Source organism: Campylobacter sp. JH32 (assembly GCF_017846535.1).
Classification (GTDB): Bacteria; Campylobacterota; Campylobacteria; order Campylobacterales; family Campylobacteraceae; genus Campylobacter_D; species Campylobacter_D coli.
Genome location: NZ_JAEQBS010000006.1, coordinates 1 through 56,090 on the forward strand (window position 1 = coordinate 1; position 56,090 = coordinate 56,090).

At 31.8% G+C, this 56,090-nt stretch carries 65 protein-coding genes, 5 tRNA genes and 1 pseudogene (1 of these 71 running past the window's edge); 14 read left to right on the forward strand and 57 right to left on the reverse strand.

The genetic code is table 11. The features are described 5' to 3' along the window. A pseudogene (locus KAR67_RS05330) lies at window positions 1-1,197 on the reverse strand (cache domain-containing protein); the annotation flags it as partial. A gap of 206 nt (window positions 1,198-1,403) precedes the next feature. On the opposite strand from KAR67_RS05330, the gene KAR67_RS05335 reads away from it, so the two are divergent. From KAR67_RS05335 to KAR67_RS05345, 3 genes are read left to right on the forward strand one after another with little or no spacing between them, the layout of a single operon-like run. Next, window positions 1,404-2,258, forward strand: a complete 855-nt coding sequence (locus KAR67_RS05335; protein ID WP_002794381.1) for a zinc ABC transporter substrate-binding protein — start codon at window positions 1,404-1,406, stop codon at window positions 2,256-2,258. Between the two features lie 12 nt (window positions 2,259-2,270). Then, window positions 2,271-3,125 (forward strand): metal ABC transporter ATP-binding protein, encoded by an 855-nt coding sequence (locus KAR67_RS05340; RefSeq protein WP_002780105.1) that lies wholly within the window; start codon window positions 2,271-2,273, stop codon window positions 3,123-3,125. Continuing rightward, complete coding sequence (locus KAR67_RS05345) at window positions 3,118-3,924, forward strand: metal ABC transporter permease (RefSeq protein WP_002778637.1); 807 nt, start codon at window positions 3,118-3,120, stop codon at window positions 3,922-3,924. The genes KAR67_RS05340 and KAR67_RS05345 overlap by 8 nt, the downstream gene beginning before the upstream one ends. On the opposite strand, the gene KAR67_RS05350 is transcribed toward KAR67_RS05345, so the two are convergent. The 11 genes from KAR67_RS05350 to KAR67_RS05400 all read right to left on the reverse strand — a co-directional run bounded on the left by KAR67_RS05350 (window position 3,913) and on the right by KAR67_RS05400 (window position 15,909). Continuing rightward, window positions 3,913-5,286, reverse strand: coding sequence for a mcrBC 5-methylcytosine restriction system component (locus KAR67_RS05350; protein WP_002790472.1), 1,374 nt, complete (start codon window positions 5,284-5,286; stop codon window positions 3,913-3,915). The genes KAR67_RS05345 and KAR67_RS05350 overlap by 12 nt on opposite strands. Next, entirely contained in the window at window positions 5,249-7,729 is a 2,481-nt protein-coding gene (locus KAR67_RS05355) for an AAA family ATPase (protein WP_162284604.1), read from the reverse strand. The genes KAR67_RS05350 and KAR67_RS05355 overlap by 38 nt, the downstream gene beginning before the upstream one ends. A gap of 46 nt (window positions 7,730-7,775) precedes the next feature. After that, window positions 7,776-8,198, reverse strand: a complete 423-nt coding sequence (gene rimP / locus KAR67_RS05360; protein ID WP_002800873.1) for a ribosome maturation factor RimP — start codon at window positions 8,196-8,198, stop codon at window positions 7,776-7,778. Further along, entirely contained in the window at window positions 8,188-8,550 is a 363-nt protein-coding gene (rbfA, locus tag KAR67_RS05365) for a 30S ribosome-binding factor RbfA (RefSeq protein ID WP_002778650.1), read from the reverse strand. Before rbfA ends, rimP begins: the two co-directional genes overlap by 11 nt. Further along, entirely contained in the window at window positions 8,547-11,117 is a 2,571-nt protein-coding gene (infB, locus tag KAR67_RS05370; RefSeq protein ID WP_002783804.1) for a translation initiation factor IF-2, read from the reverse strand. Before infB ends, rbfA begins: the two co-directional genes overlap by 4 nt. Then, window positions 11,104-11,337, reverse strand: a complete 234-nt coding sequence (locus tag KAR67_RS05375; protein ID WP_025399319.1) for a DUF448 domain-containing protein — start codon at window positions 11,335-11,337, stop codon at window positions 11,104-11,106. Before KAR67_RS05375 ends, infB begins: the two co-directional genes overlap by 14 nt. Window positions 11,338-11,390: 53 nt before the next feature. Then, window positions 11,391-12,269 carry a homoserine kinase gene (thrB, locus tag KAR67_RS05380; RefSeq protein ID WP_002778656.1) on the reverse strand — a complete coding sequence of 293 codons (879 nt, stop codon included), beginning with the start codon at window positions 12,267-12,269 and terminating at the stop codon, window positions 11,391-11,393. Window positions 12,270-12,286: 17 nt separating this feature from the next. Beyond that, a complete protein-coding gene (locus tag KAR67_RS05385; RefSeq protein WP_002778658.1) occupies window positions 12,287-12,715 on the reverse strand; it encodes a hypothetical protein in 429 nt (142 codons plus the stop codon). Window positions 12,716-12,726: 11 nt separating this feature from the next. Then, the gene (gene lpxC / locus KAR67_RS05390; RefSeq protein WP_002778660.1) at window positions 12,727-13,611 is read right to left on the reverse strand and encodes a UDP-3-O-acyl-N-acetylglucosamine deacetylase; all 885 of its coding nucleotides are present in this window, start codon (window positions 13,609-13,611) and stop codon (window positions 12,727-12,729) included. Then, on the reverse strand, window positions 13,611-14,984 hold the full coding sequence (locus tag KAR67_RS05395) for a M23 family metallopeptidase (protein ID WP_002778663.1): 1,374 nt from the start codon (window positions 14,982-14,984) through the stop codon (window positions 13,611-13,613). Before KAR67_RS05395 ends, lpxC begins: the two co-directional genes overlap by 1 nt. 97 nt (window positions 14,985-15,081) lie before the next feature. Then, window positions 15,082-15,909, reverse strand: coding sequence for a prephenate dehydrogenase (locus KAR67_RS05400; protein WP_002778665.1), 828 nt, complete (start codon window positions 15,907-15,909; stop codon window positions 15,082-15,084). Window positions 15,910-15,984: 75 nt separating this feature from the next. Between KAR67_RS05400 and bamA the strand changes: the two genes are divergently transcribed. From bamA to KAR67_RS05435, 7 genes are read left to right on the forward strand one after another with little or no spacing between them, the layout of a single operon-like run. After that, window positions 15,985-18,201, forward strand: coding sequence for an outer membrane protein assembly factor BamA (gene bamA, locus KAR67_RS05405; RefSeq protein ID WP_002778667.1), 2,217 nt, complete (start codon window positions 15,985-15,987; stop codon window positions 18,199-18,201). Then, on the forward strand, window positions 18,201-18,917 hold the full coding sequence (locus KAR67_RS05410) for an inositol monophosphatase family protein (protein ID WP_002780122.1): 717 nt from the start codon (window positions 18,201-18,203) through the stop codon (window positions 18,915-18,917). The genes bamA and KAR67_RS05410 overlap by 1 nt, the downstream gene beginning before the upstream one ends. Before the next feature lie 14 nt (window positions 18,918-18,931). Next, a complete protein-coding gene (accD, locus tag KAR67_RS05415) occupies window positions 18,932-19,774 on the forward strand; it encodes an acetyl-CoA carboxylase, carboxyltransferase subunit beta (protein WP_002780124.1) in 843 nt (280 codons plus the stop codon). Between the two features lies 1 nt (window position 19,775). Beyond that, a complete protein-coding gene (locus KAR67_RS05420) occupies window positions 19,776-20,225 on the forward strand; it encodes a 23S rRNA (pseudouridine(1915)-N(3))-methyltransferase RlmH (RefSeq protein ID WP_002780129.1) in 450 nt (149 codons plus the stop codon). 11 nt (window positions 20,226-20,236) lie between these two features. Beyond that, window positions 20,237-20,590, forward strand: coding sequence for an RNA polymerase-binding protein DksA (dksA, locus tag KAR67_RS05425; RefSeq protein ID WP_002780131.1), 354 nt, complete (start codon window positions 20,237-20,239; stop codon window positions 20,588-20,590). Continuing rightward, window positions 20,587-21,573, forward strand: coding sequence for a hypothetical protein (locus tag KAR67_RS05430; protein WP_002794389.1), 987 nt, complete (start codon window positions 20,587-20,589; stop codon window positions 21,571-21,573). The genes dksA and KAR67_RS05430 overlap by 4 nt, the downstream gene beginning before the upstream one ends. After that, window positions 21,570-22,496 (forward strand): tRNA-dihydrouridine synthase, encoded by a 927-nt coding sequence (locus tag KAR67_RS05435; protein WP_002788913.1) that lies wholly within the window; start codon window positions 21,570-21,572, stop codon window positions 22,494-22,496. The genes KAR67_RS05430 and KAR67_RS05435 overlap by 4 nt, the downstream gene beginning before the upstream one ends. Window positions 22,497-22,516: 20 nt before the next feature. Here the strand turns inward: KAR67_RS05435 and KAR67_RS05440 are convergent, their stop codons facing one another. The 40 genes from KAR67_RS05440 to recA all read right to left on the reverse strand — a co-directional run bounded on the left by KAR67_RS05440 (window position 22,517) and on the right by recA (window position 49,417). Continuing rightward, a complete protein-coding gene (locus KAR67_RS05440; protein ID WP_162284603.1) occupies window positions 22,517-23,746 on the reverse strand; it encodes a hypothetical protein in 1,230 nt (409 codons plus the stop codon). 35 nt (window positions 23,747-23,781) lie between these two features. Continuing rightward, the gene (locus KAR67_RS05445) at window positions 23,782-24,474 is read right to left on the reverse strand and encodes a hypothetical protein (protein WP_038852288.1); all 693 of its coding nucleotides are present in this window, start codon (window positions 24,472-24,474) and stop codon (window positions 23,782-23,784) included. Window positions 24,475-24,596: 122 nt separating this feature from the next. After that, window positions 24,597-25,004 (reverse strand): rRNA maturation RNase YbeY, encoded by a 408-nt coding sequence (gene ybeY, locus KAR67_RS05450; protein WP_002785061.1) that lies wholly within the window; start codon window positions 25,002-25,004, stop codon window positions 24,597-24,599. Next, on the reverse strand, window positions 25,001-25,615 hold the full coding sequence (gene recO, locus KAR67_RS05455; protein WP_002782374.1) for a recombination protein RecO: 615 nt from the start codon (window positions 25,613-25,615) through the stop codon (window positions 25,001-25,003). Before recO ends, ybeY begins: the two co-directional genes overlap by 4 nt. Further along, on the reverse strand, window positions 25,615-26,136 hold the full coding sequence (locus tag KAR67_RS05460) for a cysteine hydrolase family protein (protein ID WP_002790500.1): 522 nt from the start codon (window positions 26,134-26,136) through the stop codon (window positions 25,615-25,617). The genes recO and KAR67_RS05460 overlap by 1 nt, the downstream gene beginning before the upstream one ends. After that, window positions 26,133-26,894, reverse strand: a complete 762-nt coding sequence (locus tag KAR67_RS05465) for a tRNA 2-thiocytidine biosynthesis TtcA family protein (RefSeq protein ID WP_002845329.1) — start codon at window positions 26,892-26,894, stop codon at window positions 26,133-26,135. The genes KAR67_RS05460 and KAR67_RS05465 overlap by 4 nt, the downstream gene beginning before the upstream one ends. Next, complete coding sequence (gene pfs, locus KAR67_RS05470) at window positions 26,891-27,577, reverse strand: aminodeoxyfutalosine nucleosidase (RefSeq protein ID WP_002778692.1); 687 nt, start codon at window positions 27,575-27,577, stop codon at window positions 26,891-26,893. Before pfs ends, KAR67_RS05465 begins: the two co-directional genes overlap by 4 nt. Further along, window positions 27,578-28,498, reverse strand: a complete 921-nt coding sequence (gene fabD / locus KAR67_RS05475; RefSeq protein ID WP_002786251.1) for an ACP S-malonyltransferase — start codon at window positions 28,496-28,498, stop codon at window positions 27,578-27,580. A 1-nt stretch (window position 28,499) separates the two neighbouring features. After that, entirely contained in the window at window positions 28,500-29,072 is a 573-nt protein-coding gene (locus KAR67_RS05480) for a peptidylprolyl isomerase (RefSeq protein WP_002785049.1), read from the reverse strand. 15 nt (window positions 29,073-29,087) lie between these two features. Continuing rightward, window positions 29,088-30,041, reverse strand: coding sequence for a tetratricopeptide repeat protein (locus tag KAR67_RS05485; RefSeq protein ID WP_002785046.1), 954 nt, complete (start codon window positions 30,039-30,041; stop codon window positions 29,088-29,090). A gap of 3 nt (window positions 30,042-30,044) precedes the next feature. Beyond that, complete coding sequence (pal, locus tag KAR67_RS05490) at window positions 30,045-30,542, reverse strand: peptidoglycan-associated lipoprotein Pal (RefSeq protein WP_002778702.1); 498 nt, start codon at window positions 30,540-30,542, stop codon at window positions 30,045-30,047. A 76-nt stretch (window positions 30,543-30,618) separates the two neighbouring features. Then, window positions 30,619-31,830, reverse strand: a complete 1,212-nt coding sequence (tolB, locus tag KAR67_RS05495) for a Tol-Pal system protein TolB (RefSeq protein ID WP_002782359.1) — start codon at window positions 31,828-31,830, stop codon at window positions 30,619-30,621. 13 nt (window positions 31,831-31,843) lie between these two features. Then, entirely contained in the window at window positions 31,844-32,620 is a 777-nt protein-coding gene (locus tag KAR67_RS05500) for a TonB C-terminal domain-containing protein (protein ID WP_002785045.1), read from the reverse strand. Between the two features lie 3 nt (window positions 32,621-32,623). Beyond that, on the reverse strand, window positions 32,624-33,013 hold the full coding sequence (locus KAR67_RS05505) for an ExbD/TolR family protein (RefSeq protein ID WP_002782354.1): 390 nt from the start codon (window positions 33,011-33,013) through the stop codon (window positions 32,624-32,626). A 10-nt stretch (window positions 33,014-33,023) separates the two neighbouring features. After that, the gene (locus tag KAR67_RS05510) at window positions 33,024-33,578 is read right to left on the reverse strand and encodes a MotA/TolQ/ExbB proton channel family protein (RefSeq protein WP_002785044.1); all 555 of its coding nucleotides are present in this window, start codon (window positions 33,576-33,578) and stop codon (window positions 33,024-33,026) included. Then, a complete protein-coding gene (gene atpC, locus KAR67_RS05515; RefSeq protein WP_002779395.1) occupies window positions 33,579-33,968 on the reverse strand; it encodes an ATP synthase F1 subunit epsilon in 390 nt (129 codons plus the stop codon). It lies immediately after the preceding gene. Window positions 33,969-33,971: 3 nt separating this feature from the next. After that, window positions 33,972-35,369, reverse strand: coding sequence for a F0F1 ATP synthase subunit beta (gene atpD / locus KAR67_RS05520; protein WP_002785043.1), 1,398 nt, complete (start codon window positions 35,367-35,369; stop codon window positions 33,972-33,974). A 26-nt stretch (window positions 35,370-35,395) separates the two neighbouring features. Then, entirely contained in the window at window positions 35,396-36,280 is an 885-nt protein-coding gene (gene atpG, locus KAR67_RS05525) for an ATP synthase F1 subunit gamma (protein WP_002779397.1), read from the reverse strand. A gap of 9 nt (window positions 36,281-36,289) precedes the next feature. Continuing rightward, the gene (atpA, locus tag KAR67_RS05530) at window positions 36,290-37,795 is read right to left on the reverse strand and encodes a F0F1 ATP synthase subunit alpha (RefSeq protein WP_002779398.1); all 1,506 of its coding nucleotides are present in this window, start codon (window positions 37,793-37,795) and stop codon (window positions 36,290-36,292) included. Window positions 37,796-37,807: 12 nt separating this feature from the next. Then, entirely contained in the window at window positions 37,808-38,329 is a 522-nt protein-coding gene (locus KAR67_RS05535; protein ID WP_002779399.1) for a F0F1 ATP synthase subunit delta, read from the reverse strand. After that, window positions 38,329-38,841 (reverse strand): F0F1 ATP synthase subunit B, encoded by a 513-nt coding sequence (locus tag KAR67_RS05540; protein ID WP_002779400.1) that lies wholly within the window; start codon window positions 38,839-38,841, stop codon window positions 38,329-38,331. The genes KAR67_RS05535 and KAR67_RS05540 overlap by 1 nt, the downstream gene beginning before the upstream one ends. A gap of 12 nt (window positions 38,842-38,853) precedes the next feature. Then, window positions 38,854-39,279, reverse strand: a complete 426-nt coding sequence (locus KAR67_RS05545) for a FoF1 ATP synthase subunit B' (protein ID WP_072225201.1) — start codon at window positions 39,277-39,279, stop codon at window positions 38,854-38,856. Between the two features lie 58 nt (window positions 39,280-39,337). Next, entirely contained in the window at window positions 39,338-40,174 is an 837-nt protein-coding gene (locus KAR67_RS05550; RefSeq protein ID WP_002785040.1) for a ParB/RepB/Spo0J family partition protein, read from the reverse strand. Window positions 40,175-40,178: 4 nt separating this feature from the next. Further along, complete coding sequence (locus tag KAR67_RS05555) at window positions 40,179-40,964, reverse strand: AAA family ATPase (RefSeq protein WP_002779403.1); 786 nt, start codon at window positions 40,962-40,964, stop codon at window positions 40,179-40,181. Beyond that, complete coding sequence (locus KAR67_RS05560; protein ID WP_162284602.1) at window positions 40,961-41,614, reverse strand: biotin--[acetyl-CoA-carboxylase] ligase; 654 nt, start codon at window positions 41,612-41,614, stop codon at window positions 40,961-40,963. Before KAR67_RS05560 ends, KAR67_RS05555 begins: the two co-directional genes overlap by 4 nt. Continuing rightward, window positions 41,577-42,494, reverse strand: coding sequence for a methionyl-tRNA formyltransferase (gene fmt, locus KAR67_RS05565; protein WP_002779405.1), 918 nt, complete (start codon window positions 42,492-42,494; stop codon window positions 41,577-41,579). Before fmt ends, KAR67_RS05560 begins: the two co-directional genes overlap by 38 nt. A 141-nt stretch (window positions 42,495-42,635) precedes the next feature. After that, on the reverse strand, window positions 42,636-43,028 hold the full coding sequence (locus KAR67_RS05570) for a hypothetical protein (protein WP_002779406.1): 393 nt from the start codon (window positions 43,026-43,028) through the stop codon (window positions 42,636-42,638). Continuing rightward, window positions 42,943-43,671 (reverse strand): hypothetical protein, encoded by a 729-nt coding sequence (locus tag KAR67_RS05575; protein ID WP_002779407.1) that lies wholly within the window; start codon window positions 43,669-43,671, stop codon window positions 42,943-42,945. The genes KAR67_RS05570 and KAR67_RS05575 overlap by 86 nt, the downstream gene beginning before the upstream one ends. A 53-nt stretch (window positions 43,672-43,724) precedes the next feature. Continuing rightward, entirely contained in the window at window positions 43,725-43,859 is a 135-nt protein-coding gene (locus KAR67_RS09830; protein ID WP_002779408.1) for a hypothetical protein, read from the reverse strand. A gap of 78 nt (window positions 43,860-43,937) precedes the next feature. Next, window positions 43,938-44,693, reverse strand: coding sequence for a glutamate 5-kinase (proB, locus tag KAR67_RS05580; RefSeq protein ID WP_002779409.1), 756 nt, complete (start codon window positions 44,691-44,693; stop codon window positions 43,938-43,940). A 201-nt stretch (window positions 44,694-44,894) separates the two neighbouring features. Further along, window positions 44,895-44,979 (reverse strand) — tRNA-Leu (locus tag KAR67_RS05585). Between the two features lie 5 nt (window positions 44,980-44,984). Next, window positions 44,985-45,061: transfer RNA gene (locus KAR67_RS05590), tRNA-Arg, on the reverse strand. 14 nt (window positions 45,062-45,075) lie between these two features. After that, window positions 45,076-45,152: transfer RNA gene (locus KAR67_RS05595), tRNA-Arg, on the reverse strand. Between the two features lie 4 nt (window positions 45,153-45,156). Continuing rightward, window positions 45,157-45,233, reverse strand: a tRNA-His gene (locus KAR67_RS05600). Window positions 45,234-45,257: 24 nt separating this feature from the next. Next, window positions 45,258-45,335 (reverse strand) — tRNA-Pro (locus KAR67_RS05605). Window positions 45,336-45,381: 46 nt separating this feature from the next. Next, the gene (locus tag KAR67_RS05610) at window positions 45,382-46,221 is read right to left on the reverse strand and encodes a DNA ligase (protein ID WP_052782762.1); all 840 of its coding nucleotides are present in this window, start codon (window positions 46,219-46,221) and stop codon (window positions 45,382-45,384) included. After that, window positions 46,221-46,883, reverse strand: coding sequence for an AMIN domain-containing protein (locus tag KAR67_RS05615; RefSeq protein WP_002780014.1), 663 nt, complete (start codon window positions 46,881-46,883; stop codon window positions 46,221-46,223). Before KAR67_RS05615 ends, KAR67_RS05610 begins: the two co-directional genes overlap by 1 nt. Then, complete coding sequence (locus KAR67_RS05620) at window positions 46,873-47,076, reverse strand: hypothetical protein (RefSeq protein ID WP_002779412.1); 204 nt, start codon at window positions 47,074-47,076, stop codon at window positions 46,873-46,875. Before KAR67_RS05620 ends, KAR67_RS05615 begins: the two co-directional genes overlap by 11 nt. A gap of 65 nt (window positions 47,077-47,141) precedes the next feature. Next, window positions 47,142-48,386 (reverse strand): phosphopyruvate hydratase, encoded by a 1,245-nt coding sequence (gene eno / locus KAR67_RS05625; RefSeq protein ID WP_052774238.1) that lies wholly within the window; start codon window positions 48,384-48,386, stop codon window positions 47,142-47,144. Then, entirely contained in the window at window positions 48,386-49,417 is a 1,032-nt protein-coding gene (gene recA, locus KAR67_RS05630) for a recombinase RecA (protein ID WP_002779414.1), read from the reverse strand. Before recA ends, eno begins: the two co-directional genes overlap by 1 nt. A 109-nt stretch (window positions 49,418-49,526) precedes the next feature. Here recA and KAR67_RS05635 point away from each other — a divergent pair, with 109 nt between their 5' ends. From KAR67_RS05635 to KAR67_RS05650, 4 genes are all read left to right on the forward strand, one after another. Beyond that, a complete protein-coding gene (locus KAR67_RS05635) occupies window positions 49,527-50,390 on the forward strand; it encodes a menaquinone biosynthesis family protein (protein ID WP_002783558.1) in 864 nt (287 codons plus the stop codon). Between the two features lie 11 nt (window positions 50,391-50,401). Next, entirely contained in the window at window positions 50,402-50,671 is a 270-nt protein-coding gene (gene fliQ, locus KAR67_RS05640; protein ID WP_002779416.1) for a flagellar biosynthesis protein FliQ, read from the forward strand. Continuing rightward, window positions 50,668-51,444: a UDP-N-acetylmuramate dehydrogenase gene (locus KAR67_RS05645; protein ID WP_002779417.1), complete on the forward strand. Its 777-nt coding sequence runs from the start codon at window positions 50,668-50,670 to the stop codon at window positions 51,442-51,444. The genes fliQ and KAR67_RS05645 overlap by 4 nt, the downstream gene beginning before the upstream one ends. Window positions 51,445-51,552: 108 nt before the next feature. After that, a complete protein-coding gene (locus tag KAR67_RS05650) occupies window positions 51,553-51,726 on the forward strand; it encodes a hypothetical protein (RefSeq protein ID WP_002779418.1) in 174 nt (57 codons plus the stop codon). 4 nt (window positions 51,727-51,730) lie between these two features. Here KAR67_RS05650 and KAR67_RS05655 read toward each other — a convergent pair whose 3' ends face one another. The 5 genes from KAR67_RS05655 to KAR67_RS05675 form a co-directional block, all read right to left on the reverse strand. Further along, on the reverse strand, window positions 51,731-52,492 hold the full coding sequence (locus KAR67_RS05655; RefSeq protein ID WP_002779419.1) for a hypothetical protein: 762 nt from the start codon (window positions 52,490-52,492) through the stop codon (window positions 51,731-51,733). Window positions 52,493-52,528: 36 nt separating this feature from the next. Beyond that, the gene (locus KAR67_RS05660) at window positions 52,529-53,293 is read right to left on the reverse strand and encodes an inositol monophosphatase family protein (RefSeq protein ID WP_002780009.1); all 765 of its coding nucleotides are present in this window, start codon (window positions 53,291-53,293) and stop codon (window positions 52,529-52,531) included. Between the two features lie 73 nt (window positions 53,294-53,366). Continuing rightward, window positions 53,367-54,635, reverse strand: coding sequence for a citrate synthase (locus KAR67_RS05665; protein WP_002842634.1), 1,269 nt, complete (start codon window positions 54,633-54,635; stop codon window positions 53,367-53,369). Window positions 54,636-54,764: 129 nt separating this feature from the next. Beyond that, on the reverse strand, window positions 54,765-55,940 hold the full coding sequence (locus KAR67_RS05670; RefSeq protein ID WP_002780007.1) for a cation:proton antiporter: 1,176 nt from the start codon (window positions 55,938-55,940) through the stop codon (window positions 54,765-54,767). Beyond that, a protein-coding gene (locus KAR67_RS05675) for a biotin synthase (protein ID WP_002780005.1) crosses the window boundary here: on the reverse strand, window positions 55,921-56,090 show its 3' end. 667 nt of this gene lie beyond the right edge of the window; 170 of the gene's 837 nt are visible here — the last part of the coding sequence; its start codon lies beyond the right edge, outside the window; the stop codon is at window positions 55,921-55,923. Before KAR67_RS05675 ends, KAR67_RS05670 begins: the two co-directional genes overlap by 20 nt.

The following is a 56,090-nucleotide window of genomic DNA, read 5'->3' on the forward strand; positions in this document are numbered from 1 at the left end:
GATTTCTAGGATTAGCTGTAATTCTTGCAGTAAGATTACCACTTTCTACTACTCCTACAGTTTCAACACTTTCTTTTACTGCTTTAGCATCTTGTTCTAAACCTTGTTTAGTAGCAAGGATGTTTTCGTTGATAGCTTTAGAGATTTGACCAAATTCATCATTGGTTTTTACATCAATAGTAGAAACATTTTTAGTTTTATGGTTGATAAAATCAAAGAATGAAGTTAAACCTGTTTGGATAGCTGCAAGTGGGGATAGATAGCGTGATACAATAAAATAAAGTAAAAGAACGCTAATAATACTTGTAATAATTACTATAGCAATTTGTATATAAGCAATTTTAAACACAGGCTCTTCTATATAATCAATAGGTTCTCCTACACAAGCTGTATATTCTCCTAACACCTTAGCACATACACCAAATCTTTGAGTTCCATCAAGTGGTCTTACATAACGGAAAGGCTCATAGTCTTTTTTATCTTTAGCGATATTCGCAACAGGGCTAACATCATAACCTGGTTTTAAAAGCTCTTTATCAGTAGAAACGAAAATTGAATTTTCGCTATCAAACACAAAAGTTCTTCCTGGTAAGTTTTCAAATTCTCTTTGCAGATCCTTTACCAAAATATCAATTGCTAAAACTCCGATAAATTTTCCTTCTTTATAAAGCGGTGTAGCATAAGTAAAACAAGGTAGGTTAGTAGTTAAATCAAGATAAGAAGGAGTTACATACAAGCCATTTGCTTTTACAGCTCCTTTAAAATAATCCCTTGTTCTAGCATCATAATTGTCTGCTTTACCATAAATTCCGAAATTTAAACCTTTTTCATCAGAATCAGGATCTGTAACAACAAGTTCACCATCAGGCTGAGCAATATAAACTGCTAAAAACCCTCCAGCATCTCTAAACACCTTTAAATCCTTACCTACATAACGCATTAAAGCTTCTTGATTGCTGATTTGTTCATAAGGAAGTTTTAAAATATTTTTAGCCAAGCTTTCAAGAGCTGCGGTATTTCTTGCTTTAAAAGCCTCCATAGAATTTTTAGCAGTTCTTACATAATTACTTTCAGACTTAACCACTTGATTAAAAACCTCATCCTTAACAAAGATAAATGTTATATCCCTAAAAAAATTAGACACACAATTGCTATCAAATTTGCAATAAGTGAGACTTTAATTTTGACACTTTTCACAGATTTTACACCTTTCTTTAAAAAATTTTAAAAGAGAATTTTTGATGTTGTAATTATAAATAAGCAAATTTAAACTTAAATTAAAAAATATACCCTATGAAACAATAATTTCATATAGATGTGCTATAAAAATTTAGAAATTCTAATTTATAAACTTAATATTGTTATAATTTTTTAAAATTTCATTCTCTTTAGGATATAAAATAATGAAAAAAATATTCCTTCTTTTTATATTTTTAGGACTTTTTAATTCCTTTCTTTGCGCTAAAACCTTACAACCAAGTGAAAATCTAAATTTACCTTTAATCAGCGTAAGCATAGCCCCACAAGCTTTTTTTGTTAAAAAAATAGCAGGTGATACTCTAAATATAAACATCTTATCCGCAAATACACACAAGCCAAAATCCAAATCAAACCCTATGAAAAAGCTTGAAAAAAGTGAGCTTTACTTTACCATAGGCTTAGAATTTGAAAAGAAATTAACAGATAAACTAGAACAAAAATTTCCAAAAGTTAAAATCATAGACATGCAAAAAGATACCCCTCTAGCTAAAACTAGTTCTAGCAACTCCAAAGAAATTTTAGATCCTTTTACTTGGCTTGATCCCATTTTAGTTCAAAACATAGCCTTAAATACCTATAATGCTCTAGTAGAAAAATACCCTCAAAACAAAAGCTTATACAAGCATAATTTAGATAAATTTTTAACAGAGTTAGATGTCTTAAATTTACAGATCTCTTCAAAATTACAAAAAGTAAAAAATAAAGAATTTATAACATATCATCCCGCTTGGTCATATTTTGCCAAGCGTTATGATCTTGTGCAAAATCATATAGAATTTTTAGGAAAAAAACTAAAAAGTAAAGATATAAAAAATTTGGGTGCGTTGATTAAAGAAAAAAATATTAAAGTTATTTTTGTACAGACTCGTTTTCCTGAAAAAACAGCAAAAACTTTAGAAAAAGAATACAATGTAAAAATTTACAAGATAGATTATTTATCTTATGATTGGGAAAATGAACTTTTAAAAACAGCAAATGCTTTTTATGAAAATTTATAGTTAGGTTTTTTAATGCTTTTTTTTGAAATATCAAATCTTAATTACGCTTACAATAACGAAACAATCTTAAAAAATATCAACTTAAGCTATGATAGTAAAGATTTTCTTTCTATCATCGGCCCTAATGGTGCGGGAAAATCTACGCTTGTAAAACTCATCCTAGGGCTTTTAAAGACTAAAAAAACTATCAGTTTTCATGGGATTAAAAAAAATGAAATCGGCTATGTCCCTCAACACACTCTAGCTAATCCTAACTTTTGCCCAAGGGTTATAGAAATCGTTTTAATGGGACTTGTCAATAAAAAAATTTTTGGTTTTTATAGTAAAAAAGATAAAAACAAAGCCTTAGAAGCTCTAGCAAGCGTGGGTATGCAGGATTTTTGGGATAGAAAAATCAATGAATTAAGCGGAGGTCAAAAGCAGCGCGTTTTTATCGCTAGAGCTTTAGTCGATGAATGTAAAATGCTGATCTTAGATGAGCCTACAGCAAGCGTTGATAGCAAATCTGCGATTCAAATTTTTGAACTTTTGAGCTCTTTGCATGAAAAGGGTATAGGAATTTTACTCATTTGCCACGATATCAATCTCGTGCTTGCTTATAGTGATAAAATCGCGTATTTAAACAAAGAACTCTTTTTGCATACCAATACCAAAGAAAAAGACAAAAGCGTATTTTTAAAACACCTTTATGAAAATCATTCGCATTTTTGCGATGTAGAAATGAGTTTAAATTCTTGCTTTTGCGATGAAGAAAATTGTGAGAAGAAAAAAATTTGTGAACAAGAATTTGCAAGAAGAAATTTAAAAAAATCAAATTTTAAAAAAGAAAATTTTTGTTTGAAATTTTCAAAGGAAAGCCATGTTTGAAATTTTAAATTTCACCTTTTTTCAAAATGCTTTATTGGCTGCGGTTTTAGTCAGCATTGCTTGTGGAGTCGTAGGTACGCTTGTGATGATAAATCGACTCTTTTCCATAGCAGGAGGCATCACGCATGGGGCTTTTGGGGGTATTGGTATAGCGTTTTATTTTTCTTTGCCTATATTGATCAGCACAGGTATTTTCACGCTCTTTTTAGCCTTTTTGGTAGCATTTTTATCGAAGCGTTATGAGCACAGAAGCGATAGCATAGTCGCTGTGATTTGGGCTTTTGGGATGGCTTTTGGGATCATACTTATAGATTTAAGTCCAGGTTATAGCACGGATTTGATGGCTTATCTTTTTGGAAATATTTTAGCAGTAGGAATGCAAGATCTATGGCTGATGGCGATAGTAGATGGGGTGGTGATTGTTTTAATGCTTTTATTTTATAGACAATTTGAAGCTTTAAGCTTTGATGTCGAATTTGCAAAAGTGCGAGGGATAAATACAAGCTTTTTTCATTATCTTTTAATCGCACTTATGGCATTTTGCATAGTGATTTCTATACGCCTTGTGGGGATTATTTTGATCATGGCTTTACTTAGCATACCTAGCTTTATAGCTGAAAATTTTACAAAAAAACTAGGTTTAATAATGATTTTAGCAAGTGTATTGAGTATGATTTTTTGCGTTTTAGGGCTTATAATAAGCTATTATTTTAATCTCTCAAGCGGTGCTTGTATCATAGCTGTAGCTTGCTTTGGCTTTTTGATACACTTGCTAGCAAAGTTTTTACTAAAAAGGTAAAGGTGCAAAAATCACTTGCACTTTTATATTTGTTTTCAAAGGGCTATTATCATTTAAAAATACCAAATGCTCATTTGCATTGAATTCTAATTCTTTTATTGTATTTTGCAAACTCATCGTTCTTTCACATAAAGGATAGATCAATTTAATATCATGAATTTTAAATTTACAAGCATAAGCAAACATTTGATACAAATCACTTTGCGCTATGCCATGCTTTTTATCTTCATTGCTATCTGGAATTTTCCACTTGGTATCTAAAATCGTTTCATTTTCTATATACAAATCAGGCTTTAACATAAAGCATTTTTCACCCTTTTTTGAGATCAGGTATTTTCCGCTGCTTTGAGTTTTGATATTTTGAGTCGGATTTGCTTTTTTTAGCATATGAGCTACATAATCTTCAAAAAGTTTTTCCATAGGAAAAAGCAAGGCAAAAGCTTCATTTTTGCCCTTATAAGGTGCAAAAGTTTGATTTTGCAAAAAGATCTTACACCAAGAAAGTAGATTTTCATAATAATCAAAATGTCTTGAAATTTTATAAGTGAAATCTTTTTCATAATTTGTAGAAAATCCCACCTCATCAAACATTTCCAAAGCTTTGATGATTTTAAATTTATGGTGAGTGGTTTTGGATTTTAAAAGATTGAGAGTGGATTTTATAAGGCGATTGGGCGCAATATCGAGCATAAATTCATCACTTTGAGTGAAAAATCTTTCTTTATGAACTAAATTTTGTTTTAAATGTTGGCTAAATTGCAATTTTCCTTTAAGAAAATTTCTATTTTCTTCAATGCTTATATAATCCTTTTTCAAACCCTTTTTATAAACCCCGTCCAATTCGTCCAAAAACATTGCGATAAATACCTCTAGCAAAGGCATTTTAGAAATTTGCAAAGATGAAATTTGGGATTTTTTAAAAGGAGAATTTTTTAAGGTTTTTAGCATATTGATTAAAAGGGTTTTGGGATTGAAAGCAAAATCCTCTCCATAAAAATTCTCACTGGTTTTAGCTTGACTTATTTGATTTAAAATATAATTTTTTAGTAGTTTTTCTTTCGAGATAGTAGATAATTTGCACTCTTTATCTTTATAACCGTCCAAATTTGTACATTTTGGTAAAATTTCTAAAACTCCACTTTTGGTTTGGATAATGCCTACATAATTTTTAGCTGTTAGGGTGTTTTTGTTTTTAAAGCCTAGAAAATTTTCATTATTTTTAGCAAAGTCTTCTAGCTCTTGATAGAATTTTTTAGCCTTTTCTTTGAAAATTCCTTGCAAATCTTCTTTAGAAAAAGCTTGGTGCTCGATGATGGAAAAGGTGTTATTGTTTATCATTTTTTGATTGATTTTCCCCATCATTATAAATAGCTTGATAAGTTTTTATATCGTTCCAAATTTTATTATCAAATGAAGCAATATTATAAATAATCTTCTCGCTATCTACATTGTCCAAATTTTTTATTTTTTGTAGATATTTATCATCTTTTTCACATTTTTCAATCATACCATTATCATTTAAAACTGCGCTAATTAAAGCATAGTCATTGTAAAAATACTCTTGCAAAAGCGGGATGATTTTATTTTGAAAAATACTTTTTAATTTTGAGATACTTAAAACATACCAATCTTCTTCATATTCATCTGGTTTACACCAATTATCTTTATTAAATTTAACAGCTTCACTCATAAAAAATGCGTGTCCTATGGTTTTTTCCCTATCCAATAAAAACTCAATTCTTTTATTTATACTTATTAAAATATTTTGAAGTATCTCTGCAAAACCTTCTGTTTTAGCATCATCTCCTAAATAATCTTCATCTTTATTTGGATTTTCTACATCTTTGCAAATAAAAACATTCTTAAGCAAATCAGGATCAGGCATCATCTCTACAAATTCAAATCTTCTTCTTAAAGCTGTATCAAGAGAAGTTATGCTTCTATCGGCTGTATTCATAGTGCCTATGATATAAACATTTTTAGGCACTCCAAATTTTTCACCGCTATAAGGCAAAGTCACTTTTAACTCTTCTTTTTCACCTATCCTTTTACTAGGTTCTATCAAGGTTATAAGCTCACCAAAAATCTTACTCACATTACCGCGATTAATCTCATCTATGATGATTATGTAAGATTTTAAAATTTCTTTTTTTATTTTAAATTTTTCATTTTGTATATTTTCAAATTCTTTTAATTTATTATAAAACATAAAATAGTAAATTGCATTACCATGATAATCACTTTGACTATCATATTTTGGTTTAATATCTTTAAAAGATAGAATTTTTTTATTTTTAAAATTTAGATAATCTCTTTTTATAATATCTATAGTTAAGCTTTGAGGACTTTTAATTGAACCACCCAATGAAAAAGAACGATATTCATCTTTAAAGTTTAAAAGAATTTTTTTAATACTAACTTTATTTTCTAAAGGAAATTCATTTCCTTTATTTAAAAAATCTTGATTAATATAATTAGCAAATTCAAAAATTAATTTATCTAAATCAATTTCATTTTCATTTTGCATTGATAAAATATAATTTTTCAAAGATTTATCACATAATTCTTTAAAAATTCCATCTTTTACATCATATTTTACTTCTTGAGAATTTTCATCATTGTCTATTATAGGCTTTATACCTTCTACAAATTCTTCATATCCATAGCTTTGATGAAAAGTGGTAAATACTATTTGTCCCTTTCTTACATACTCATCAAATTTTGCTTTTTTCTCATCTCTACTTTCTAAATTTTCACCTAAAATTTCTAAAGCTTTATCTATAGTATGATAAGTTTTTCCTGTCCCTGGAGGTCCATAAAGAATTTGATTTAATGGTATAATTTTCATATTTGATTCCTCAGATTGCACTCTTTCAGTTATAAAAATATCTTGTTCATAATAATCAATCAAAAAAGCTCTATAATAATTCAATGCACTAGAATACATATTGTGTCCATTGCTATTTTTTAACTTAAATTCTTCATTTTTATTTAATTTATTTATATTTTGATCAAAACTAAATAAATCACAACTATATAGATTTTCTTTTAAAAATTCTTTTGATATATTTTCTATAACTTGAATATATTTATTTATAGTATTTTTATCTAATTTCTTTTTATTTAAATATTCACTAAATAAATTTTTCATTTTATCTATATAATTTTGACTATCCATGCCATATTTATTCCATAAAGGAATAGCTATATTTTCTATCATTTTAACTAATGATAAATTTTTATTCTCTAATAATTTTTTATGTATTTGATATATTTTTAATTTTTCTTTAAATTCATTTAAAGATATTAAATCTAAAACATTTTTAGAAAAAATATTAACTATTTTTATATTCTTTACATCTTGATAATGAAAAGCTATTTTCCATTTAATTGCATCCCCAAAATCTATTTTTTCTATAGTTTTTAAATTATTATCTTGACTTGCTTGTATTATTTGTATGATTTTTTCTTTGATATTATTAAATGCTTCATTTTCATTATTGCCATATTTAGCAATCCAAGCATAATTTTGACTATATAATCTACCGCTAGAAGATTCTTTCCGACTTTCATCATTTCTTCTATATATACCAAATTTAAAAGCTGAGCCACCCCAAATACTTCCTAGATTATCCAATTTACTTTCTATCCAAAAAGTAAAATCATCTCTATTTGGATTATCTTTTTTAATGTTAGTATATTCTTCAAGAGTCATATTTTTAACTTTTTCTAAAGTCCATACTTCTTGAAAATTTAAAAAGCCATCAAGCATTTCTTGTAATTTTTTTTCATCTAAATTCCACATTACCAAATCCTTAAATTATGTTATTTTTAAATCATATTTAGATTTCTTACCACTCCACAAAGGTTCTAGCTTTTTTTATATCATTAAAATTTATAGTAGTTTTTTCTTTATTTTCTAAATTTTCTAAAGTGATATTTTCATCATCTACAGCAATGATTTTTGCTTCGAATTTTTCTTTTTCATTGGTTGTGATCTTCACAAGTTCACCTATACTTTTTGCAAAATGTTCTATCTTGCTAAGTTTTCTTTCAAGTCCTGGTGAAGATACTTCTAAAAAATACTCTCCATTTACAGGTGACTCTACATCAAAAATAGGCGATAAAATTTCACTAAGCCTTGCACAATCATCAAGATTTACCCCGCCTTCTTTTTGTACATAAATTCTATAAATTTTTCTGCCATTTTCACTTACTAGCTCATCATCATAAAAACTAAGTCCTGCTTCTTTGCAAAGGGCTTCAAGATTCATTTTTATCCTTTTTTATTTTTTCAAAAAGTGCATCCATATGGTTTTGATACTCAAGCCTATCATCAAATTTAAAATGAAAATTCGGACACCTATACCAGCCCTGCTCACTCATGCAGTAATTTTGCAAAGCTCTACTTGCCTTTTTTAAAGAAGATAAAATTTTTTCTTGCTCATGAACATTAAAAAACATCTTATCAAGATACACAAAAGCATCATATCTGCCTTTTTTACACTCTACATCCACTACACACAAATTTTTCAAATTTTCATCATCTAAATTTGCTAAAGCTTCAGGGATCAGCTCTTTTAAGATACTTTCAGTGCGTAGTTTTTTAATCTCACTTGGGTTCATAGACTTGCTTGTTCCTCTACTTCTTTATAGCTTTCTATATAATCACCCACTCTCATATCATCGCACCCTTCTATACCTACGCCACATTCATAGCCTTTTGCCACTTCTTTAGCATCATCTTTAAAGCGTTTAAGTGAGCTTACATTTCCCTCATAAACCACAACTCCATCACGGATAAGGCGAATTTTAGCCCCACGGTTAATCACCCCTTCGGTTACCATACAACCTGCAATTTGTCCGATTTTTGGCACATTGATCACTTGTCTAATCTCTGCTTGTCCTAATTGCTCTTCAGAAATAATCGGACTCATCATACCACCAAGCAAGGCTTTTACATCATCAAGTAGATTATAAATAACATTATAAGTTTTTATTTCCACGCCTTTATCTTTAGCACGCTCTTTGATCTCTCCGGTTGGGCGTATATTAAAGCCTAGTACGATGGAGTTTTCACTTGCACTTGCAAGCTCTATATCACTTTGCGTGATTCCTCCTACTCCACTATGAATGATATTCACTTTAATCTCATCATTTCTAAGCTTTTCTAAGCTTGCTTTTAAGGCTTCTAAAGATCCTTGTACATCAGCTTTTAAAATAACAGGCAAGGCTTTTAGATTACCTTCTTTGATCTTAGCTCCAAGCTCATCAATGCTAACTTTAGTGGATTTGCTAAGTTCTTTTTGGCGGTTGTATTCGTGGCGCTTGTTAGCATACTCTCTTGCTTCTTTATCACTCTTTACTGCGATTAAAATTTCACCCGCATCAGCCACTTCACTAAGCCCTACGATAACACCACATTCACCCGGTTTGATCTCTTTTAAAGCCTTGCCTTGATCATCGCTCATTGCGCGCACTTTTCCATAAGCTTCACCTGCAACGATAGTGCTTCCTACTTTAAGTGTTCCATTTTGTACGATGATAGTAGCTACCGCACCGCGTCCTTTTTGGATAGAACTCTCTATAACACTTGCTTTTGCAAAGCTTTTTGGATTGGCTTTAAGCTCTAAAATATCAGCTTGTAAAAGCACGATTTCAAGCAAATCTTCAATACCCATTCCCGTTTTAGCAGAAACTCCTACAAATTCATAAGATCCGCCCCATTCTACTGGCATGATTTCCATTTCGGCAAGTTGAGTTTTTACCATATCGGGATTTGCTGCTTCTTTATCCATTTTATTAATAGCAATAATAATAGGCACACCCGCTGCTTTAGCGTGATTGATCGCTTCTTTAGTTTGTGGTTTTACCCCATCATCTGCTGCTACAACGATGATTACAATATCAGTGATACTTGCACCCCTTGCACGCATAGCAGTAAAAGCTTCGTGACCTGGAGTATCTATAAAAGTGATTTTACGCCCATTTTTTTCCACCATATAAGCGCCCACATGTTGAGTGATCCCCCCTGCTTCACCACTAGCGACACGAGATTTTCTGATATAATCAAGCAAAGAAGTTTTACCATGATCAACATGCCCCATGATAGTAATCACCGGTGCTCTACTTACCAAATCTTTCTCATCAACTTCTTCTTCATAGTCTTTTACATAATCAAACTCATCTGCTTCGTTGATGATATTGATCTCTATACCAAATTCAGCAGCTAAAATTTCAATCGCATCTTCATCTAAAAAATCATTTTTAGTTGTCATCATACCCAGCATGAAAAGTTTTGAAATCACTTCACTCACGCTTTTGCCTATCTTATCTGCAAATTCATAAACACGAATTTCTTTTGAAATTTCTACGCTCGAAACCGCTTCATTTTCTTTTTTCTCAACTTTTTTAGGTGGTTTTTTACGACTTCTTCTTTGAATTCCACCCTCAAGCCCAAGATTTGCTGAATTTCCTACTGCTTGACGCAAAAAGTTAGGTGGTTTTTTCATAGTATTTTGTGGTTTTTCTTGTTCTTTTACACTAAAATCAGGTAAAACCACCACATCTTCATCTTCTAAAGAAATATCAGCAAAATCATGGCCTTCTAAAAAGTCCATTTTTTCAGCACTTTCTTTCTTAGTCGCTACAAAAGGCTTTTTCTCTTTTTTCTTTTTCTTTAAATTTTCATCCGCATTTGAAAACATGGTTTTTAAGCTAAGACGCTCTTCATTTGAAGGAGTGCTAGCCTTTGGCTCTTCTTTTTTCGCAGCTTCTTCTTCATCTTTTTTCTTTTTGACAATCACAAGCCCTCTTCTTTTAGCTAAAGTCGCACTCGCTAAACTCTCTTGAATGTTTTCTTTAGGCTCTTCAGGAGTTTTTGGCTCAGGCTTTACTTCTTCTACGACTTTAGCTGGAGCTTTTGTTTCTACTTCTTTAGGTGATTTTTCTTCTTTTTTTTCTTCTTTGGGTGCAGCTTTGGCTTTTTTTACAGGATCTTGTTTTAAATTTTTCTTGAAAGCCTCGGGTATAATTTTAGTTTGTATATACTCATAAATTCCTGCTGCAACTTCGGGTTCTACAGCATTAGATGCGGTTTTGATATTCAATCCCAATTCATTTGCTTTCTCGATAATTTCTTTGCTGTCATAGCCTAATTCTTTCGCAATTTCATGAATTCTAATTTTTGCCATTTAAAACTATCTCCTTTAAATTCTGCTGAGTGATTTTTGTATTTAGATTTTTGCAAGATTTAAAAAATGCTTTTTGCAAGACTTTGCCTTCACTCAAAATACAAGTCTCACACAAATAAACACTGCGTCCAAAAGCAAAGTCTTTATAAAGCTCACCTTGAAAATGTTTAAATCGATGCATATTTTTTTGTAAATATCGATTTTTACAGACTATACACATTCGAATGGGCTCATGTTTATCTTTTACAAAATTATATCTTTTTTTTTCTTCTTTTAGCAAATTTTAAAGCCTTTATTATCAAATTCTAAACAAAGAATTTTAAAATTTCTAAATTTTTGCTCCATTTTTTGAGCTAAATGCTTTGCATCATCCTTGTATGCTAAATTAAAAAAGCTTGAGCCTGAACCTGAAAGCGTACTCATTAAAGCCTTATTTTCAAGAGCAAATTTTTGCACCTCAAAAAGCTCGGGTAAATTTTGCATTCTACGCGTTTGGTGTAATAAATCTTTACTAGCAAGAGCGAGCAAATCATACTTTTTTTCTAAAAAACAAGCCGTAAGAAAAGAAGAATGACAAAGATTAAAAACACAATCTTTCAAACTTAAATTCGAAGGCAAGGCGTTGCGACTTTGTTCTGTACTCATCGCCACATTAGGTATAACCACAACAGCATTTAAATTTTCATCCAAATCTTTTTTTATACTGAAAACTTTTTCATTTTCTACCATGGATACTACAAAGCCCCCAAGTGCTGCAGGAGCTATATTGTCAGGATGATTCTCGTATTTTAACGCTTCATTTAAAATTTTCTCTTTTTCTGCTTTAAAACCTGCCATCTCATAAGCACTTGCAATAGCACCGATAATCACTGCTGAAGAGCTGCCAAGTCCGCGAGATAAAGGAATGGCATTATCAAAAATAAATCTAAAATGATCTTTTCTACCACTTAATCTTTGATAAATTTCATTAAAAATACTTACAAAAATATTATTTTTTTTAAGGCTTAAATTCTCGCTTCCTTCACCATTGACACTGATACTAAAAAAATTTGACTTCTCGATAATAGTATGATTAAAAAGTGTTAAACTCAATCCCAAACAATCAAACCCAGGGCCTAAATTTGCACTTGTAGCAGGTACTAAAATTTTCAATTTTTTTCCTAAATTCTTTAAATTGCAGATAAAAAGTAAAAAGGTAGATTATCATCTTTTTTATTAAGCTTGCTTAAATTTGGAGGTAAAAAAAACTCTCCAGCTGTATTTTCCTCCAAGATGATCTCATCTTCTTTTTTTACAAAACACATATTTTTATGAGCGGCAATGGGTTGATTGTTGTTAAGCTCAAAGGCACTGATAGCAAAAAGAGGGATATTTTTCACTATACTCAAAGTCCTAAGACTTACATAAGAAATTTTAATCCCCATATAAGAGCCTGGACCATTGGCATAAATTAATTCATCAAAGCTAAATTCTTTTAGCAAAATCTTTAAAATTTTGGGTACAAACTCGCTTGCCTTTTCTTCACTCTCTATGCTTTTTACAAGTTTATCATCTTGATAAATCCCAATCATCAAAGGCTTAGATAAGGCATTAAGCAATAATGAATTTTTTATGCAAAAACCTTTTCATAAGCTTTTTCATTTGCTTTTTCAAGGGTCACTATCTCATAAGCATCTTTATCTTTTAAAACTTCTTTAGTAAGTAAATGATTTAAATGATGGCTTCCAGCATATGAAATATAATCTCCAAAAACACGGTACCCAAGCAAAGTCAAATCTCCAATCGCGTCTAAAATTTTATGTCTTACAAATTCATCTTTAAAGCGCAAACCTTCAGGATTTAAAATACGATTTTCATCTACCACTATAGTATTTTCTAAACTTCCACCTAGTGCTAAATTCATATCTCTAAGGGCTTGAACATCTTTTAAAAAGCCAAAAGTCCTAGCTCTTGCTATATTTTCTATATAGTTTTTCTTACTGAATTCAAAATTATAGCTTTGTTCGCCTATAACAGCATTATCAAACTTGATAGTATAATTAATACGCGGTTCTTTAGTCGGAGTTAAACGCACATATTTATCACCGTCTCTTACCTCTATAGGCTTTTTAATCACCATAATTTTTTTAGGTGCATCAAGCTCTTTAACCCCTGCTTCATCAAGCATCATACAAAAGCTAATGCTTGATCCATCCATTACGGGTGCTTCATTAGCATTTAAAACGATGCGGACATTATCTATCCCATAAGCATTGATTGCACTCATTAAATGCTCTATAGTAGAAATAAATCCCCTTTCATCGCCCAAAACCGTTGCCATTTGAGTATTGATAACATTTTCAGGGCTTGCTTTATAAGTAGCATTTAAATCGCTTCTAAAAAAAACTATCCCACTATTTGCTTCTAAAGGCTCTAAAGTGATTTCTATAGGCTCACCTTTGTGAAGTCCTATACCTACGCCTTTGACAGTTTTTGCTAAAGTTAATTGTTTCATTAATTTTTTCCTAAAATTATTTTTTTACCTTCGTTTAAAACATTGTAAATATTATTTTCTATCCATTTTTTATCTTGCCATTGCTCAGGGCGTGTTTCAACACCTTGAACTAAAACACCAAAGTGCAAATGATCCCCCAAAGCCAATCCACTTACACCTGTTCTACCTATTACACTTTTTTTGCTTAAAATCTCATCAAGTTCAACACTTTTAGAAGAACAATGCCCATAAAGACTATAAACTCCAAAACCATGATAGACGATTAAATTAAGTCCATAAATTCCATTTTCTTCTGCAAATACGACTTTGCCTGAATTATTACTTATAATAGGAGCTTCTGCCACGCTTGCTAAATCTATACCCATATGATAAGAATCGCTTACAAATTGTCCATTGTAAGAATAATACCTATGATCAGCAAAATCTGCTACCTTCATACCATTTCGAAGTGGTAAAAATAAATCGATTTTAAAATCATCGATTTTACTTTCAGGCACTTCTGAAGTGATTTTATGTATCAAAATTTCATTATTGCCTCTTAAGGTTTCATTTACAAATTTAAATTTCTCAAAACGCGTAAAATTGTTATCCTTTGGCGCATATTCTTGTGCTAAATCTTCTATTTTGCCATCTAAAAATCTATCTGTAAGATTGATATTTGAAACGCGGTATTTGCGATTGACAAAATAATACCTTATGCGCTCTTTGGTTATATTTCCTGCCTTATCTGTAGCAATGATATAAGCACGAAATTCTTCATCTCTTGCATCCCAAGCTATAAGAGCTGCGTAATAGCCTTCTTTTAAATAAGGAGTAGCTTGAAAAATTTTTCCTGTATTTGTTTCGATATAAACCTTATCTAAATTTGCATCACTAGCTGAAAACACAACACTAGCAGCACCTCCTTGCTCAATCTGATAAGAATTGCTCAATACATTTACCTTTGGAGCACTATCATCAATCATGATAAGGACTTGTTTGCTCGCTTCATTGCCACCGAAAAAATTCCAAAAACTCTTATCTTTGGCTTTAATTTCCATGATAAAAGATTTTACTTTTTCTTTATAGGCAAGTTTTGGTAGAGCAACTTGTAAGGTAATATCATTTGAATTTTGAATTTTTTCATCCGCTATAGGCATACCTGTTTCATTGCCTTCTTTTTGCAAGAAAATCTGAACACTTTCAATAGAACCTTCATCATCTTTTACATGAACTGAAATAGGTTTTTTAAGATCACTATAAATGATATCTGGCATAAGGATTTTAGGAGGTGTTGTTTCAAAAGCATTCGTTTTTGAAATAAAAAACGCCAAAACACCGATTAAAACCAAAACTAACAAATATAAATAAATTTTTCCCTTTTTTCTCGCCATATTTTTTCCTAAATATATTTTTATTTTAACAAAATTTATTTTTTCTTAAAAAACTTAAAAAAATTTTATTATAATTTCAGTAAATATCCAGCAAATTTCACAAAATTTCTCTTAAAGTATTGGCTTTTTGCATCCAAGACTTTAATTCTTCATTTTTATCCTCTTCAATCATCTTTTTGCAAAATTCTAATTCTTTTTGAAAAAATTCAATAGAACTTAAAACATTATCTTTGTTTTGTTCAAAAATACTCCCCCACATAATAGGAGATGATTTAGCAATCCTACTCATACCCTTAAAAGAACCACCCGCTAAATGAACGATATTTCTTTTATCTTCTTCTTTCATCACAAAATTTGCTAAAGAAAAACTAATCACATGCGGCAAATGCGAAATAATAGCGGCATGATGATCATGAGCTGTGCTATCCATAAAAACAATCCTCATACCCAAATGCGAAAAAATTTCTACTGCTCTTTTTTGGTGCAAATCATCAGCCACTTCACTATCACACAACACACAAACAGCATCCTTATAAAGCTCTTTAAAAGCCGCTTTTGGGCCGCTGTTTTCAGTTCCTGCCATAGGATGGGCAAAAAGAGTTTGTTTGGTAAGCTTTGCAGGCAATTTTTCTATGATTTTTCTTTTTGTACTTCCAAGCTCTATAATGGTTGTATTTGAAGGCAAATTTACTAATTTTTGTAAAATCTCTATGATAGCATTTACAGGCGTTGCGATAAAAATCATATCGCACAAATGCAAATTTTCAAATTCTATAAGCTCATGAACAAGTCCTAAATTTAAAGCATCTTGCTCATTTTCCTTGCTTGAATCTAAACCATACACACAAGAAATTAATTTATTTTCCTTTAAACAAAGTCCTAAAGAACCCCCTATCAATCCAAGCCCTATAATTGCTACTTTCATAATATTATCTCAATCTCTTTGTTAAATTTTTTCTGCTATTATACAAATTTTTAATAAAGCTTTAGGTAAAAATAAATGAAAAAAATCATCAGCATTTGTGCCTTAGTTGCACTAAGCAATGCAGCAGTAATTAAAGAAATTAAATTTAACGGATTAAATCATCTTTCAAATGCAAGTGCTTTAAATCTTACAGGATTAAAAATCGGCGAAACAATAAATCTTGATAAAATCAATACCGCCATACTTAACCTTTATAAACAAAATTATTTCGAAAATATTGCCGTAGAGGAAAATAATGGTATTTTAAATATCATTGTCACAGAAAAACCAAGCATAGCCAAAATAAGCATTACAGGAATTGCATCTAATGATAGAAAACAAGTAGAGAGCATTTTGGGTATAAAAAGAGGAACTTTATTTGATGAAGCAAGCGCTAAAGAAGCAAGCGAACGCATCAAAGCTTATTATGAGGCTAAAAGCTATTTTGATACCATAGTAGAATACAGAAAAAAAACTCTAGAAAATACCGAAGGACTAGAGCTTGAATTTATAGTCAATCGCGGAGAAAATATCGTTATTAACAATGTTAATTTAAGTGGAGCAAAGGAATTTTCATATTCAGATATCGAGCCTAGTATAGTCAATAAAGAAAAAGAATTTATGGGCTGGATGTGGGGAAGAAATGATGGAAAGCTCAAAATTTTTGAATTAAGCAATGATAGCGCAAGAATCAGCGATGAGTACATGAAAAAAGGATATCTTGATGTACAAGTATCCTCGCCTTATCTTAAAACCTATACCGATACTTATCAGGCCAATCTGACTTATTTTATCAAAGAAGGCAAGCCTTATAAAATTGAGAGTATAAGTATAGAAAATCCTTTATTTAGCGAGGAAGAAAATATACAAAATGTAAAAAACCTACGCTCAACCCAAGGCAAACTTATCAATATAGAAGACATTCGCAAAGATGTAAAAACCATAGAAACACAAAGTGCTGATTTAGGCTATGCTTTTGCAGAGGTTTATCCTGATATTCAAAAAAATGATCAAACCCAAGAAGCTAGCGTTGTATTTAAGGTCATTCCTCACGATAAAGTCTATATAAGAAATGTTATCATTTCTGGAAATTCTCGCACGGTCGATAGAGTAGTACGTCGCGAACTTTATATCACTGAAGGAAATTTATACAATCGCACCGATTTAAGCGAATCTACAAATGCTTTAAGAAGAACTTCTTATTTTGATGATGTAGAAATTAAAGAAGAAAAAGTAGATGATACACATATAGATTTAATCGTCAATGTTAAAGAAGCTTCTACGGGTGCTATTTCAGGAGGCATTGGCTATGGTTCAAGCGATGGTTTGTTACTCAATGCTTCATTATCAGATACCAATATTTTTGGTTCAGGTATTAAAAGTTCTGTGAGTGTAGATAAAAGTGATGATACCCTATCAGGGAGAATCAGTCTTATAAATCCACGCATTCTTGATAGTCAATACAGCTTGGGCGGAACGCTTTATTCTAATGATTATGAATGGGATAATTACTCTGAAAAAAATTACGGTTTTGATATCACCCTAGGTCGTCAATTTGCAAGATATTATAATGTAAGTTTAACTTACAATCTTGAGCAAAGTGATATCTATCATCTAAGCCCAACACTTTTAAGAACAGGTTATGAGCTTGGCAAAACTATAAAAAGCTCTATCACTCCTGCTATTACTTTTAACAACACTGATGATTATTATCTCCCAAGAAAAGGTATTATCGCTTCAACAAGCTTAGAATATGCAGGACTTGGAGGAGATCAAGAATTCCTTTCATCGAGTTCAAAATTTAACTTTTATCAAGGTTTGCAAGATTATATAGGTTATGATCTTATTTATCGTTATAAAGCAAGTTTTTATAAAGTTTGGGATGAAGGCTATCTTCCAATCAATCAAAGAATCTATTTAGGTGGTATTCGCTCTCTTCGCGGTTTTGAAAGTAGAACTGTAAGCCCTAAAAATGAATGGGGAGATGAAGTGGGTGGAACTATAGCTTTTGCAAATTCTGTAGAGCTTAGCTTTCCTTTAATCGATAGAATTAAACTTCGCGGTAGTGTATTTTTTGATTATGGGATGATAGGAAATAAAAATCTTGATGAAATTCAAAGAATGAGTACAGGTTTAGGTATAGAATGGATCACTCCTATTGGGCCATTGCAACTTGTATTTGCTAAACCACTCAACGATAAAAAAGGTGATGATACCAATACTTTTGAATTTAACCTAGGAACACGCTTTTAATGAAACAATTTCTAGATGCTTGCCTAAAAGCAAATTTGCAAATTAGCGAGTATCTTAACAATATTTGCGAAAGCGATCTTAGCTTTTGTCCCGAACTTGGCTTTGATAATAATCAAAGCTATAAGCTTGATCTAAAATGTGAAAAAATCTTTATAGAGCACCTTTGCAACCTAGGTCAAATTTTTTCCGAAGAAAGTGGCTTGATCGGAGAAAATAGTCCTTATAAAATCATTCTTGATCCCTTAGATGGAAGTTCAAATTTTGTTTCTAAAATACCCTTTTATGGAACATCTGCAGCACTTTTTAAAGATGAAGAAGCTCAAAGTGCTTTTATTTGCAATCTAGCAAATCATGAAATTTTAATTTTTGATGATAATAAAAATTTAAAATCAAATCTTTTCAATCCTAACTATTCTCCTTTTTTGCCTAATCATTTTTCTCAAATTGGAATCGTAGAAAAAATAACGCTTTGCCCAAGTCTTATCAACCACCTTGCACAAAATAAGCTTAAATTTCGCTCTTTGGGCGCTACAGCTTTAAGCATTGCTTATGCTCCATATTTTAGCTTTGTTTTAGTTTTAGGAAAAACTCGAATCTTTGATACTGCAGGAGCTTTGATGTTGTGTAAAAATTTATATATAGAAAACAATGAAAATTTCCTTCTCATAAGTAAAGATAAGAAAATTTTTGATATAATCTTGGAATTTTTAAAATAATTAGGTGAATTATTATGAATTTTGCAGATATTTTTTCAAAAATCAGAAGACAACAACCCAGCACCAAAGAGGCTCCAAATCATTGGGTAAAATGCCAGAGTTGCCATGCTTTAATGTATTATAAAGAAATAGAATCTTGTTTTAATGTATGCCCTAAATGTTCTTATCATATGAGAATTTCTCCTATGGATAGGATAAAACTCCTAAGTGATGAAAATACCTTTGTTGAATATGATGCAAATTTAGAAGCCATAGATCCGCTCAAATTTGTTGACAGCAAGTCCTATAAAAAACGCTTGAGCGAAGGCGAAAGCAAAACCGGTAGAAAATCTGCGGTCATTAGTGGAGAATGCCTTATAGATGGCCTTAAAACTCAACTTGTGGTATTTGATTTTTCTTTCATGGGAGGATCTTTAGGCTCCGTAGAAGGCGAAAAAATCGTTAGAGCAATCCAAAGAGCCATCACAGATAAAACTCCTGTTGTTATTGTAAGTGCAAGCGGTGGAGCTAGAATGCAAGAAAGTACTTATTCTTTAATGCAAATGAGTAAAACAAGCGCTGCTTTAAAACTTTTAAGCAAAGAAAAACTCCCTTATATCAGTGTATTAACCGATCCTACTATGGGTGGCGTGAGCGCTTCTTTCGCTTGGCTTGGAGATTTAATCATCGCTGAACCAGGCGCTTTGGTGGGTTTTGCAGGAGCAAGAGTAATTAAACAAACCATAGGTGCAGATTTACCCGAAGGCTTCCAAAAAGCTGAATTTCTACTCGAACATGGACTCATAGATGCGATAGTAGAGCGTTCAGATATGAAAAAATACCTTAGCGATACTCTTAAATTCTTTTGTGGAAAATAACTTGCAAGTTAATATTTTTCACATACAAAAAAACGATGAATTTAAAATTTGGGGTGAGAAGTACGCAAAACTTATCTCCAAATTTGCAGATCTTAAAGAACACAATCTCTTTAATAAAAAAATAGCTGCGGCGCAGAATTTAAATGCACAAGCTGCTAAATTAAGCTATGAAGAGGCATTTGCTCCTTATACAAAAGGCTTTTGCATAGTTCTTGATGAAAGAGGCAAGGAGCTTACAAGCGTAGAATTTGCAAAACTCATAGCAGATAAAAATAATTTAAATTTTTTTATAGGTGGTGCTTACGGCTTAAGGGATGAATTCAGCCAGAGTTTAGATTTTAGACTTTCTTTAAGCAAACTCACCTTAGCACATCAATTTGTAAAAATTTTACTTTTAGAACAAATTTATCGTGCTTTTTGTATCAACTCAAATCATCCTTATCACAAATAAAAGGTTAAACAATGAAAAAGAATGAAATACAAGTTTTTAAAACTATCTTAGAAAATAGAAAAAAAACTATATTGGAAAATTTGCAAAGCAATTCTAAAGAAATTGAAGCCTTACATAATAGCGTCCCAAGTGATAGTGTGGATTTTTCTGTTATTGAAACAGGATCGCAAATTGATTTTGCTATCAGTGCTAATTTAAAACAAGAATTAGAAGAAATAGAAGATTCTTTAGAAAAAATCAAAGATGGCACTTATGGAATATGCGAATCTTGCGATGAAGAAATCGCCATAGAAAGACTTAAAATCAAACCTCATGCAAAATACTGCATCGTATGCCGCGAAAATTTAGAAAAAGGAGAGTTATGAAAATTAGATTATTTTTTATAGCAAGCTTTATTTATATAGCTCTTATATTTGCTCTTGCTTGGTATTTAGAATTAGGAAATTATACTTTAAATTTCAATACATATAGCTTCGAGCTACCTATAATGATATGGCTTATTTTACCTTTGATACCTTTAGTGTTTTTTGCCATCATTCATATGGGTTTTTATTATTTTTTACTCACTTTAAAATTTAAGCATTTTTTCAAAGATTCTACCAAATTTGAAAATTTTACCCGCGACCTTCTTTTGGAAAAAGAATCAAATATCAGCTTTCAAACAAAGGAATTTAGACAAGTAGCACAGCTAGCTAAAACCCTAAAAACACATGAAAAAATCCCTAATGCAAACAAAATCAATGAAATTTTAGATCTTATAGACGGCATTAAAAAAGAAGAATACTTCAATCTTAACAAATTTAAACTCGAAAATAATAATATCTTATTTCTAGAAAATGAAAAAAATCATATCAAAAATGATATAAATTATGCTTATTCCAAAATCAAAAACCTTAGTCAAACTCAAGACGAATTCCAAGATCTGGCTTTTGAAAGTTTGATAAAAAAAGGAACTTATGAGCAAATTAAAAATATCAAAATCACAAAAAAACCTTGTCATATCCTTACACTCATCAAGCGTTTTAAAGAAGGAAATTTAGAGCTTAATGCTGCTGAATATGAAGTTTTACTTTCTCACAATATCCTTAGTGAAAAAGACTATCTTGATATAGCAAAACTAAGCATCAAGCTTTTAAATCCTGACGCAGTTATAGGAATTTTTAACAAAATCAAAAATGAAAAAAGTGAAGCTTTAAGAGCGTATTTATATCTTTTAGCTGAATTTGGACTTTTAGATGAACTCAGAGAACAAATTCATAATGATGACAAAAAATTCAATGATTTTAAAGCCTTTTTAGCCTTGCGTGAAAAAAATATCAAAATCGATTTAAATCAGCTTATACAATGATAGATTTTAGCAAAAAGCCTTTATTTTTAGCTCCTATGGCGGGTTTTTCAGACCTGCCTTTTCGCAATGTGGTAAAAAAATTTGGTGCAGATATCACAATAAGTGAAATGATAAGTTCCAATGCTTTAGTTTATGAAAGCTCTAAAACCTTACATATGCTAGAAAGAGCTGAACTTGAAAACCCTTATATAGTCCAAATTGCAGGGGGTGATAAAGAAGTGCTTAAAAAAGCAGTTCAAATGCTTAATGAAATGGATTTTGTAGATGGCATTGACTTTAATTGTGGTTGTCCTGTAAATAAAGTCGTCAAACAATGTGCAGGAAGTGCTCTGCTAGAAAATTTAGAGCTTTTTAAAAGCCTTGTGGGAGTGATTAAAGAAAACAATAAAAAAAGCCTTACAAGTGTTAAATTTCGCTTAGGCTTTAATGAAAAATATCCCGAAAAAATGGCTAAAATTTGCGAAAGCTTGGGGGTGGATTTTGTAAGTATTCATGGACGCACAAGAAAACAGCTTTATAGTGGAAAAGCGGATTATGAATCCATTGCCAATGCTAAAGCAAGCGTGAAAATTCCTGTGATCGCAAATGGTGATATCAATGCTCAAAATGCTAAAGAGGTTTATGAGATCACAAAATGTGATGGACTTATGATAGGGCGTGCAAGTGTGGGAAATCCTTGGATATTTTATGAAATCAAAAGTGGTAAAAATGTAGATGAAAAACTCAAAAAAGAAATCATACTCACTCATTTTGACGAAATGATAAAACACTATAAAGATCAAGGTGTGAGTATATTTCGTAAACATTTACACGAGTATTCCAAAGGCCATAAAGATGCTTCAGCCTTTAGAGATAGTGTTAATCGCATCGACAATGTCGAAGAAATGCGAAAAAAAATAGAAGAATTTTTTAGTTTAACTTGATTTTTATAATTTAAAAAATCTTAAGCCTTAATATCTATACTTTTTGGTGTAGAATTTAAAGAAAGAATTTTATTAAATTCCCCTGCATTATCATCACCAAATTTCATACCAAAAAGAATTTCTAGCTCATCACTTGTGCCAAATTTAGTTTCTAGTAACTTTTTTAAAAGCTCATTCATTTTATTATCATCTTTGTAGGTTTCGCTTTTACTTTCTGCTTGTATAGGTTCAAAGGGTTTATCTTTTTCTTTGTTTGAATTTTTTTGTGCTAGAGCAATTTCTCTATTTTGTTTTGCTATTTCAGCTTTATATATTTCCCCTATTTCATCACTTTTGGCTTTCATTTCTAGCCATTGTTTTTTAAATTCATCTATATCAGTTATTGTATTTCTAAGTTTGGTTATATATACACTATCTGCAAATACATCTCCTGTTATACTCCATTCGATAGGATTTTGATTTATAAATTCGTTTAAATCTTCCACTTGACTTTGGCTCATATTTTTATCATAGCCAAGAAGCTTTCCCTCTATAGTTCTTTCACCTTCTATAAGAGGATTTTGTCCTGACATACCTGCAAAGAATGCCATTAAAACACCACCTTTGCTTATAGTGCCATTATCATTTTTATAAAATGATGCTCCGATATTTATATGAGAGCTTGGATCAAATATATCGCTATTTTTTTTAATATAATCAGCAGGAGCTTTTTCTTTCCAGCTTGGGAAACTTAGGGTTAATTGCTTAGGATTTTGATAGATTTTTAAGTCATCTTCAAAACTTAAAGCACTCTCAAAATCTTTTTCGGAATAATAAATATTTGTTACTTGAAAACTTTTTTTATTATAAGAAAATCCCAAAGGGATTTTGCTTAAATCTTCAGTAGTAAAATTTCCACTCGGTTCATCAATAAGCTGTGAAAAAACCTTATAAGCATTACCTAAACTTTTGGCAATATCTATATTGGTAAAAGATTTAAAATTAAGGTTAGTGATATAATTAACAAAATTTTCAGCACCTTTAGCATAAATCTTATAATCTTTTGGAATTCCTGCTGCTTTATTAAATTCACTTGTAAAAAAGCCATCTTTATCTACTTCATAACCTAAGACTTTATTGCTTGTTTTAGTAGCGTCTTGGGTGTCTTGTAAATTTTTTACATTAGTATTTGAATTTAAGGAAGAGTTGTTATTGTTTTTAATATTAAGATTGACAAAGGAGTTATTGAAAGTTGAGTTGATACCTATCATTTTTAATCCTTTTTATAATTTAAATTTTTATATTTTTAAGCCTTAATATCTACGCTTTTTGGTGCAGAATTTAAAGAAAGAATTTTATTAAATTCCCCTGCATCATCATCGCTAAATTTCATACCAAAAAGAATTTCTAGCTCATCACTTGTGCCAAATTTAGTTTCTAGTAGTTTTCTTAAAAGCTCATTCATTTTATTATCATCTTTGTAGGTTTCGCTTTTACTTTCTGCTTGTATAGGCTTAAAAGGCTTTTCTTTGTCTTCTTCTGAAGTTTCTTGCAGTTTTTTCTGTGATGAATCAATATTGTTAAAATCAACAAAATATTTTTTTTGAAGCTTAAGATATTTTTCTTTAAATTCATCTATACTTTTGCTTGTGTGAAAAATTTTAACATAAGCTTCATCATAACTCACCCCATCAATATGCATCCAACGAGGGTGTTTGGAATTTTCATCCATCCATTTAAATAAACTTTTAACTTCTGATTCTGGTAATTCATTGTTTCTAAGTTTATCTTCTATTGAACCCTCGACTAATTCTATTTTATCGCTGAATTTTTTAGAAATCTTATACAAATCTATCAAATCATTACCTAATTCTTCTCTTTGTTTTTTTGCAAGCTCAGGATTTCCATTTTCAATACTTTCATCTCTTATTTTGGTAAGTGTTTGCAAAGGATTGTTTCCAAAATATCTATTAAAAGAGCTTAGAGGAAATACTATCATCTTTATCACCTTGGAATAGATTTTATTCTAAAGTAAATCGGCAAAAAATGATTTTTTTAATATTTTTACTCATATATTTAAAATATAAAGCGCAAGTCTTCTAGCCCTTGAAAAAATCTTACTTAATCTTCCAAAGTCCTTATAATCAAACTTTTGGGCAAATTAAAGTGTTCTATAAGTTCTTTTTCTTTTTCTCTCATTTCTCCATTATCTACCTCATGATCAAATCCAAGCAAATGAAGCATGGCATGGATAAAAAGCAAGCTTACTTCCTCTTCAAAACTATGTCCTAACTCTTTAGCCTTCTGCTTTGCCAAATCTATATTAATCACAACAGAACCCAAAGGCAAGCTCTCATCGATATTTTCAAGTGGAAAAGAAAGCACATCGGTGGTTTTATCTTGCTTTCTTTGCTCTAAGTTAATCTCTTGCATTTCCTTACTTTCTACAAAAACAAGTTCCACATCCTTAGAGCTTAAAAAACTTACTATAGGCTCTAAAAATTCGCATTTTTCATCACTTAATATCATAAACCCTCCTTGATCAATTGATACAAATTCCCTATTTCTTCATCACCAAAAATCGCACAATTTTTACTTTCATAAAAATTTTTTAATTTCTGCTTTTCAAATGCATAACCTAAAGCACAAGTGTGATGCGAAGGTAAAAAAGCACGAATTAAAGTGATGGGATTTTCTATGCTTTCATCACAAGCAAAACATCTAAATTCTTGATGGAGTCTTCCCTCAAATTCTAAAATCTTAAGATAAGCGTCCACAATCACGCGCTTGGGATTTTGCTTTTCAAAACGCTTTACACATTCATCTAAAAGCTCAAAATAAAAACTTTCAAGTACTTGAGCATCTTTTAAATGATGATACAGAAGACGGATAAATTCCTGCCAAATCAGCATTTTTTCACGATCCATAATCCATACAAAACCCAAATGCAAAACATCCTTAAGTCTTGGCAAAAAGCTAGGATTTTCATCTAAAGCAAAATCAATTTTATAACCATTTAAAATACTAGAATGTCTAAGCCCATAAAAACGATACGCCTTGATAAGCTCTTTAGGGCTTAAAATATAAACAATCAAATCCTCATCTTTTACTTTTTGCGTATGAAGTATAAAGCCTTGCATTAAAGTATTTCAATGCCATAAGCTCTAAGTAGATCAAAAGCGGATTTTTCTAAATTTTCATCAAAACTTGCACTTAAATTTTGATGGAGTATAAGTCTTGAATTTGGCTTCGCGCTAAAAGCTAAAATGATATTACAAAAGACGCAAATATGGGAAACAAGTCCTGCAAAATGGATTTCTTCGTATTCACTTTTTGCGATAAAATTTGCAAATTCTAAACTTCCAAAAGTATTTTTATGAAAAACCTTATGAGCTTTTTGCAAAAAGGGAGTAAAATCTTTAGGCATTTGCCAACCCGAGCTATCTTTTATACAATGTTCGATAGGCAAATTTAACCCTTCCTTGCTCTTTAAATAATCCTCATCATGAGTATCATAAGTAAGAAGCAAATGCGTGTTATTAAAATCGATTTGATTTAAGGCTTTAAGAATATTTTCTTTGATCTTTAAAGCCTTATCAAAACCTAAACTTCCATCAATAAAATCATTTTGATAATCCACTAAAACAAAAGCTTTTTTCATATTTTTGTCCTTTCTAGCCAAAAACTTTCTGTGTGTAAATTTGCAAAAGCAGTTTTTAAGCTTGTAAAAAGCTTAGGATGATCTTTTTCTAAATTTGCTAAAAGCTGTTTAGCTTCTTCTCTAGCGTGTGGAAATTTTACATTTTTTTCACTGAGTTTCATACCAGGACAAAATTCATTTCCTATAACCTGAAGTTCATTTTGCGTAGCATTATCTCTAAGTTGTCTTTCGCGCACAAAAATCAAAGGGCGTATAACCGTAATACCTCGTTTGCTTTGATAAATAGGCGCTAAAGTTCTTAAAGCTCCATTATGGATAAAATTCATAAAAAAGCTCTCAGCTGCATCATCTAAATGGTGTGCGATAGCTAATTTATTAAAACCTTTTTCAAGAGCATAAGTATACAAAGCACCTCGGCGCATTCTTGAAAAATAGCTACAAAAGCTTGAATTTTGTCTTATCGTATCGCCTGAAACTTCATAGATATTTGAATCAATCACGCTGTGTTTGATCCCATGCTCCTCACAATGCGCATGAAGCCCTGAGTAATCCTCACCCATACCATAGCTTAAAGTCGCTGCTTCAAGCTCGAATTTAAAAGGTGCATGAGCTTGCATTCTTTTTAAAAGATGAGCCAAAGCTAAAGAATCTTTTCCCCCGCTAAGTCCTAAAAGAACCCTATCTCCATCTTTAATAAGTCCAAATTTAGCATTAGCTTGTGCAACTTGGCGTATGAGTTTTTTGCTAAGATTTATCATAATTTCTCACACATTTTAAGTACAAAATTAGCCGAAATTTTAGCTGAATTGATCACAAACTCATCAAAATCAAATTCAGCCTTTTCGCCGGCTTTATCACTCATAGCTCTTAAGATAAAACAAGGCACCTTTAAAGCATCACAAACCAAAGCCACACTTGCGCCTTCCATTTCACAAGCATCCGCATTGAAAATTTCTCTGATTTTTGCTTTCTTTGCCTCATCACAAATAAATTCATCACCCGTTGCGATAATACCTGCACGAAGTTTGATATTTAATTCTTTTGCGACTTCTAAAGCAAGATTGTTTAATTTATCGTCTGTCTTTATAAAAATTTCATTTCCTGGAACAAAACCCAAAGGATGTCCAAAAGCAGTGATATCAAGATCATATTGAGCTAATTTTGTTGCATAAAGCAAATCACCAATTTCAAGTTCAGGATTAAAAGCACCTGCAACTCCTGTAAAAAGTAAAACTTGCGCGCCAAATTTTTCTATCATTACGCTAGCACTTAGGGTAGAATTTACCTTGCCTATCTTAGAATAAGCAAGAATAAGCTCATGATTTTTATAGTTTGCAAAATAATAAGTATTATTAGCGTGTTCTATTTTTGTATAATTTTTAAGTGTTTCAAGCAAAGGAGTGATTTCTTCACTCATTGCACCTAAAATTGCTATTTTCATTTATATTACCTTTAAAAATTCTTCTATATCATTCATATTTGTTAAAGCATAAGTTTCTTTTGAAGTGATTTTTTTATTCAAACCTTTAAGCACACTAGCGCCAAATTCTATAAAACAATCTGCTTCATTTTCACAAGCCTTAATGCTTTGTTTATAAAGCACAGGAGCTACAAGTTGGGTTTTTAAAAGCTCAAGAGCTTCTTGTTTGCTCGTATAAGCTTTAGCTGTAGCATTAGAAATTACAGCTTTAAAAGTAGGCTCTAGTATTTTTTCAAGCTCTATGCAAAGTTTATTAGACGCGTTTTCTAAAAGCGGACAATGGCTTGCCACGCTCATATTTAAAAGCATAGCTCTTTTAGCGCCTGCTTCTTTAAATGTGCTTTCATAGCTTGCTAAATCAGGTTTTAAACCTGCAACAACGATTTGCCCATCGCAGTTATAATTAGCTGCAAAAATTTTTTTATCCTCATCTCTAGCTTTTTGACAAAGCTCTTCCACTTTTTTATCATCAAGCCCTAAAATTACCATCATACCCGCTTCAACTTTTGCACAATCTTCTTGCATAAAAAGTCCTCTTTTATGCACAAGCATAGTTGCTTCTAAAAAGCTAAAAGCACCATTGATCGCCAAAGCTGAAAATTCACCCAAGGAATGACCCAAAGCAAATTTAGCCTTAATATCAGGTTTTAATTCACTCAAAGCACTATAAGCCATTAAAGAATTTAAGAGTATAGCAGGTTGTGTAAATTCACTTTTGTTTAAATCATCATTTTCGTTAAACAATAAATTTTTAAAATCAATTTTACAAAAATCGCTGGCATTTTCTAGAAGTTCTTTTGCGGTTTTGGAGTTTTCATAAAAATCTTTACCCATGCCAAGACTTTGAGAGCCTTGACCTGGAAAAATAAATACAGCATTCATCTTAGTGGCAACCACATCCGCCGCCACCGCCACCGCAGCATCCGCCACCGCCATGCCCGTGATGATCATGTCCATGCCCATGTCCGCTTCCACAACCACAACTATGGCTTCCTGCTATAATGCCTGTAAGAAGCTCATCTTCACTTGCTGCTCTGGCATCTACTATATTTAAAGAAAAAAGCAAATCACGACCTGCATAAGGATGATTGTAATCAATAGTTACATCATTATCGCTGATTTCTTTAATAGTTACGCGAACGGTTTCTCCGTTTTCACCCTCGCCAAAAAGCTCCATACCTATTTTTAAATCAATGCCTGCAAATTGCTCTTTTGGTAAAACTTGCACTGCATTTTCATCGTATTCGCCCAAGCCTTTATCTTTTTTAATCACGACATCAGCATTGCTAGGGCAATCAAGCTTCATCACTTCTTCTTCTAAAGCTTCTAAAATTTGCCCTTTGCCTAAGATAAAAGAAATCGGTTGAGCATATAAATTTGATTCTAAAACTTCATTTGTATTTGCATCTTTTAGTTCATAAAACATTGAAACTACGCTATTTTTTTCTATAGCCATTTTTTCTCCTTGATATTATTTTCTATTGGGGGAAGCTTTTGCTTCCGGTGAATTAGGATAATTTGTCTTTAAAGCCTTATAAAACCCATTAGCTGTTTTTGGATCTCCTATCTTATCAAGAGAAATCGCTGTGTGATATAAAAGCTTTGGAAAATAATCCCCTTTGGTGCTCAAAGCAGAACTTTTTTTATAATAAGCAATAGCATTATTGTATTTCTTTTGCTTATACTCAATTTCTCCTAACCAAAAATTTGCCCTTGCAGGTTTGTATTGTTTTGATATGAGATAGTTTAACTTAATTTTGCTATTCTCATAAGAATTATTATTTAAATCTTTGATAGCCAAGTCTAAAATTTCGTTATTTTTTTTCTTTTTCCAAGAATCATCTATTTGTTTAACTTCTTTTTCTTGCACTGGAGCAACACTGGCATTGTTTTCATCGCTAGAAGTTATGTTTTTATCATCGATCGATAGAGGTACAACAACTGTATTTTTGATACTTAAATTCGTACTATTTAAGTCATCTTTAGACACATAATTTGCGTTAATAGAATCAACCAAAGAACTTAATTCGGTTAAAATTTTCTTAATTTGCTTATTGTTAGTATCTTGAATTTTTCTACTTTCTTCAACATAAGCTTTTAAATTTTGAAGTTCTGTGCTTAAATTATTTTCCATAGCTTCAAAACGGGTTTCAAGTTGCGTTAATCTAGAATTGGATTTGGCATACTGCGAATTTATACCCTCTAAAGTACTTTGCAATCCTTCGACTCTTTGTTCAATCTCATTAATTCTAGAATTTGCTTGAACATTATTATTGCTTAAAGTATCTAATTTTTCCTTGAGTAATTTTTCACTTGATGTTAAACCATAGGGGGAATTACTGGTTAAATCTCCTGCACCAAAAGCAGAGCTTTCTGCATAAAGTAAAGTAGCTCCGATAAGAGCTACTGAGAATATTTTTTTCATCAATTATCTTGATAGTTTAAATTCTGCACGACGATTTTGAGCATCGCAAGCTTTTGTTTTTTCTGTGCATACTGGATTTGTTTCACCATAGCTTTTAACAGCAATTCTGTCAGAATTTACACCTTGAGCAATTAAAGCTTCTTTAACTGCTTTTGCTCTTTTTAAACCTAAAGCTTGATTATACTCATCTGTTCCCCACTCATCGCAATTACCTTCAACAGTAATGCTTACACCGCTTACTTCATTGTTGAAGATATTAGCATTTGTATTAACAACATTTTGCATATCTGGGCGGATATTAAATTTATCAAAATCAAAATATACTTTTCCTAAAGTATCATTAAGTTGAGAAATTTTTGAATCAATATCCCAACCATCACTACCACCTGTTCCACGATTCGAATCTACACTTGTATCACCACTTACGCTAGTGCTTTTTGTGCTACAACCACTGATAACCAATGCAAATGCTGCAATAGAACTAAAAAGAATTTTTTTCATTTATGACCTTTCAAAGTTAATAAATTGTTAGCATTATATCTAAAATTAATTAAATTTAACCAAAAATTACAAATTTTTACCAATCAATAGACTGAATTTTCCCAACTTTTAATGGAAAATAAAAAGTCTTGTTTGCATTAACACGAATAACACCTAAAGCACTCTGTGCTCCGAGATATTTGATAAAAACTATACTACCACCATCACTTGAAAATCTAGGAAATAAATTCTTTCCATTTGCGGTAAATTGACGAATACCTGTGCTATTGATTGACATTAAATAAATATTAAAAACACCTACTTGATTTGGCTCACGACTAGAATATACTAAAAAATCTTTATAGGTTGAAACTGCAGAATTATTTTTACCATGAAAAACTGCTTGTTCGGCAGATCCATTATTGAGATTTTGTATAAAAATATTAGGATAACCCAAGCGATCGCTAACAAAAACAAATTTACTATCATCTACGCCTATAAAGTTTCCATTTACATCTATGCCTGAATAATTCGTAAGTTGAGTTAAATTTTTAGAATTTAAATCATACAAATAAACATCAGGTTGATCTTTTGGAGCCATAGTCACAAGTAACTTACTACCATCTAAGCTTACATCGCTTGCTACAACCATACCTCCACTTGCTAAAATTTTACTTGCTTTATTAGTTCTTAAGTCATAGCGATAAAGCGTTGGTCTATCATGATCGTATGCGGTATAGTAAAAAATACTTTGCTCTTTATTTCCCCATTTAGGAAATAAATTCAATCCTCCATCAATGATTACTTTTTGATATGTTAAAGTATAATCGGCCATGATAATTTGACTTTTTTTAGAGCTTGAATTTCTGGCAATTAAAATTTTATGATCCATCCATTCAACAGGAGCAAGTCCTAATGCATTTACCGAAGCTTTTACGCTTTTGTGGGCCAAAAAAGGATACTGCTCTACACCATTTAAAGCATAGGTTTGACTTGATTTTTCCAAGCCTCCTGCTTTGATCTTAACATGCAAATTTAAAGCATTGCCATTTTTACTCAAATCGTATTCAAAAGTGTAATTTGCAGCTTCTGAACTTGCATCACTTACAACTTCAAAATTTGAACTTACTTTCAAGTCATTTACAATGATATTATAAAAACTACGCTTTAAATTAATATCACTTAAATTCGAATTGTCTTTAACAATGATTTTTGGTAAGACTACGCCTGAATTTACGACATCAATCACAGGATCTTCTGCCCAAAGTATTCCTAAAAAAATTAAAAATACTGTTACAATTTTTTTCATTTTTACTCCTCAATTATTTTTGAATTTGCGCCTCATCTTTTAAATTCATAGTAATACTTATGCTTTTATTTTGAGGTGGATAGGCTATAAATTTACCTTTTTGGTTTTCTAAAAATTCGGCTACTTTTGCGTCGTATAAAGAATTTCCGCTTTTTTCGACTGAAGTATAGCCAAAATTTCCATTTTCATCAATAAAAATTTTTACCTTGACTGAAATATTTTCACTATTAGGATGATATTGTCTCCATCTTTGGGTGATGATGCGCACCACCTTTCCCAAAAACTCATCATAAATCCCTGTCTTTTGATTTTTAATACTTTCGCCTTGATTGATACTTTCTTCTTCAAATAAGCTATCGTTTAATTGCTTTACAAGCTCTGAAGCTTGAGTTTTTGAACTGCTTGTTGTTTCTGATTTAGCGCTTGATTGTATTTTAGTAGTTTTTTCCTCTTGTATCTCTTTGATACTACCAAAAAGCTCATTAAAATTGCTGGCTTTTTGATCCACATCTTCAGTTTTTACTGCTTTGTTTGTAGTTTGTGCAAAAAGTTTTTCAATATCAAGCTCTTGGACAGGTTTTTGAATATCTTTAGGAGCGCTTTGCTCATTTACGACTTTTTTTGAGGGTTCCATAAGCTCTATGTCGATAAAACTATCTTGAATATCCGTATATTGGATTGCAGGTTGTATGTGGGTTACGAGTCTAAAAAAAATAAGAATTATAATAAAAACATAAACCGCAACAGCAAGCAAAAATGAATTTATCTTGCCTAGACCATATTCTTTCATAGCTTATTCTGTTTGCAAGGCGACTTTATTAAAGCCCAAATTTTTAATACTTTTTAAAACAAAAATAACATCATCGTATTTTAAACTCTTATCAGCCCTAATAAATACCGGTTCGTCGGTATTAAATTGTGCTTTTTTTTGTGCAAGATTATCTGCAAAGCTTACAAAACTATATTTTTCTTGATTTAAAAATATCTCTTTTTTAGCATTAATACTAACAATTAAGCTTTTAACACTAGGAGCACTTGTGGATTTTTGACTTCCTTGAGGAAGATTGATTTTTTCTTCATAAGTAATGCTTGGAGCTGTTACCATTAAAATAGCCAATAAAACAAGCATGATATCAACCAAAGGAGTTATATTAAGCTCTGGCTTCTCATCGTCAAATGGCATATCTTAAATCCTATTTGTTAGAACTAATAACTTTAATCTCACTATCAATTATACTTAAGAGCTCAAAAGCCTTTCTTTTAATAATAAGATGAAAAGTATAAGCAGGAATAGCAACCAAAATACCACAGCCTGTGGCAACTAAAGCTTCACTGATCTTAGGTGCAATAATACTTAAAGAATTTTGCGTCCCTAAACCACCAAAAGTCTCAAGTATAGAAATAACAGTCCCAAAAAGTCCTATAAATGGAGAGGTTGAAGCTACTATACTAAGCCAAGTAAGCCCATTGGATGCGCGACGACTTGCTAAATTTTTGTAAATCTCAAGATGTGATAAACTAGTATCTGTGCACTTTCTTAAAATAGAACGCGTTCTACTCAAATCTTTTTCTCCCAAGAGTAGAGCTTCTAAACTTTCTTTTTCTTTATTTTTCCAAGCTGCCAAATAAGTCATTCTTGAAAAAAGTATAAAAAAAGAAAGTATAAAATATAAGGAAAGCCAAGCTAAGACTATATAAGTAATTATGCTTGAACTTCCAAAAAACTGAAATATCGCTTCAAAATTCATCTACCTAACCTTTGCATTGTCAAGCTTTGAAAAGGTAGCAGCCAAAGCTGTATTGTCTGAACTCATAGATTTGATTAATTCTTTAGCGCTTTCAAGATTTTTTTCGATTTCGCTTTCGCTAGAACCTGAAATCCAAACCGCGCCCTTAGCCAAAACACTGATCTTATCTTCATCTACCTTAGCATGACCTGCATCAATTGCGATTAATTCATGATTTAAATCAGCTTTTTCTATATCAATTACACCAGATTTTAAAGATGAAACTAAAGCAGCATGTCCTTTAAGTACTCCAAATTCTCCTTCACTTCCTGGCAAGGTAACTGATTTTACCTCCCCTTGATAAATCACACCCATAGGTGTAACTATTTCAAAACTGATTAAATTGTCCATAAATTAACCTTTCAGTTTATCTGCTTTTGCAATAGCTTCGTCAATATTACCCACCATATAGAAAGCATTTTCTGGTAAGTGATCGTATTTACCTTCTAAAATTCCCTTAAAGCCTGCAATGGTTTCCTCAAGAGAAATATATTTTCCAGGGCTACCCGTAAATACTTCTGCAACGAAGAATGGTTGTGATAAGAATTTTTCAATTTTTCTTGCTCTTTCAACGATCAATTTATCTTCTTCGCTTAATTCATCCATACCCAAAATTGCAATGATATCTTGCAAATCTTTATATTTTTGAAGTACAGATTGAACACCACGCGCAACTTTATAGTGCTCTTCGCCAATAATTTGAGGATCAAGCATTCTTGAAGTTGAGTCAAGTGGATCAACCGCAGGATAAATACCTTTTTCAGCAATAGATCTATTTAAAACAGTTGTAGCATCTAAGTGAGCAAAAACAGTTGCTGGAGCTGGGTCTGTTAAGTCATCTGCTGGAACATAAACTGCTTGAACTGAAGTAATTGATCCTTTTTTAGTTGAAGTAATTCTTTCTTGGAATTTACCCATTTCACTTGCTAGGGTTGGTTGATAACCCACAGCTGATGGAATTCTTCCTAAAAGTGCTGACATTTCAGAACCTGATTGTGAAAATCTAAAGATATTATCAATAAACATAAGCACATCAAGACCCATTTCATCTCTAAAATACTCAGCCATTGTTAAACCTGTTAAAGCAATACGATTTCTTGCCCCTGGTGGTTCATTCATTTGTCCATAACATAGAGCAACTTTGTCTAAAACATTACTTTCTTTCATTTCATTATAAAGGTCATTTCCTTCACGAGTTCTCTCACCTACACCTGCAAATACAGAATAGCCGCTATGTTTAAATGCAACATTGTGAATAAGCTCCATAATAATAACAGTTTTACCAACACCTGCACCACCAAAAAGACCTACTTTACCACCTTTTGCATAAGGAGCAAGTAAATCCACAACTTTAATCCCTGTTTCAAAAATCTCACTTTTTGTGCTTTGATCTTCAAAAGCTGGTGGATCTCTATGAATTGCCCATTTTTTATCAAAAGCAACTTCTTCACCCTCGTCGATCAAATCTCCCGTAACATTAAAAATTCTTCCTAAAACTTTTTCACCCACAGGAACGCTAATAGGAGCACCCAAAGCTTCTGCTTTAAGTCCTCTTACCAAGCCATCTGTCATATCCATAGCAATAGTTCTAACTCTATTATCGCCCAAGTGTGCTGCTACTTCTAAAACAAGTTTTTGTTTTTTGCCTTCACTTTCAAAATTTACAACAATGGCTTCATTAATTTGAGGCAAATAGTCGTTAAAATCTACATCAACAACTGGACCTAATACTTGTGAAATAAATCCTTGCATTATTTATACTCTCCTTAAAAATTTTACTATTTCATTGACTCAACACCACTGATAATTTCAATAAGTTCAGTAGTGATAGATTCTTGTCTTGCTTTATTGTAAGCTAAATTAAGCTGTTTAACCCTAGCTTTTGCATTATTGGTGGCATTATCCATAGCCTGCATTCTCGCACTATGTTCTGCAGCCAAAGAATCAATTAATGCATAATACATATTGTATTCAAAATATGTTTTCATCAAATCTCCCAAGAGATCTGTATCTTCAGGTTCAAGTTCTAAAAGCGAATTCGAGTTTCCTTCGATTTGCTTTGGCTCTACTGGGATTAGATGAGAAATTTTTAATTCTTGTGTGATCATATTTTTATATCCATTATGCACTAGAACAACTTCATCAGTTATTCCATTTAAATAATCATCTACAGCAGCTTGAATAACAGAGCAAGCTTTATCATAATCAGGACTTGAGCTCAAGCCAAGATATTTTTCTAAAAGCTCTATTTTTTGAAAATTAAAATACTCAATTCCTGTTTTTCCAATAGCTCTTAAGCGAACATTGATATTTTTTTCTTCATATTCTTTTAAAAGTTCACTTACAGCCTTTAGGGTTTTGATATTAAAACCGCCACAAAGTCCTTTATCTGCTGTTATAAAGATCAGATCTACATTTTTGATTTGATTTTTCTTATGAAATAAAACAAATCTTGAATCCTCTTCATTGTGAACAATCTTATTGACTTGAAAAGAAATTTCACTTAAAATCTCATCGATTTTTTGCGCATAAACTCTAGATCTTTTTGCTGCTTCTTCTGCCTTTTTTAATTTGGCAGTAGAAACAAGCTTCATCGCATTGGTTGTTTTTTGCGTATTATGGACGCTTTTTATTTTTCTTTTAATTTCTTTTAAATTAGACATAAAAGAACCTTATAAATGGTTTGCTTTAAACTCGTTTATTGCTTTAGCTAATTTCTCTTCTAACTCTGCATCTAAAGCTTTTTTCGAACGAATTTGCTCAAAAAGATCTGGATATTTTGCTTCTATAAATGGATAAATTCCATCTTCAAATTCTCTGATTTTTGAAACAGCTACATCATCCAAATAACCTTTTGTTCCCGCAAAAATTAAAACCACTTGTTTTTCAACACTAAGTGGAGAATAAGGAGGTTGTTTTAATAACTCAACCATTCTTTGTCCGCGTTCAAGTTGTTTTCTACTTGCCTCATCCAAATCACTTGCAAATTGAGCAAAAGCTTGGAGTTCTCTATATTGTGCAAGATCAAGTCTTAGAGTTCCTGAAACTTGTTTAGTTGCTTTAATTTGAGCCGCACCACCCACACGAGAAACCGATAGACCCACATTGATAGCTGGACGAATTCCTGAGTTAAATAAATCAGTTTCTAAGAAAATTTGTCCATCAGTGATCGAAATAACATTGGTTGGAATATAAGCTGAAACATCGCCCGCTTGAGTTTCGATGATTGGTAAAGCTGTTAAAGAACCCGCACCTAACTCATCATTTAATTTACTAGCTCTTTCTAAAAGTCTTGAGTGAAGATAGAAAACATCACCAGGATAAGCCTCGCGACCTGGAGGACGGCGTAAAATCAAAGACATTTCACGATAAGCCACAGCATGCTTACTCAAATCATCATAAACAATTAAAGCGTGTTTTGCATTATCTCTAAAAAACTCACCCATAGTTACACCTGTATAAGGTGCTAGGTATTGAAGTGCTGCTGGATCCGAAGCACCCGCATTTACAACTATAGTATAATCCATAGCTCCATGCTCTTCAAGTCTTTTTACAACTTGAGCCACTGTGCTTTGCTTTTGTCCTATGGCTACATAAATACAAACAACTCCTTGTCCTTTTTGAGAAATGATAGTATCTACAGCTACAGTAGTTTTACCTGTTTGTCTATCGCCTATGATGAGCTCTCTTTGGCCACGACCAATTGGCACCAATGCATCTATAGCTTTAATCCCTGTATGTAAAGGTTCATGTACACTTTTTCTAGCCATGATACCTTTAGCTTTTTCTTCTACAAATCTAAATTCATTACTATTGATAACACCTTTAGCGTCAATTGGTTCACCAAGTGCATTCACCACACGACCGATAAGAGCTTCCCCTACTGGAACTTTAAGAAGTTTTTTAAGGCGTTTTACAGAAGTACCTTCTTTTAAGCCTTCTCCTTTTCCAAGTATAACTATACCCACGCTACTTTCTTCAAGGTTTAATGCCATACCTTTATCGCCATTGTCAAATTCTACCATTTCACCGGCCATAATATTTTTAAGACCATAAACCTTAGCCACACCATCAGCTACTGAAATAATTTTTCCTGTTTCTTCAATCTCTAAATTTAAATCAAAATTTTCGATTCTTTCTTTTATGATAGAACTGATTTCATCAGCTTTAAATTTCATTACACATTCTCCTTAAATAATTTTGAGTATATATTCGCTCATCTTGTTTTGAAGAGCTTTCATTGAAAAAGAAATTTCATAACCTAATTCTTCTAGTGAAATTTTCACACCTTCATTTAAACCTACTTTATTTTGTAGTTTAATTTTAACACCAAACTTAGTACTAAGTCTATTTTCAAGCTCTTTGATATTATCTTCGCTTAATACTTCTTTAGAATAAACAGTCCCTAAAAAAATATTTTCTTTAAAAGATTTTTGTCTTTCAAGCTCTTTAGCAATTTGAGGAATGCAAGAAAGTCTTGAATTTTCTGCTAATAGTTTTAAAAAGTTGTTAAAACTAGGACTAGCTTTTTCTATTAAAGAAATAACAAATTCTAATTTTTTTTCTTTTTGAATTTGATTTGATTCTATGATATTTTTAAATTTAGGCGAAGCAAAAGCCGAACTTAAAACAGACAAATTATCATAAAATTCTGAAATATCTGCTCTTAAGGCTATAGCTTTTGCGTATCTTTTAGCTATTAGATCATTCATTAAGACACCTTCTTCATCATAATATCAATGATTTCATTCTGTTTTAAAGCAATATTTGAATCTTCAAAAATCTCTTTAAGAGTTAAAGACACAACCTCTTTTTCCATTTTTCTAAATTCATAGTCTTTTTGCTCTTCAAAATGCTTCTGAAGTAAAGCAAGCTCATTTTGAGTTTCTTCTTTAATTTTTTGAGCAAGCACCTCTGCTTCTTTTTTTGCCACAACTAAAGCTGCTGCTGCATTTGCTTTAGCTTCTTCAAGCTTTTTCATTGTGTCAAGTTTTTTTGCCTTGCTTTCCAAAAGCTTCTTTTGAATTTCGTCTAATTTTAAAGAAATTCTTAAAATTCTGTTTTTATAAAAAGCTTTAAAAGGATTTGCTACAAAATAATACAATATAGCTACAAAAATTAAGAAATTTATTGTTCTTGGAACAATATCATACTCTCCGCTACCATTAGATGCACCAAAGGCACATAAAGGCAGTAAAAAAATAAAGTAAAATAGCTTTTTCATCTTTCTCCTTAATTAGTGCTGTTTAATATTATTTTGCAAAGCTTGTTTAAGGTCAGGCAAGTGTGCTGACAAATGATCTTGAAGTTCTTTTTTTTGAGATATTAATTCGGTATAGAAGTTAGCCATTTTACGCTCTAACTCTTCCTTTTTAGCTTTTATAGCTTGTTGAGCTTCCTCTTTGGCTGCATTGATGGCATTTTGTTTGATTTTATGGATTTCTTCTCTTGTACTCACATGAATTGCCTCAACCTCGTCGTTTGCTCCTAACATTTCTTGTGAATTTTCTTTGACTTTGTTTTCGTCGTTTTTTATAGAATCATTTCTTTCATCCATAAATTTCAAAAGGGGCCTGTATAGCATAGTGTTTAAAATCACTATCATAGCTAAAAAAATAGCCATAGTAGCAAGCATTATGGAAGGATGCATATCTTCAAACATAGATCTCCTTTGGGGTATTATAAGTCTTTTATTGTAACAAATAAAAACTAATACTTTGTTAAAATTTATTGAGAATTTCAGTCAGTTTTTTAATTTTTTCAATATTGTCCAAACGAATAATGAGTTCCTTTTTATTGTTTTTAGATGCAAATCCTAATTTATTTAAAGTCTGTTTTAAACTTTGCATAGAATTTTCAAATTCTACATCTTCTGTGTTTTCTTTATTCTTAACCTTTTGAACAAGTCTTTCCGTGTCTCTTACGCTGAGTTTTTGCCCCAAAATACTGTCTACAAGTACTTTTTCATCTTCTTTATCTAAGCCTACTAAAACCTTAGCGTGTCCTTGTGAAATTTTACCACTTGCTATGAGATCTTGAGTTTTAGGATCTAAATTTAAAAGTCTTAAAGTATTTGTGATTTGGGTTCTGCTTTTATGGATAAGTTCGGCTAAATTTTCTTGAGTGATATTATAAACCTCTATTAAGTCTTTGTAAGAATTTGCAAGTTCGATAGGATTTAAATTCTCTCTTTGTATATTTTCTATGAGTGCTAATTCTCTAAGCTTGCTCTCATCGCTGTCTGACACAAAGGCCAGTATATTTTCTTTGCCTAAAATTTGAGTAGCTCTAAGCCTTCTTTCACCGGCTACTAAGATAAAACTATCATTTTTTTTAAGTACGATTATAGGTTGTATTAATCCATGCTCTTTTATAGAATTTGCAAGTTCATTTAAAGCTATTTCGTCAAAGGTTTTTCTTGGCTGAAAAGGATTTGGAGTGATTTTTGAAATTTCAATAAGACTTACTTGATTTTTATCAAGACCTAATTCCCTGCTATAAACCTCTCCTACATCTCCCATTAAGGTGCTTAAACCTCTATTTTTATTAAGACCCATTGTTTTATCCTAAAATCGAATATGCTAAATTTTGATAAGCCAAAGAACCAGGAGATTTTATATCATAAAGTATAATAGGCTTTCCAAAGCTTGGACTTTCGGCTAGTTTTACATTGCGAGGGATAACGATAAAATCATCTTCATTGCCATTTATGGTAAAAAGTTGCTTTTTAAAATTTTGCTTTAAATCCTCTACAACATCTTTAGAAAGATTATTTTGCGAGCTATACATAGTCGGTAAAAATCCTCGCACTTTTAATTTGGGGTTGATAGTTTTTTTAATAATTTTAATCGTATTTAAAACCATTGCCACACCTTCAAGCGCATAAAACTCGCATTGTATAGGTATGATAACACTATCGCTAGCAACAAAAGCATTGATAGTGATACTTCCAAGTGCGGGCGGAGAATCGATGATAATAAAATCATACTCATCAAGTACTTCTTGAATTTGGTTTTTGAGTATCATTTTTTTTTCGTTATTTTCGCCTTTTGCAAGTTCTTGCTCTATGCCTACAAGACCTATATTTGAAGGAGCTAGATGAAGTTGGGGTAATTCTGTTTTTAAAATAATATCAGAAAGTTTTTTTCTACCTATAAAAACATGATAAATATTATATTCATAATTATTGCGATTAAAACCCAAGCCTGTTGTAGCATTTGCTTGTGGATCCACATCAATTAAAAGAACTTTTTTTTCAGCTACCGCCAAAGATGCCGCTAAATTCACAGCTGTTGTAGTTTTACCTACTCCACCTTTTTGATTTGCTATAGTAATAATCTCACTCATCTTAAACTATACACCCTTTTATCGCCTAGTAAAATTGATCCATCCTCATATAAAAAAGCATTTTCAAGTGAAAATACCTTACCTTCATAATGGACACTAAATTGTCTTGATTTTTCAAATTCTAACATATACTTGCTAAAAATATGCTTCCATAAAAATTTTTTCTCTAGTCTTTGTAAAAACTTCTCTATCAAATCTTCAAGTGAAATTTCAACATCACACAAAGCTGCATCATGGGGAGCAAATTTTAAATTTAAACCCATGCCGCCCACTATAAAATCTGAAATTTTAGTGCTTATTACCCCTCCCACTTTTTTATCATCTAAATATAAATCATTGGGCCATTTAAGCCAAATTCTAGAACCTTTTTCTTGTAAAATTTCCTTTAACAAATAAGCAAAATAAATACTCACAGAAACTAAGGGCAAATCGCTTGGCAAATCGCCTTCTTTAATGCAAAAAGAAAGATGTAAATTTCCGCTAGAACTTTGCCATGAATTTTCTCTACTACCCACACCCTTTGTCTGATTTAAGGCATAAAGGGCAAAATTTTCATTGATTTTGCCACTGCGAATTTGCTCGCATAAAAAAAGATGGGTAGAATCAATACTTTCAACACAAGCTATCTGCACTTTTAAGCCTTTTTCCATTTAAATAAGTTCTGCCATCAAGAGCTTTTTTTCCACTTTCTTGAAGTTTTTTAATGCGTAAAATTCCTTGTTTGCAAGCAAGTAAAAAGCTTTCCTTTTCAAGTTCTAAAATTTCGCCCATTTTGGCATTTTGCTTCAACTCATCCACAAGCTCAAGTTCTATAAATTTCAAACCATTTTCTAAAAAAACCCCGGGCCAAGGTGTAAAAGCTAGATATTTTTGATAAATTTCTCTTGCATTATCTAAACTCACAAGCCCATCTTCTTTTTTGATCTTTTTACAATGTGTAGCTAAGCTTTCATCTTGTTTTTTTGGAAGGAGTTTTTCATAATTTAAAAGAGTAGAAAGAGTAAGCTTTGCTGCTAAATTTGCTAAAATTTCAAAAACTTCATTTACATTTTTATCTCTTATATCGCATTCTACGCTCTCAAGCACAGCTCCTGTATCTAGTCCTTCTTCCATAAGCATCGTGCAAACCCCGCTTTTTTCATCAGCATTTAAAATCGCGCTTTGTATTGGACTAGCGCCTCGGTATTTAGGCAAAAGCGAAGCGTGTAGATTGATACAAGGAGCTATATCTAAAATAGCCTTAGGTAAAATTTTTCCATAAGCAGCAACTACTATAAAATCAGGCTTTAAAGCACAAATTTGCTCTATAACGCTCTCATCCTTTAAAGAATTTGGGGTAAAAATAGGAATTTGTGGAGCTTTTTGAAGCAAAAATGCTTTAGTATCACTTGGTGTTAAAATCTGCTTTCTACCCACAGCTTTATCAGGCTGAGTAAAAAGCGCTAAAAGCTCAAAATTTTCATCTTCTAAAAGAGCTTTTAAAATACAAGTTGCATAGCTTGGTGTGCCCATAAAAATAATTTTTTTCATCATTTCGCTTTATATAAAATTCAAGGTTTTGATTATAACAAATTTGATTTTAAAGCTAACTCAATCCAGTCAAAACGGGGTGAATCTTTATAAAAATTTTGTAAGGTTAAATGCGGAAATTGCCGAATTTTTTAAGGGAATTTAGGCCTTAAGATCTGTTTTAAAGAAATTTTGTGTAAATTCTTTTTGCAAATCTTGTTTTTGATGATCTTGATAATTGTGTGTGATTCTTTGCTGATTTTTAAGTTTTAAAAGTTTTTCTTTTGTAATATTGGGATTGTTTTGTATCAAAGCTCTAAATTCAGGAAATTCATTAAGCAATTGCTCTTTTTCATTTTCTAAATCATTACTTGGTAAAATTCTTGGTTCTTCAATCACTATATTTAAAAAACCAGAAGCAGAAGTTCCACTCGTCGCTCTAAAAGGATTATCATAGTAAGCCTTAACCTCATTTAATGTTTTGCCTGCATACGAATGCCAAATTTTGCTTGTAGGATCGACAACTAAATGAATTTTTGGCTTTATCGCTATCATCTAAAATATCATTTAAAGCATCTATAGCCCAATTCGTATAGCCTTGCATATCTGTACCGCCTTTAGCAGAATACTCAAGCCTCGTAATAATCCCATCAAAATTTCTATCACTTTTTATACTTTCATCTATAAGTGCTTCTATACTTAAGCTTTTATCGCTAATTGTATTTTCAACATAGCCTGTTGTACTTTGAGTCATTCTTAAAACAACTGCCCCAAAATTCTTACTTAAATCTTGATTTTTTGCGACATCTTCTACTGAATTTTTTAAAGATAAATGCTCGTTATTTTCTATTCTGCCATTTTTATCCCTATCGGCATTTAAAAAATTTCTATTTATCATAATATCTTTATACCAGCCTTCTACAAAAGCGGCTGCTTTTCCGCTTAAGCCTATATTTCCATTAGAAAGTTTTAAAAAATCATTTGCGCTAAAATGATTTGTCAAAAGTTCCATGCTTTCATTGCTTAAATTCAAAGAAATTTCTTTATCATCACTAAAAAAATACACGGAATTTTTTGTATTATTATCAGTATTAAAATCTGCGACATTTCTTTTTATATTTTCACTTTTAGAAGCTGAAAATACAGCTTCATTTTTAGTAGAATAAAAAGTATCTACAGCATTTACTAAAATAGACATTAATAATACTCCACACAAACAGGCTCGCCATTTACTCTAACATTAGGTAAAGCCTAGCAAGCATACTCATCATTAGGCACTAAATTAGGATTGCAGCTACCTGGATTAATTAAATTTTGCAAAGAGCAAGTATAAGGATCGTATGCAAAAGTAGCAACTGAAAGAAGTATTTTTACTGACTTTTTCATCATTTCTTCTTAATATTATGAATTATGCGCATAATTTATTTTACTCTTCAAAACTTAAGGAAAAATAAAAATTTATAATCACTCAAATAAAGTTCCGCCTATTTGTTTATTTTCTAGCAAAAATGCCTTTGCAACACTTAAATCAAAACCACTTGCTAAAAACATTTTTTTATGATTTTCTAATAAAAATTTAGCTGCTTTTAGCTTAGTAACTATACCGCCTGTTCCGTGCTCGCTTCCTGTTTTAACACTCACATTAAGCCATTCTTCTTTGATAAATTCAACCCTTTCCAAACGCTTTGCATCGCTAAATTCACTAGGATTTTTATCATAAAAACCGTCAATATCACTTAAAATCACAAGCAAATCAGCTTCAAAAAAATGCGTCGCATAGGCACTTAAACTATCATTATCACCAAAAACAATCTCTTCAATAGCTGTGGCATCATTTTCATTAATAATAGGCAAAATTCCTAAATCAATCATCGCATCAATAGCATTTTTAGCATGCTTAGTCGCCTTTCTTGAATCAAAATCTTTTCCTGTAAGCAAAATTTGTCCACCCATTTTGCCAAATTTGGCTAAAAATTCATTATAAACGCTGATTAAAAAAGGTTGTCCTATCGCAGCTAAAACTTGTTTATTAATTAAATTTTTTCTATCTATATGAAGCTTGGTACATCCTGCTGAAATAGCAGCTGAAGTAACTAAAATAACTTCATATTTTTGCATTAATTTGGTCAAAAAAGCCACCAAATTCTCAAAGCGCTTTAAATTTAAAAGATTCTCATCGCTGATCACATGAGAGCCTACTTTTACAACTATTCTTTGCATACTTTTCTCTTTAATTTTATATGGTATTGAAATTTTTAAATTAAAAATTCATTTTATAAACTTAAAAAATTTTATCAAATTTTTTAATAAAAATGATTAATTTTCTAAAAATCGAAATAAAATTTAAAACAAAATGAAATTTTTTATTTTGTAAAGAAAAAGACGATTGCGCTAATTTAAGGGAGATATAATTTTAAATTGTGGTGCGGATGAAAGGACTTGAACCTTCACGCATTGCTGCACCAGATCCTAAGTCTGGCGTGTCTGCCAATTTCACCACATCCGCTAGTATGGTACGCTCAAGAGGATTCGAACCTCTGACCTACGGCTTAGAAGGCCGTTGCTCTATCCAGCTGAGCTATGAACGCATATAAAAATTTGGTGGTGCGCCCGATAGGAATTGAACCCATAACCTACAGATCCGAAGTCTGTTGCTCTATCCAGTTGAGCTACGAACGCTTAGTGGGGTGAGTGATGGGAATTGAACCCACGACCCTCAGGACCACAATCTGATGCTCTAACCGACTGAGCTACACTCACCATTTTGTATAAATTTATAAAAAATGGTCGGGGTGAAAGGATTCGAACCTTCGGCCCCTTGGTCCCAAACCAAGTGCGCTAACCAGACTGCGCTACACCCCGAAAAAAGTAGGTATTATATCAGAAAAAGAAAACAAAGTCAAGAATTTTAATCCCTTATGCGTAAAAAAACTGGAAAACGCGGTAAGGAATTTTTAGTCAACCCATTAAATTTATAAGTAACAATAGAGCCTATTTTAGGTGGATTTTCCCTATCTTTATCTTTTAAACCACTGCCTATTCTAATCACCCTATCATTTGGCATTTGACAGAGTAAAGCGCCGATTTTACCTTGGAATTTACCCTTACCTTCAGTATAACCTATGACTTTACATTCAGCATCTTCATAAGGTTTTAATTTAAAAGCGTTTTTACTTCTGCCTTTTTCATAAGGAACAAGATCCTTGCGTATAACTACACCTTCGCCCTTATTTAAGACAATATCTTTATAAAATTCTTTTAAATGCTCTTGATCTTTTATAGGAATTTGCTTTATGATTTTTATATAAGGATTGGGATTTTGTTGCAAATACTGCTCTAAAACCTTAAGGCGGTTGCTTAAAGTACAAGAAGTGAGTTTAAATTCTTCACAAGCATTGGGTACATCAAAAACATTATAAGTAACACTTTTCCAAAGGCTTGAGTCTAGATTATCGCCACGAATTAAAGCTGACACCTCATCAAATTTAGCCCTAGCTATCCAAAGCTCCCCATCAAGCTTAAAGCTAGGAAAATTATAAGTAAAATAAGAAGGAGTATAAATTGGATTATCTTGGCGGGTTTTAAATTTTCCCACTTCCCAAATTCCTCTGACTCCATCAAGCTTTTCACTCATTAAATAGCCATTAAAATTCTTATTTTGAATTTCTTGTTCACTTATCTTGCTTAAAAGTAAAATATCGCTAGCAAAAGCAAAACTAACACACCATAAAAAAACAAAAATTCTCATCACAATAGATTGATCATATATCCTGTAGCATCTTTTTGGATATTGTAATTATAATTTCCATCCAAATATATCACAAGTCTATAATACCCCTTATGAGAGCCAAAATCTATACGCTTAAAAAGAGAATTACTAATGCGTATGTTTTTAGTAGGATTTACTAGATCTGATTTAAAATCCACTACAATTTTACTAGGATTACCTATGGAAAAATCACTAATAAGCTCATCACTAGTATTGAGTTTGATTTTATTTTTATACACTGCATAAGATATAAAATCATAAATTTTATCAACTTGTAGCGGTATTTCTATATTTGCTGTACCATTGGATTCTTTTTTAGAATCATTACGTTCAGGTATAGTTACTGAAACATCAAAAACTTTTGAAGGATCTGGGCTCTTAGTACGGACAAGAGTATAAGTATCGTGCCAATCTATGCTTTTATTAATATCAACATTTAATACTTCTTCACTTCCATCAAGATTAATATAATTAAAACTTACGCTTTTTAAAACTCTTGCATTAGAATTAAATTTAATATCCTCTTTTTGAAAATCAGGTGGCATAATCATACTCATGTTTTGCTCTGATTTGAAAGGATTTTCCTCAGCATTTAATAAAGAAATAAAAATTAAAAATATTCCTAAAATTTTAGTTTTCATTGGGGTATAATCCTTGTAATTCAAAATAATCTTTTTGTGCTTTGGCGTTTTGCTCTTTGAGAAAAGATATTTTTTTATTCAATTCTTCTTTGGTTGCTTCAAGTGAAAGCAAGGTATCTAAAGAATACTGCCCAAAAAGCATATTTCCAAAATAAATAGCTCCTATAATGACAAGAAAAGCCCAAAAAACCATCTTTATAAGATGGGCATAAAAGCTCTTTTTCTTGGTGCTTTCGTCATATTCTTTGAGTAAATCACTCAGAGTTTTTCTCCTAAATATTCATCACTTTCAAGCTCAATTTCAAGCAAGCGATTGTATTTTGCAGTTCTTTCGCCTCTTGCCAAAGCCCCTGTTTTGATTTGTCCTGTATTTAAAGCTACAGCAAAATCTGCTATGAAAGCATCTTCACTCTCGCCACTTCTATGGCTCATCACACACTTATAATTGTTTCTTTGTGCTAAACGAACAGTTCTCATAGTTTGAGTAATAGTTCCGATTTGATTTGGTTTAATAAGCACAGCATTTGCTATTTTTTTGATAATGCCTTCTCTTAAGATATCTTCATTTGTTACAAATAAATCATCGCCCACAAGCTGAATTTTATTGCCTAATTTTTCAGTAAGCTTGATCCAGCCCTCAAAATCATTTTCAGCTAAACCATCTTCAATGCTGCAAATTGGATATTTTGCGCAAAGCTCCACATAGCGTTCAATTAAGTCTTCACTTGAAAAAGCTTTGCCCTCCATGTGGTATTTACCTTCTTTAAAAAATTCAGTACTTGCCACATCAAGAGCGATTTTAACACGATTTTCATAACCTGCTTTTTTAATACAAGTCATTAAAAGATCAATAGGCTCTGTATTGTTAGCCAAATTTGGAGCAAAGCCTCCTTCATCGCCCAAAGCTGTAGAATGTCCTAAATTTGCAAGCTCTTTTTTTAAGATCGCATAAATTTCACAAACTGAACGCAAAGCTTCTTTAAAGCTTGTAAAACCAAAAGGCATGATCATAAATTCTTGAAAGTCTATATTATTGCTTGCGTGGGCGCCACCATTGATGATGTTGCACATTGGCACAGGCAAAATACTCGCATTTGCACCCCCTAAATAACGATACAAAGGCACTCCTAAAGCATTTGCCGCCGCACGTGCTGTTGCCATAGATACGCCTAAAGTCGCATTTGCACCTAAATTTGAGTAATTATTTGTTCCATCAAGCTCACGCAAAGTATCATCAAGCTGAGCTTGATTTAAAGCATCAAGTCCTAAAATTTCATCAGCTATAGTTTCATTTACATTAGAAACTGCTTTTAAAACACCCTTTCCACCAAATCTTTCATCATTATCACGAAGTTCTAAAGCCTCCTTAGAACCTGTACTTGCACCACTTGGAACTATAGCTGCACCCATACTCCCATCACTAAGTACAACTTCTGCTTTTACAGTTGGATTTCCTCTACTATCAAGCACTTCATATGCCCTAACATCTTCAATTACTAACATTATTCTTCTCCTTCTTCATCTTCGCTACTGCTAATCATGCCTTCTATACCCATAGAATTTTGAATTTCTTTGGTAATTTCATCAGCTATTTCTGGATTTTCTTTTAAGAAAGCTTTTGAATTTTCTCTACCTTGACCCAATTTTTTATCTTTATAAGAAAACCAAGCACCACTTTTATCTACTATATCAAGTTTTACACCATAATCGATCAATTCACCCTCACGGCTTAAACCCTCTCCAAACATTACATCAAATTCAGCTTGTCTAAATGGAGGTGCTACTTTATTTTTTACTACTTTAACTTTAACACGGTTACCAATAGGCTCTTCATTTTGTTTTAAAGTCGCTACTTTTCTAACATCTAAACGCACTGAAGCATAAAATTTGAGTGCATTTCCTCCTGTTGTTGTTTCAGGAGTTCCATAACCCATAGCGCCAATTTTCATACGAATTTGGTTGATAAAAATCACGGTTGTATTCATTTTATGGACAATTCCTGTAAGCTTTCTTAATGCTTGAGACATAAGTCTTGCTTGAAGCCCTACATGCTGATCTCCCATATCGCCTTCGATTTCAGCTTTTGGAGTAAGTGCTGCAACGCTATCTACAACTATCAAATCTATAGCCCCACTTCGTGCTATGGTTTCAACGATCTCTAAAGCCTGCTCACCAAAATCGGGTTGAGAAATATAAAGATTATCTGTATCTACGCCCAAATTTTTAGCATATTTTACATCCAAAGCATGCTCAGCATCGATAAAGGCACAAACCCCACCCGCTTTTTGACACTCTGCTATAATATGCAAAGTTAAAGTTGTTTTACCTGAACTTTCAGGCCCATAAATTTCAATAATTCTTCCTTTTGGAATTCCGCCTATACCAAGTGCAAGATCAAGTCCTACAGAACCTGTTCCTATGCTATCAATCTGCTCTACTTCCTTATCTCCAAGCCTTAAAATAGTGCCCTTGCCAAAAGCTTTATCGAGCGATTTTAAGGCGGCATCAAGCGATTTTTTCTTATTATCGTCCATTATTTTCCTTAAAAATTGCAAATTTTTAGCTAGAATTTTAACAAAATAAAATTAAATAATAGTTTATTTTGATAGAATAAAAATTATTTCATTAAAAATTAGGAAAGCTATGAAAAAAACAATTACAATCGCACATTCACCCGATGCGGATGATATTTTTATGTATATGGCAATTAAACTAGGATGGATAGGGAATGATTTTGACTATAAAAATACGGCTTTAGATATACAAACTTTAAATGATTTAGCCTTAAAAAATGAATTTGATGCTACAGCGATCTCGTTTGGACTTTATCCTTTAATTGCTAAAGAATACGCTCTTTTGCGCACCGCAGTAAGTTTTGGTGAGGGTTATGGGCCAAAACTTATCAAAAAACAAAATACACATTTAAAAAGAAATTTTAAAGTTGCATTAAGTGGCGCAAACACTACCAACGCTCTAATTTTTCGTATGAAATATCCAGAAGCTAGAATCATTTATAAAAATTTCTTAGAAATTGAAAATGCAGTTTTAAGCGGCGAAGTGGATGCAGGGGTTTTAATCCATGAAAGCATTTTAGAATTTGACAGTAGTCTTTGTGTGGAAGCTGAAATTTGGGATATATGGCTAGAACTTGCACAAGAAAATTTACCTCTACCTTTGGGTGGAATGGCTTTGCGTCGCTCTTTGCCGCTTAGCGATGCTATCAAGATAGAAAGAGATCTTACAAATGCTGTAAAAATAGCAAATTCTAATCGCCGCATTTTGGCCCCTATGCTAATGGAAAGAAATTTAATCCGCGTTAATGAGGAAAAACTTGATACTTATTTGAATTTATATGCCAATAAAAACTCCATTTGCATGAGCGAAACGCAATTTAAAGCAGTGGATGTGCTTTTTAAACTGGGATATGATTATAAATTTTATGATAAAATCATACATGCTAAGGATTATCTTATCCCGAGCGAGTATGAAGAATTTAGAAATTCTTAAAAAGGATTAAAATGGATGAAAGCACCTTGGTTGCTCTTGGAGTGCAAACCTTTAAAATCACACTTTTGCTTTCTTTGCCCATGCTTTTAGCGGGGCTTATCGCGGGGCTTATTATCAGTATCTTTCAGGCTACAACACAGATTAATGAAATGACGCTTTCTTTTGTGCCTAAAATCATCTTAGTAGTAATAGTCATCATCTTTTTAATGCCTTGGATGACTACGACAATGATTGATTTTACCGAAAATATTTTAAATCAAATTCCAACTTTTATCAAATGATTATCGATTTTAAGAAATATTCATCTGTAAAGATTGGAGGCGAATTTGAGGTCGAAGTTTTAGAACAAATTCGCGAATTTGATGGCTTTTTAATAGGCGGTGCGAACAATCTCCTTATAAGCCCTAAGCCTAAAAATATAGGAATTTTAAGCGATAATTTTAATTTTATTGAAATTTTAGAGCAAAATAAAGACTTTTTACATCTTCGCATAGGTTGTAAGACAAAAGCAAGTCAAATGTATCGTTTTTCCAAAGAAAATAATCTTTATGGTTTTGAATACCTTAGCAAAATTCCTGGTACGCTTGGTGGACTTTTAAAAATGAATGCGGGGCTTAAAGATGAGTGCATCAGTCAGAATTTAGTCAAAATTGCCACTTCAAAAGGTGAAATTTTACGCGAAAATATTGATTTTAGTTACCGCTTTTGCCCTTTAAATATGCCCTTTTTTTGGGCTGAATTTAAACTCGGTTTTGGTTTTGATAAGATAAAAGATGAGAATTTAAAAAATGCAAGAAACAATCAACCTAGCGGAGCAAGCTTTGGCTCTATCTTTAAAAATCCAAAAGGAGATTTTGCAGGAAGACTCATTGAGGCTGTAGGACTTAAAGGCTTTAGCAAAGGAGATGCGATGTTAAGCGACAAGCATGCAAATTTTTTGATCAATAAAAAAAATGCAAGTTTTGATGATGCTATTTTTCTTATCGAACTTGCTAAAAAAAAGGTTTTTGAGGAATTTGGCATAAAATTAGAAGAAGAAGTGATTATCATTTAAATTAAATTTCTACTTCTTTCTTTAATATATGTTTTTAAAAAGATAGCATTTTTTAATCAAATTCACGCTACAATCAGACAATTTTTTCTTACGATAAAAGGATAATTCATGCAAATAAATATCAACCTAGAAGAAATGACTAAATGGCAAATCACTTACGAGCTTAAAAGAATTTTATCAAGTCTTGATCCTATAACTGCGCATGAAATCGCAAAGGAATTAAGACAAGAATTTTTAAGCATAGAAGAGCTACAAGATCGCATTAGGCAAATCAACGATTAAATTTTTATTGCACTGTTAAATTTAATTTTTCTAACTCTTTGTTTATAACTTCAGCAAGCATATTTGGCATTTGATTTACAAGTTTTTGATAATTTACCCTAGGATCTTGTGCATGAAGTGCAAAATTTAATCTTACATTTTTTGATGTGAGTATTTTACCATTACTTGTAGAAACAACTTTGAAGTTAATATTAGCTACTGCATTTTTGGTTATTGCAACAAAATAATTTGTGATATTTACATAAAAATCATCTAAATTTACCACCACAAGATAGTCTGTAAATTTGGCATAAATTTGACTTTTGTCTTTTTCTTTTTTTAAAAAAGGAGATACATTAAGCAATTTAGAGTCTTTAGGACTAAAACGAGCTAAAGTTCTTAAATCTTGATAAACACCGTTTGCAGCTGAATTTACAAAATTTAATCTTAAATTATCCACTAAATTTTTAGCAAAAAGAGTAGAAAATTCTTTAGCACTTATGTTAAAACCATCCAAAGCATAGCCAAAATTTTGCCTAAAACTCATAGCTATAGCAAAATCAACATCATTATCTTTACGAATGCTTTCTTTCTTACTCATCAAACTAGAGCTATCAAAAATCCCTTTTTGCTGATCTAAGTTTTGTTTTTCAACATTTTGTTGAAGATCTATGATTTCAAAACTTTCTTGCTGTTCTAGTTTAATGATTTTTTTTTGCGAAAAATTATTTGCAAAAAGACTAGAATTTAACAAAATACTCATAAATAAAATAAGAAAAATTTTCATTTTTATCCTTTAAGATTTTAAAATTATATGCTGTTTTTATGTATATATATTTAAAAAACTTTTTTTAGAAACACAAATAAAAGGCTCGCACTTATAATTTAAAGGGGAATATAAAATCATTTCCTTAGAAAAGGTTCCCATAAAACCACCCTTTTGATTGACTAAAAAATCTCCAGCTGCAATATCCCAACTATTTAACTTCTCAAAACGCTTATAAACCCCTGCTCTACCTTCCAAAATAGCACAAAATTTAAGCCCTGATCCTATGTTAATAGGCGTCAAATTGTGTTTTTTAGCAAAATTTTCATCCTCTTTACTAAGATGATTAACACTTAAAAGAGCTTTAGATTGATTGTCTATAAAATCTTGTTCGCTTATATCTAAAATTTTATCATTTTTATAAACTCTAGTATTTTGATGAGCGTAAAAAATATCGCCTTTTGAAGGATTTTTTATAAGAGCTAAAATAGGTCTATCTTCATGAATCAAACTGATCATAATGCAAAATTCATCACTACCTTTTAAAAACCCACTTGTACCATCAAGCGGATCAATAAGCCAATAACTTTGCAAATTTTTACTTTCTTCCTGACTTAGCAAACCTTCTTCAGATAAAATTTTAATATCTGTTTTTCCTAAAATATCGTTTAAAATTTCATTTGAAGCAAGATCGGCTGATGTTAAGGGGCTTTGATCTTGTTTTTGCCAAATTTGTAGGTTTTTTCTTTCTTTTAAAATAGCTTTAGAGGCTTCATTACTGGCATCTATGGCGGTTTTTAGTAAATTATCGAGTTTAAACATTGTAAGACTTTCAAAATATTCTTTTGAAATTATATAAGAAGTTTGTGTGAAAAAGTTAATTTCACACAATCATTTAAATTTTACTGGTTTCTCCAAGGTAAAGCTGTCTTGGACGAACAATTTTTAGTGTTTCTTGCTCTTTTTGCTCTATCCATTGTGCTATCCAGCCTGGTGTACGTCCGATCACGAAAAGCGTTGCAAACATTTCATTTGGAATTCCTAGAGCTTTTAAAATTAAGCCGCTATGAAAATCTACATTTGGATAAAGATTTCTTTGTATAAAATAATCATCTTGCAAGGCAATCTCTTCTATACGAGTTGCCACCTTAATCAAATTCGTATCAATACCTAACTCATCGATTAATTGATCACGAAGCTTTTTAAGTACTTTTGCACGCGGATCAAAATTTTTATAAACCCTATGCCCAAAGCCCATCAAGCGGAATGGGTCATTTTTATCTTTTGCTCTTTTTATAAATTCATCCACCCTATCAACAGTAGCTATTTCCTCAAGCATTCTAATAACGCCTTCATTTGCACCTCCATGAGCATGACCCCAAAGCGCTCCAATACCTGCTGAAATACATGCATAAGGATGCGCATGAGTAGAACCTACGGCACGAACAGTAGAAGTAGAAGCATTTTGTTCATGATCTGCATGAAGCATAAATACAGTATCGAGTGCTTTTACTTCTATAGGTTTAAGCTCAACATGATCATAAGGATAGGTTCTTAACATATATAAAAAGTTCTCAGTAAATCCACGATCTAAATTAGGATAAGCCATAGGAAAACCATTTTTATAACGATAAGCAGCGGCTACTATAGTAGGAATTTTTGCTACAACTCTAGCAGCCATTTCCATGTACTCTTCTCTAACATTCATATTTAAATGATCAGGATAAAAAGCACTAAGAGATGAAACAGCGCCTTGTAAAACGGCCATAGGGTGAGCATTATCAGGGAAAGAATCAAAAAGACGATGCATACCCTCATGTATATAAGAGCGTTTTTTAAGCTCATATCTAAATGCTTCAAGTCTTTCATTGCTTGGAAGTTCTTTATAGAGTAAAAGATGCACTACATCTAAAAAAAGTTTATTTTCAGCAAGCCATTCTATAGGATAGCCACGGTGCATTAAAACACCCTCTTCACCATCAATATAAGTAATTTTTGATTTACAAGTAGCTGTAGAAGTTAAACCTTCATCATAAGCAAACATTCCTGTTTGTTTATAAAAACTCCCCATATCCACAACACTTGGACCAGTAGTACCATCATATATAGGGAATTCGTAGCTTTTACCATTTCTATTGTCAGTTACAGTAACAGAATTTGACATTTTTGCTCCTTTTTTAATCTTTACTTTTAGTAATTCTAGCTAAAAAAGGCGATTTTCAACTTTTTCATTGTCAATAATTTTAAAATTCATTAACCTTTTTGAGTAAAAAAGTAACCTGTGTTATTTAGATTACTTTTTAATATTTGAAATAAATTTAATCGCACTCATCACAACAATAGCTTCAAATAAAGCTGTTAAAATTAGCGCCGAATAAAGTTCTTCGCTGATAACTTTTCCTGAATATCCTAGCGTAGCAGTAGCGATAAGAAGAGTCAAAGGCATAGAGTGACTCAGTCCAAATAAAACCATATTTTGAAAGCCAATTTTTTTCCAAAAAACACTGGCACACAAAATTCTCAAACCTACCATCACAAACATCAGCAAAATAGCATCAAATACGATTTCATATTCTAAAATCATTTTAAGATCGAAAGTAGTTCCTATATGGATAAAAAAAATCGGAATTAAAAAACCATGCCCAAAACTAGAAAGTTTATGCTCTAAATCCTTTTTATGGTCAAAAAAAGTTGCGATAAAAGAACCTGCAATAAAAGAGCCTAAAACGATTTCAAGCTTTGTAATAATCATAGCCACGATAATCAAAATAAAAATTGCCATACAAAATCTTATATCTTTTTCATTTTTATCTTCCCAAGGCATCAGCACGACTTTAAGTTGGGGATACCACCAAAAAAGCACACCTAAAACTTTAAAACCAAGCAAACAAAGCCCTAAAAATATATTAAGATATAAAATGCTTTGTACTACATCGATAATATTTGTCCCCTCGCGTAAAAAAGCTCCAGCTATGGTTAAAAGCACTATGGAAACAACCTCAGCTAATGTTGCTACTATCATAGCTGTATTAAGCCAGTAACACTCTTTACCAAAGTCCTTATAAAGCAAGGATAAAAGCCCCACGCTCATAACCGGAATAATCAAAACAAACACGAAAGAAAGTTCAAAAACCCATACTATAGCCGATGAAAAAGAATAAAGCAATATGATATAAAAAAAGCTTTTTTTGGCAATTTCTTTATCCATATTAAAAAAAGCGCGCAAATTGACTTCCATACCCGCTATAAACATAAGATAATAAAAACCCACATTAGCTAAAATAGTAAAATTTTCACTCTTACCTATAAAACCAAAATACGCCATAAGTGCGCCCAAAATGATTTCAGTAGCTGAAATCGGTAAGCGCAAAATTTTAGCTATATGTGGAGAAAATAGTAAACATAAAGCTATAACAATAAGAATTTGTAGATCAATTAAACCCTGTGAATCAATGACACTCGGATGCAAAAGTAAATCCCATTTCTTTAAGTTTTACTATATCACGACTTGGTTCTTCACCTTTTGTAGTAAGATAATCTCCTATTACAATAGCACCTGCACCTGCTTTAAAAATTTCATATTGTCTTTCTTGCAATACCACCTCACGACCTCCTGCTA

Excerpts from the sequence above, each read along its gene's own strand:
- KAR67_RS05335 (WP_002794381.1), top strand. The coding sequence starts at position 1,404 with ATGAAAAAAATATTCCTTCTTTTTATATTTTTAGGACTTTTTAATTCC.
- KAR67_RS05340 (WP_002780105.1), top strand. The coding sequence starts at position 2,271 with ATGCTTTTTTTTGAAATATCAAATCTTAATTACGCTTACAATAACGAA.
- KAR67_RS05345 (WP_002778637.1), top strand. The coding sequence starts at position 3,118 with ATGTTTGAAATTTTAAATTTCACCTTTTTTCAAAATGCTTTATTGGCT.
- KAR67_RS05350 (WP_002790472.1), bottom strand. The coding sequence starts at position 5,286 with ATGATGGGGAAAATCAATCAAAAAATGATAAACAATAACACCTTTTCC.
- KAR67_RS05355 (WP_162284604.1), bottom strand. The coding sequence starts at position 7,729 with ATGTGGAATTTAGATGAAAAAAAATTACAAGAAATGCTTGATGGCTTT.
- rimP (WP_002800873.1), bottom strand. The coding sequence starts at position 8,198 with ATGAATCTTGAAGCCCTTTGCAAAGAAGCAGGACTTAGTTTTTATGAT.
- rbfA (WP_002778650.1), bottom strand. The coding sequence starts at position 8,550 with ATGAACCCAAGTGAGATTAAAAAACTACGCACTGAAAGTATCTTAAAA.
- infB (WP_002783804.1), bottom strand. The coding sequence starts at position 11,117 with ATGGCAAAAATTAGAATTCATGAAATTGCGAAAGAATTAGGCTATGAC.
- KAR67_RS05375 (WP_025399319.1), bottom strand. The coding sequence starts at position 11,337 with ATGTGTATAGTCTGTAAAAATCGATATTTACAAAAAAATATGCATCGA.
- lpxC (WP_002778660.1), bottom strand. The coding sequence starts at position 13,611 with ATGAAACAATTAACTTTAGCAAAAACTGTCAAAGGCGTAGGTATAGGA.
- KAR67_RS05395 (WP_002778663.1), bottom strand. The coding sequence starts at position 14,984 with ATGGCGAGAAAAAAGGGAAAAATTTATTTATATTTGTTAGTTTTGGTT.
- KAR67_RS05400 (WP_002778665.1), bottom strand. The coding sequence starts at position 15,909 with ATGAAAGTAGCAATTATAGGGCTTGGATTGATAGGGGGTTCTTTAGGA.
- bamA (WP_002778667.1), top strand. The coding sequence starts at position 15,985 with ATGAAAAAAATCATCAGCATTTGTGCCTTAGTTGCACTAAGCAATGCA.
- KAR67_RS05410 (WP_002780122.1), top strand. The coding sequence starts at position 18,201 with ATGAAACAATTTCTAGATGCTTGCCTAAAAGCAAATTTGCAAATTAGC.
- accD (WP_002780124.1), top strand. The coding sequence starts at position 18,932 with ATGAATTTTGCAGATATTTTTTCAAAAATCAGAAGACAACAACCCAGC.
- dksA (WP_002780131.1), top strand. The coding sequence starts at position 20,237 with ATGAAAAAGAATGAAATACAAGTTTTTAAAACTATCTTAGAAAATAGA.
- KAR67_RS05430 (WP_002794389.1), top strand. The coding sequence starts at position 20,587 with ATGAAAATTAGATTATTTTTTATAGCAAGCTTTATTTATATAGCTCTT.
- KAR67_RS05435 (WP_002788913.1), top strand. The coding sequence starts at position 21,570 with ATGATAGATTTTAGCAAAAAGCCTTTATTTTTAGCTCCTATGGCGGGT.
- KAR67_RS05440 (WP_162284603.1), bottom strand. The coding sequence starts at position 23,746 with ATGATAGGTATCAACTCAACTTTCAATAACTCCTTTGTCAATCTTAAT.
- KAR67_RS05445 (WP_038852288.1), bottom strand. The coding sequence starts at position 24,474 with ATGATAGTATTTCCTCTAAGCTCTTTTAATAGATATTTTGGAAACAAT.
- ybeY (WP_002785061.1), bottom strand. The coding sequence starts at position 25,004 with ATGATATTAAGTGATGAAAAATGCGAATTTTTAGAGCCTATAGTAAGT.
- recO (WP_002782374.1), bottom strand. The coding sequence starts at position 25,615 with ATGCAAGGCTTTATACTTCATACGCAAAAAGTAAAAGATGAGGATTTG.
- KAR67_RS05460 (WP_002790500.1), bottom strand. The coding sequence starts at position 26,136 with ATGAAAAAAGCTTTTGTTTTAGTGGATTATCAAAATGATTTTATTGAT.
- KAR67_RS05465 (WP_002845329.1), bottom strand. The coding sequence starts at position 26,894 with ATGATAAATCTTAGCAAAAAACTCATACGCCAAGTTGCACAAGCTAAT.
- pfs (WP_002778692.1), bottom strand. The coding sequence starts at position 27,577 with ATGAAAATAGCAATTTTAGGTGCAATGAGTGAAGAAATCACTCCTTTG.
- fabD (WP_002786251.1), bottom strand. The coding sequence starts at position 28,498 with ATGAATGCTGTATTTATTTTTCCAGGTCAAGGCTCTCAAAGTCTTGGC.
- KAR67_RS05480 (WP_002785049.1), bottom strand. The coding sequence starts at position 29,072 with ATGGCTATAGAAAAAAATAGCGTAGTTTCAATGTTTTATGAACTAAAA.
- KAR67_RS05485 (WP_002785046.1), bottom strand. The coding sequence starts at position 30,041 with ATGAAAAAAATATTCTCAGTAGCTCTTATCGGAGCTACTTTACTTTAT.
- pal (WP_002778702.1), bottom strand. The coding sequence starts at position 30,542 with ATGAAAAAAATTCTTTTTAGTTCTATTGCAGCATTTGCATTGGTTATC.
- tolB (WP_002782359.1), bottom strand. The coding sequence starts at position 31,830 with ATGAAAAAAATTGTAACAGTATTTTTAATTTTTTTAGGAATACTTTGG.
- KAR67_RS05500 (WP_002785045.1), bottom strand. The coding sequence starts at position 32,620 with ATGAAAGAATATGGTCTAGGCAAGATAAATTCATTTTTGCTTGCTGTT.
- KAR67_RS05505 (WP_002782354.1), bottom strand. The coding sequence starts at position 33,013 with ATGCCATTTGACGATGAGAAGCCAGAGCTTAATATAACTCCTTTGGTT.
- KAR67_RS05510 (WP_002785044.1), bottom strand. The coding sequence starts at position 33,578 with ATGAATTTTGAAGCGATATTTCAGTTTTTTGGAAGTTCAAGCATAATT.
- atpC (WP_002779395.1), bottom strand. The coding sequence starts at position 33,968 with ATGGACAATTTAATCAGTTTTGAAATAGTTACACCTATGGGTGTGATT.
- atpD (WP_002785043.1), bottom strand. The coding sequence starts at position 35,369 with ATGCAAGGATTTATTTCACAAGTATTAGGTCCAGTTGTTGATGTAGAT.
- atpG (WP_002779397.1), bottom strand. The coding sequence starts at position 36,280 with ATGTCTAATTTAAAAGAAATTAAAAGAAAAATAAAAAGCGTCCATAAT.
- atpA (WP_002779398.1), bottom strand. The coding sequence starts at position 37,795 with ATGAAATTTAAAGCTGATGAAATCAGTTCTATCATAAAAGAAAGAATC.
- KAR67_RS05535 (WP_002779399.1), bottom strand. The coding sequence starts at position 38,329 with ATGAATGATCTAATAGCTAAAAGATACGCAAAAGCTATAGCCTTAAGA.
- KAR67_RS05540 (WP_002779400.1), bottom strand. The coding sequence starts at position 38,841 with ATGAAAAAGCTATTTTACTTTATTTTTTTACTGCCTTTATGTGCCTTT.
- KAR67_RS05545 (WP_072225201.1), bottom strand. The coding sequence starts at position 39,279 with ATGTTTGAAGATATGCATCCTTCCATAATGCTTGCTACTATGGCTATT.
- KAR67_RS05550 (WP_002785040.1), bottom strand. The coding sequence starts at position 40,174 with ATGGGTCTTAATAAAAATAGAGGTTTAAGCACCTTAATGGGAGATGTA.
- KAR67_RS05555 (WP_002779403.1), bottom strand. The coding sequence starts at position 40,964 with ATGAGTGAGATTATTACTATAGCAAATCAAAAAGGTGGAGTAGGTAAA.
- KAR67_RS05560 (WP_162284602.1), bottom strand. The coding sequence starts at position 41,614 with ATGGAAAAAGGCTTAAAAGTGCAGATAGCTTGTGTTGAAAGTATTGAT.
- fmt (WP_002779405.1), bottom strand. The coding sequence starts at position 42,494 with ATGAAAAAAATTATTTTTATGGGCACACCAAGCTATGCAACTTGTATT.
- KAR67_RS05570 (WP_002779406.1), bottom strand. The coding sequence starts at position 43,028 with ATGATAGCGATAAAGCCAAAAATTCATTTAGTTGTCGATCCTACAAGC.
- KAR67_RS05575 (WP_002779407.1), bottom strand. The coding sequence starts at position 43,671 with ATGTCTATTTTAGTAAATGCTGTAGATACTTTTTATTCTACTAAAAAT.
- KAR67_RS09830 (WP_002779408.1), bottom strand. The coding sequence starts at position 43,859 with ATGAAAAAGTCAGTAAAAATACTTCTTTCAGTTGCTACTTTTGCATAC.
- proB (WP_002779409.1), bottom strand. The coding sequence starts at position 44,693 with ATGCAAAGAATAGTTGTAAAAGTAGGCTCTCATGTGATCAGCGATGAG.
- KAR67_RS05610 (WP_052782762.1), bottom strand. The coding sequence starts at position 46,221 with ATGAGAATTTTTGTTTTTTTATGGTGTGTTAGTTTTGCTTTTGCTAGC.
- KAR67_RS05615 (WP_002780014.1), bottom strand. The coding sequence starts at position 46,883 with ATGAAAACTAAAATTTTAGGAATATTTTTAATTTTTATTTCTTTATTA.
- KAR67_RS05620 (WP_002779412.1), bottom strand. The coding sequence starts at position 47,076 with ATGGTTTTTTGGGCTTTTCTTGTCATTATAGGAGCTATTTATTTTGGA.
- eno (WP_052774238.1), bottom strand. The coding sequence starts at position 48,386 with ATGTTAGTAATTGAAGATGTTAGGGCATATGAAGTGCTTGATAGTAGA.
- recA (WP_002779414.1), bottom strand. The coding sequence starts at position 49,417 with ATGGACGATAATAAGAAAAAATCGCTTGATGCCGCCTTAAAATCGCTC.
- KAR67_RS05635 (WP_002783558.1), top strand. The coding sequence starts at position 49,527 with ATGAAAAAAACAATTACAATCGCACATTCACCCGATGCGGATGATATT.
- fliQ (WP_002779416.1), top strand. The coding sequence starts at position 50,402 with ATGGATGAAAGCACCTTGGTTGCTCTTGGAGTGCAAACCTTTAAAATC.
- KAR67_RS05645 (WP_002779417.1), top strand. The coding sequence starts at position 50,668 with ATGATTATCGATTTTAAGAAATATTCATCTGTAAAGATTGGAGGCGAA.
- KAR67_RS05650 (WP_002779418.1), top strand. The coding sequence starts at position 51,553 with ATGCAAATAAATATCAACCTAGAAGAAATGACTAAATGGCAAATCACT.
- KAR67_RS05655 (WP_002779419.1), bottom strand. The coding sequence starts at position 52,492 with ATGAAAATTTTTCTTATTTTATTTATGAGTATTTTGTTAAATTCTAGT.
- KAR67_RS05660 (WP_002780009.1), bottom strand. The coding sequence starts at position 53,293 with ATGTTTAAACTCGATAATTTACTAAAAACCGCCATAGATGCCAGTAAT.
- KAR67_RS05665 (WP_002842634.1), bottom strand. The coding sequence starts at position 54,635 with ATGTCAAATTCTGTTACTGTAACTGACAATAGAAATGGTAAAAGCTAC.